Origin of the sequence: Caballeronia sp. AZ10_KS36 (assembly GCF_023631105.1) — a bacterium.
In the GTDB taxonomy this organism is placed as follows: Bacteria; Pseudomonadota; Gammaproteobacteria; order Burkholderiales; family Burkholderiaceae; genus Caballeronia.
In genome coordinates this window covers 107817-152993 of sequence record NZ_JALQDQ010000009.1, presented here as the reverse complement: position 1 = coordinate 152993, position 45177 = coordinate 107817, and the positions used below count along the sequence as shown (strand labels likewise).

Below are 45177 nucleotides of genomic sequence, written 5' to 3'. Positions count from 1 at the left end.
CCACACTCACAAAAAAAAAACCGTCACCCCCCTGACGTATTTTTTTTTTTAAATGTTCTATGAACGGCGAATGGGTTTGAAGTTAAGCCGCCGGGGCGCCGCGCGAAAACCGACGCGCGGCGCTTCGTCATGAGCTCACGAAGGCGAAACGAACTTGAAATCGACCGGCGAGCCGATCGACAACTGTTTGGGATCGGACGCGAGTTCGCCCGTCGCCGGATCGCGGCGGAAGAAATACGCGCTGTCGCTCTCCTGATTGCCGACGACGAGCCAGCGTCCGGTCGGGTCGATGGCGAATTCGCGCGGCGTCTTGCCGAGCGTCGGATAACGTTTGAGCAGCTTCAGATGCCCGTTGGCCGGATCGACGGCGAATGCCACGAGTTGGTTCGCGTCGCCGCGATTCGTCGCGTAGAGAAAGCGCCCGTCCTGCGACAGATGCAGCGCGCCCCCGCCGATCTTGCCTTTGAAGCCGGGCGCGGTCATCGGCACGGACTGCGTTTCGGTGAGCTTGCCGCCGGCGTAGTCGAAGACGACGACCGATGCGTTCAGCTCGGTCGTCAGATAGGCGTGCTTGCCGCTTGCGTCGAAGATCAGATGGCGCGGACCGGAGCCCGGCTTGATCGGCGTGTAGCGCGACTCGGTCGGGCCGAACAGACCGCGGCTGCCATCCGGCGTGTAGCGATAGCCGTAGACCTTGTCGACACCCAGGTCCTGCGCGAAGAGATACTTGCCGTCGGGCGAGAAGACAGTCGAATGCACGTGCGAGTTGTCCTGCCGTCCTTTGACCGGGCCGCTGCCCTCGTGATGCACGGTCAAGACCGACGTGCCGACGTGTCCATCGGCGGAAAGCGGAAACACGGCGAAGCTGCCTCCCGGATTCGCCGCGACCGAATAGTTGGCCGTGAGCAAGTACTTACCGTCGGGCGAGATGGCGAGATAGCACGGATCGTTGCCGTCCGCCGACACGCGGTTCAGAAAGCTCAACTGCCCGCTCGCGCGATCGAAGCGAAATGCGCTCACGCCGCCGCGCTGCGACGCCGGGCCATTGTCGCCCGGCAATTCGTTCACCGCGTAGACATAGTTGCGATCGCGGCTGACGACGAGATACGACGGATTCACCGTCTGCGCCGATGCAATGCGCGTGAGTTCGCCGTTGCCCGCATCGAAACGATAGACGTAGATGCCTTCGCTCTTCCCGCTGCCCGTGTATGTGCCGATGAGCAGGTCGAAGACCTCGCCCGTGTTTCCGGTCGTCGCGCTGGTGGCGCTGCCGCTCGCTGCGCTCGCCGCTGGCGTCGCGTTGCCGGCCGTCTGCGCGAAGGACTGCGCGGCGGCAAGCGAGAGCATCAGCGCCACGCCTTTGGCCCAGCGCGCTGGCTTGGCGCGCGCAAGCAACGCGTGCAAGAGCGGGCGCGGCGCTTGCAACGGCGCACGCATCGCGGCGCAGGAACGGCTCGGTTGCATGAGACCTCCTCATCGACTGTTTGCTGCGTGTTATGGATGTCACGCGCCCAGGCGCCGCGTGACCGGCGTGCGTGGGCAGCAAATTGCGGACCGCTCGCGCGAAGCCTGAGTCGGTGCGTCGCGCGTTCCGTCCAGCCACAGCACTCTAACCAAGAAAAGGAGCTGATGCGATGAACATCCACATAAGCCTCGGGCCGCTCGTCTCGCTGATCGCGGGCATCCTTATTCTCGTGATGCCGCGCCTGCTCAACTTCATCGTGGCGATCTATCTGATCGTCATCGGGCTGATCGGACTGTTCGGCATGGGCGCGACTCACTTGTGACGGCGATGCGCGCTCGCGGTTCCGTGCGCCGGGCACCGAGCGCAAAAAGGCGCACGCGCTGATGGAGCCGCGAACGTGCGCAGTATGTGACGGATGACGGAAGACGCCGCGTTTCGGAGGCGCGGCTGGCAACGGCGTTCAGCCGTTTGCCAGCTGATCCAGACGCAGACGCCCTTGCAGCGACAACGCGCCGACTGACAGGCCGCTCATATCGAAGCTGTACCGGCTAAAGCAACCGCGTTCTGTGAGAAAGGCCGCAGCCGTGTCCATGGCATTGCGGGAGAGGCCGAGGCGCTTGTGATCGAGAGGAAGCAGGTTGTCGCTGTCGCGCATGCGGCTCGCAGCGGAAAGAATGGCGATGCAGTCTGCTTTCGACGGATTGAGCATAGTGATGGTTTCCTCGAAACGCAAAGCAACGAATGGCGCCGGCCGCCCCGCAAGCCGACAGGGGAAAACGCAGCCGCGAGCGCGGTGACGCGCAGCACGGTTACGTTTAGCTTCCATTCTAAACATCAGCCGAAACGCGTGACAACGGTTCGATCGGCGCTTCGATAGTGCTTTTCCGCCAACGGGCGCGGCCTGCAGTCGCAGGACGGTTCTCGCGCCACCGCACGCGCCCGGTTTTCTGCTTGCGCGAAGCGAATGCGGCAGAATGCGACGACATGAACGGCCCGTCGCTCCGGCTTGCCGCACGAGCGTGGCCACCCGTCGACCGCGGCCCGTCGCCGCCAGCACAACCACGCTCACTATGCCCGCTCTGATTGAAGACTACGCCATGATCGGCGATGGCCATACCGCCGCCCTGGTCTCACGCGACGGCTCCGTCGACTGGCTCTGCTGGCCGCGCTTCGATTCGGGCGCGTGCTTCGCCGCGCTGCTCGGCACGCCCGAGCATGGCCGATGGCTGCTCGCGCCGTCGATGCCGGACGGCGAAGCGCCGGTCGTGCGCCGCCGGTATCGCGGCGACACGCTCATTCTGGAGACGGACTTCGAAACGCCGCAGGGCGCCGTGACCGTGGTCGATTTCATGCCGTCGCGCAACGGTCATTCGGAACTGGTGCGCATCGTGATCGGACGGCGCGGCGTCGTGCGCATGAAGATGGAACTCGTCCTGCGCTTCGATTACGGGTCGGTGGTGCCGTGGGTCAGCCGCCTGCAGAACGACAGCGGCATCCGTGCCATCGCCGGTCCGGACCTCGCGGTGCTGCGCACGCCGGTGGACCTCGTCGGCGAAAACATGCGCACGACCGCCTGCTTCGACGTCACCGAAGGCGAGCGCGTGCCCTTCTCGCTCTGCTATTCGCAGTCGCATCTGCGCTTGCCGCCCGCGCACGATCCGCACACGCAACTCGCGCGCACCGAGAATCACTGGCGCGAGTGGTCCGGCAAGAGCCAGCTCGCGGGCCGCTGGGCCGGCGCCATTCGCCGTTCGCTCATCACGCTGAAGGCGCTGGCCTACGAGCCGACAGGCGGCATCGTGGCCGCGCCGACCACATCCCTGCCCGAACAGCTCGGCGGCGCGCGCAACTGGGACTACCGCTACTGCTGGCTGCGCGACGCCACCATCACGCTGCTGGCGCTAATGCGCGGCGGCTACTACGACGAAGCCCGTGCATGGCGCGCGTGGCTCGGCCGCGCAATGGCCGGCGCGCCGTCGCAGGTGCAGATCATGTACGGCATCGCGGGCGAGCGTCGGCTCGCCGAATGGGAGATTCCGTGGCTGCCGGGCTATGAAGGATCGCAGCCGGTGCGGGTGGGCAACGGCGCGGTCCAGCAGTTGCAGCTGGACGTGTACGGCGAAGTGATGAACGCGCTGCATCTCGCGCGCGTCGGCGGCCTGCAAAGCGACGAAACCGCGTGGTCCATCCAGTGCACGATGCTCCAGCATCTGGATACGGTGTGGGATCAGCCCGACGAAGGCATCTGGGAAGTGCGCGGCGGCCGTCAGCACTTCACCTTTTCGAAGGTCATGGCGTGGGTCGCGTATGACAGGGCCATCCGTTCGGCGGAACAGTTTGCGCTGGCGGGACCGATCGACCATTGGCGCGAAATGCGCGCGCGCATCCAAGCGGACGTCTGCGACAAAGGCTGGAATCCGACGGTGAACGCCTTCACGCAGGTGTACCACGGCGATGCACTCGACGCGAGCCTGCTTCTCATACCGCTGCTCGGCTTTTTGCCCCCGGCCGATCCGCGTGTGACCGCCACCGTACATGCGATCGAGACCAATCTGACGCACGATGGTCTCGTCAAGCGCTATCACACGACCGAAACGGCGGACGGGCTGCCGCCAGGAGAAGGCACGTTTCTGGCTTGTAGCTTCTGGCTGGTCGACAACCTGGCGTTGCAGGGCCGGATCGACGAAGCGCACGCAATGTTCGAGCGTCTTGTCGGTCTTGCGAACGATGTCGGGCTGCTCGCCGAGGAATACGACACGACGGCGAAACGCATGGTCGGCAATTTTCCGCAGGCGTTCACGCACGTGGCGTTGGTGCATACGGGGATGAACCTGATGAAGCACGAGCAGGCGATGGCGCATGTCACCGGCCAGCCGTCCGCTGCGGACCGGAGCGCCGCAGGCAAAGAGGCTCCGGTTGGTATCAGCGAGGAAGGCTGAGGAAAGACGGAGCGCGTTTTCGTTTGGCGGCATCGCTGCGCGACGCTAGAATGGTGCAATGCACAACGATGAAGCTGTTGCAGGAAAGCTCGCAAGTTTGACCGGTCTATTGTGCTATCCAGGCGTCGAGCGGAAACTGTTGCTGCTTAGTATCAAACTTTTGCATCGCTGGTCGTTAATGTAGGGAATCACAGACATACCCAGCGACGGAGCACGAAAACGCGCCGCTAGAGCAAAAAACAGCAGGCCCGCGGTGCGGTCGAGCCGCACGGCGGGGATTTTTTGATTGCCGTTGGGTCAGGTTGCCGGCCGAATCGCCGGGACCAACGGGCATTACCGGTTCGTACCGAAGTCATTGGGGCCACCATGCTCTATCAAATACACGAATTCCAGCGGGCCATGTTGTCTCCTCTCACGGCATGGGCCCAGGCCGCCTCGAAGTCGTTCGTGAATCCGGCCAGCCCGCTCGCCTACGTTCCCGGTTCCACGCGTCTCGCCGCCGGCTACGAACTGCTCTACCGGCTCGGGAAGGACTACGAGAAGCCCGAGTTCAACATCCATCAGATCGTCAAGGACGGCCACAACATTCCGATCGTCGAACAAACGGTGGTCGAGAAGCCGTTCTGCCGGCTCTTGCGCTTCAAACGGTTCGCCGATGACAGCGCGACCGTGACGAAGCTCAAGGACGAGCCGATCGTGCTGGTGTGCGCGCCGCTATCCGGCCATCACTCGACGCTTTTGCGCGACACCGTCCGCACGCTGTTGCAGGACCACAAGGTCTACATCACCGACTGGCTCGACGCGCGCATGGTGCCGGTGGAAAACGGCGCGTTCCATCTGGACGATTACGTCGAATATATTCAGGAGTTCATCCGTCACATCGGCGCGAAGGATCTTCACGTGATCTCGGTGTGTCAGCCGACGGTGCCCGTGCTCGCCGCCATTTCGCTGATGGCGAGCCGCGGCGAAGACACGCCGCGCACCATGACCATGATGGGCGGCCCGATCGACGCGCGACGCAGCCCGACGTCGGTGAACTCGCTCGCGAGCGAGCACTCGTACGAATGGTTCGAGAACAACGTCATCTACACGGTGCCGGCGAATTATCCGGGCGTGGGCCGCAAGGTGTATCCGGGCTTCCTGCAGCATGCGGGCTTCGTCGCGATGAATCCCGAGCGGCATCTCACGGCCCATTGGGACTTCTATCAAAACCTGCTGCGCGGCGACGACGACGATGCCGAACAGCATCGCCGCTTCTATGACGAGTACAACGCCGTGCTCGACATGGCCGCCGAGTATTACCTCGAAACCATCCGCATCGTGTTCCAGGAGTTCCGTCTGGCCGAGGGCACGTGGGATGTGAACGGCGAACGCGTGCGCCCGCAGGACATCACGCAGACGGCGCTCTTCACCATCGAAGGAGAACTCGACGATATCTCCGGCGACGGCCAGACGCGCGCCGCGCATGACCTGTGCACGGGCCTTTCGCAGAAGGACAAGCGTCACTTCACCGCGGAAAAGGCCGGCCACTACGGCATATTCTCGGGCCGGCGCTGGCGCACGATGGTGTATCCGCAACTGCGCGAGTTCATTCTCGAACACGACAAGTCGCCGAAGAAAGAAGCGGTCCCGGCGTAAGTCCATTCATCGCGGCGCAGTGCTTCAACCTGCGCTTCGGTACCGATTCCATTCGCAAAAGAAAAACGTCGCGCCCTTTGCAAGGCGCGACGTTTTTTTCTTCAGACGGCGCTCTTTTCGAGCGGCGTCAGCGACGGGTCAAGTAGGCAAGCAGCAATTCCGTGTTCATCTTCACCATTTGTTCGCGCTGCGTAGGTTCGCTGAAGTCGAGGCCGAAGCTCACCTGAAGCGTAAAACGGTTCGATACGATGTAATAACCGAGGCCCGACAGCGTGATATAGAACTTCAGCGGATCGACGTCGGTGCGAAACAGTCCGGCCTTCTGTCCGCGCTCGAGAATGGTCGCGAGCGTCTCGACCACCGGCGAGATGACCTCGCGCATGCGATTGGATCCCTTGATATATCTCGCCTCGTGCAGGTTCTCGTTGTTGATCAAACGCAGCAATTCGGGGTGGTCACGATAGTAATCCCAAACGAAATGCGCAAGCCGCGTCATGGCTTCGATGGGGGCGAGGCCCTCGAGATCGAGCGAGCGCTCGGCCTCGACGAGTGCGGACAGTGCATGTTCGAGCACGGCTGTGAACAACTGCTCCTTGCTGCCGAAGTAGTAGTACAGCATGCGCTCATTGGTCTCTGCCCGCCGGGCGATTTGATCCACACGTGCGCCAAACAGGCCGCCGGCTGCGAACTCTTCCGCGGCGGCAAGCAGGATACGGCGGCGTGTCCCTTCGGGATCTCTTTTGATTTTCGGCTGATTCATGATGGCATGAGTCGGGAGCCGCGTTGTCCGGATATGCGTCACGCGGCCCGCAGGGGGTACATGACGTGAACGGGCGCTGCCCATGGTTATGGGGGAACACCGTCCTGCGGTCAAACGATAAAGCGCTTCGATTATGCGCACATCAGCGGAGCATTGGCAATTAGGATAAGGATCACCTGCGGCGGGCGTCACGCACTTGCGCGATAATCACGTCTGCCGCAATGAATCGCGGCGCTGAAGCCGCGTCTTCTCGCGTCTCTTTTTTTGCCGCTGTTTTTGCCGCTGATCGTTGCTGTCGTTTCTACTGCTTTTTGCCCGCCTTATTTGCCACCGCGCAATCTCACGTGACCGCAACTGTTTCAAAGACGCTCGCCGAGCGCATCGAAGACCTGCTGCCGCAGACGCAATGCACCAAGTGCGGCTATCCGGCCTGCCGCCCTTATGCCGACGCCATCGCGACAGGCGAGGCGAGCTACAACCAGTGCCCGCCGGGCGGACAGGAAGGCGTCGCGCGTCTCGCGGCGTTGCTCGGCAAGCCGGAGATCGCGCTCGATACCACGCATGGCGTCGAGCGTGCGCGACCGCTGGCGGTCATCGACGAGAACCTGTGCATCGGCTGCACGCTGTGCATGCAGGCATGCCCCGTCGATGCGATTGCGGGCGCGGCCAAGCAGATGCATACCGTCATCGACGCGCTGTGCACCGGCTGCGACCTGTGCGTGCCGCCCTGCCCGGTCGATTGCATCACGATGATTCCCGTCACGGGCGACGCCACCGGCTGGGACGCATGGAGCCAGGAACAAGCGGATGCGGCGCGCACGCGGCACGACCGGCGCCTCGCGCGGCTCGAACGCGAGCGCACGCAGGCCGAAGCGAAAGCGTCCGCGCGGCAGGCGTCGCGCGCAGCGCAGACAGCGGCCGCTGCGGCATCGGCTATGCCGTCCGCATCGACGGAAGACGCTGAGGCGAAGAAACGCGCCATCATTCAGGCCGCGCTCGAACGCGCGCGCAAGAAGAAAGAAGAAATGGCCAAACTGGGCGCAGGTCCGAAGAATACGGAGCATGTCAGCGCCGCAGTGCAGGCCCAGATCGACGCCGCCGAAGCTCGCCGCAGACGCATCGGCCTCGCGGAACACGCGAGCCGCGCGAGCGATGCGGGCGGCGATCCAAACGAGACCGATTCAGACACGACGCAATGAACGCGAAGAAGCGCCGCGCCATCTTCGAGACGCTGCAGAGCATCGATCCGCATCCGAAGACCGAGCTCGAATACACGACACCGTTCGAACTGCTGATTGCCGTGATGCTGTCGGCACAGGCCACGGATGTCTCCGTCAACAAGGCCATGCGCAAAATGTTTCCGGTGGCGAATACGCCGGAGAAAGTGCTCGCGCTCGGCGAAGAAGGCGTGACGGAATACATCCGCACGATCGGGCTTTATCGAACGAAAGCGAAGAACGTGATCGCGACGTGCCGCATGCTCGTCGAACAATACGGCGGACAAGTGCCGGACAATCGCGAAGCGCTCGAAGGGCTGCCGGGCGTCGGCCGCAAGACAGCGAACGTCGTGCTGAACATTGCGTTCGGGCAACCAACGATCGCGGTGGATACGCATATCTTTCGCGTCGCGAATCGCACGGGCATCGCGCCCGGCAAGGACGTGCGCGCGGTGGAAGCGGCGCTCGAAAAGCACGTGCCCAAGGAGTTCATCCAGGACGCGCATCACTGGCTCATCCTGCACGGCCGATACGTCTGCAAGGCGCGCGTGCCGGAATGCTGGCATTGCGCGATCGAGCCGCTCTGCGAATATCGGCCGAAGACGCCGCCGCCTGCCGAGTGAGGCGTCGCCTGCGGGCCGAGCAGCGACATGCCGCCGCGATCTACAATGACGAATTCCCGAGCCGAACCTCACTCTCATGTTCAACCCTAGCCGCGACGAAGTCCGCCAGTTCTTCACCGAGACGTGGCGTAAGGAGCGCGCGGGCGAAATCCTGACGCCGCTCGAAAGCATGGCCGCCGACTGGATCCGCGAGCATCCCGAGTATCAGGCCGAACTCGCGGACCCCGACGCGCGGCAGGCGGACTATTCGCCCGACGCGGGCCGCACCAATCCGTTCCTGCACCTGTCGATGCATCTCGCCATCAGCGAGCAGTTGTCGATCGACCAGCCGCCGGGCATTCGCCGCGCGCACGACAAGCTCGTCGCGCGGCTCGGCTCGCCGCACGACGCGCAGCACGCGATCATGGAATGCCTCGGTCAGGTCATCTGGGAAGCACAGCGCAGCAACACGCCGCCCGATACGGACGCGTATCTCGCGCTCATCGAGCGGCGGGCTTCGCGCGACTGACGCGCGACTGACGATCGAAACACCACGCGCCCAAACGAAAACACCCCGCGAAAGCGGGGTGTTTCGTTTCCTGCGATGCGGGAACGGCGACGCGCCTACTTCTTCAGCACAAGACTGCCATCGAGCGATTCGATGTAAGCGGCGATGTCCTTCAGATCGCTTTGCGACAGGTTCTGCACCTGCGCGGCCATGATCGCGTTGTTGCGACCGAAGTTCGGGTTGCCGTTGCCCATCTGATACTGGCGCAGCGCCCAGTAAATGTAGGTCGCATGCTGGCCGGCCAGCTTCGGATATTCGCCGCTCACCGGCTTGTTGAGGCCGGGGCCGTGGCAGGCCGCGCAGTTGTGGCTTTCGGAAAGCACCTTGCCGTTGCCCGCATCCGCTGCGTGCGCCGTGCCGAACGCCGCCGAACCGATGATCGCGGCGGCGGCGCATGCTGCCTTGAAGCTGAACCGAAGTGCCTGCGACTGTGCCTGGGGCTGTGCCTGGGGCTGTGCCTGCGACTGTGCCTGATAGGGCTTCATGAATTCTCCTGTCGACCGGTTTTCGAGGCGCGGTGCCTGAACCCGGTCCCATGCAAGATGATGACTGCCTGCGTTGTCGGATTGCCGTGCATCGGATGGTCCTGTCACGGCGGCGGGCGCTTCGACCCGCTCGATCGCGGCAACGGGGATTACTTGTCGGGGTTGTTCTTCGACTGCGGCGTCTGCGCGGCGTAGTACGCGGCGATATCCGCGATATCCTGATCCGAGAGCGTCACCGCAATGGCGCGCATGGTGTCGAAGTGGCGGTCGCCCTTCTTGTAGGCGTGCAGCGCGTTGGCAATGTACTGCGCGTTCTGGCCACCCAGCATCGGCACCTCGTAGACCTCGGGGTAAGCCGTGCGATAGCCGGGAATGCCGTGGCAGCCGATGCACATCGCGACCTTGCCCTCTGCGGCCTTTGCATTGCCCACGACGTCGGCGGACGCCTGGGTCGCGAAGCCGGCAAGACCGGACAGCACTGCAATCACGGCAAGTTTGCCGACGAAATAGTTCATAGCTTGTAACCTAGCATGAGGGGAAAACCGGCGCTCGAAAGCCGCGGCCCGCGCCGAGCGCATCACAACCTTCTCGGGACTGTTTGCTGCCTTTCACTGCTTCGCAAGCGGCGCATGCGCACCTAAATGCGGCCGCCCGGCCGCGCAGGCCAAAAAAATCGGGCTAATTGTACCGCGCGACCACCCTAGCGTCCATTCTCCGAGATAGCGCAGAGCCGCCTCTGGCAATGGGAACCGGCTGAAAGACGCCTTCTCGGCCTGCGACAATTCGCCTCTGTACGCCGGGCTCGTCTCGCTTCACAGCGTGTTCTCAGCAAGCGGCATGCAGCACTGCCGGGGCGCCTTTGCAGCCCTGTCGTAGGCGGCTGCAACGATACCGGCGAGGCGTCCATCGCAACAGGGCTTCTGACTTATACTGGGATTTTTTTCCTCACCGGAATCTTCGTCATGCGCTTCGAAGGCTCATCGCAATACGTCGCAACGGACGACCTCAAGCTCGCGGTGAACGCCGCGATGACGCTAGAGCGCCCCTTGCTCATCAAGGGCGAACCCGGCACCGGCAAGACCATGCTCGCCGAGGAAGTCGCGGGCGCGCTCGGCATGCCGCTTTTGCAATGGCACATCAAGTCCACGACGAAGGCGCAGCAAGGTCTCTACGAATACGACGCCGTCTCGCGCCTGCGCGATTCGCAGCTGGGCGACGAGCGCGTGAAGGACATTCGCAATTACATCGTGAAGGGCGTGCTGTGGCAGGCGTTCGAGTCGGACCGGCAATCGGTGCTCCTGATCGACGAGATCGACAAGGCCGATATCGAGTTTCCGAACGACCTGCTGCGCGAACTCGACCGCATGGAGTTCTACGTCTACGAGACGCGCGAGCTCGTGAAGGCGAAGCATCGGCCGCTCGTCATCATCACGTCGAACAACGAGAAGGAACTGCCGGACGCGTTCCTGCGCCGCTGCTTCTTCCACTACATCAAGTTCCCCGATGCCTCGACGATGAAGGAAATCGTCGAAGTGCATTTCCCCGGCATCAAGCAGGACCTGCTCGCTGCCGCGATGCAGAGCTTCTTCGAATTGCGCAACGTGTCGGGGCTCAAGAAGAAGCCATCGACATCCGAACTGCTCGACTGGCTGAAGCTCCTGCTCGCCGAGGACATTCCGCCCGAGGCGTTGCAGTCGTCGGATCAGAAGCAGATCGTGCCGCCGCTGCACGGCGCGCTGCTCAAGAACGAACAGGACGTCGCGCTCTTCGAGCGGCTCTTGTACATGAACCGCCACAACCGCTGATCAGCACGCCAAGAAAAGGAAACCGCGCATGAGCCGCTGGATCGAACCCGTCACGCTCGAAGGCGAGCACGTGAAACTGGTGCCGCTGACCGTCGAGCACGAACAGGGGCTCGCGGCCGCCGCCGCCGACGGCGAGCTCTGGAAGCTCTGGTACACGAGCGTGCCTTCGCCCGATACGGCGCGCGCCTATATCGACGCGGCCCTCGACATGCGCGACCGGCTCGGCGCGCATCCGTTCGCGGTCATCGATGCGAAGACGGGCGATGTGGTCGGCTCCACGCGCTACTTCAACGTCGAAGCGGCGCACCGGCGGCTCGAAATCGGTCATACGTGGTACGCCAGGCGCGTGCAGCGCACCGCGCTCAATACCGAAGCGAAGCGCCTGCTGCTCGGCCATGCGTTCGAACAACTGAAGGCCATTGCGGTGGAGTTCCGGACGCATTTCATGAACCACCAGTCGCGCGCGGCCATCGCGCGCCTCGGCGCCAAGCAGGACGGCATTCTGCGCAATCACCAGATCGGCCGGGACGGCGCGTATCGCGATACCGTCGTGTTCTCGATCATCGAATCGGAATGGCCGGCCGTGCGCGCGCATCTCACGCACCGGCTCGACCGCTGATTCACGTCACGAAGGAAAGCGCGCCATGCTGATCGACTTCTTCTACTCGCTGCGCGACGCAAAGCTACCCGTGTCGGTGAAGGAATACCTGACGCTGCTCGAAGCGCTGAAGGCGCAGGTCATCTCGCCGTCGCTCGACGAGTTCTACTTCCTCGCGCGCATGACGCTCGTGAAGGACGAAAAGTACTTCGATAAGTTCGACCGCGCGTTCGGCGCGTACTTCCATGGAGTCACGCAGTTGCCCGACGAAGCGTTCGACATTCCGCTCGACTGGCTCAAGAAGCGGCTCGACCGCGAGTTCACGCCCGAGGAGAAAAAGCGCATCGAGGCGTTGGGCGGGCTCGACAAGCTCACGGAGCGCCTCAAAGAGCTGATGGACGAGCAGAAGGAACGGCACGAAGGCGGCAACAAGTGGATCGGCACCGGCGGCACGTCGCCGTTCGGGCATGGCGGCTACAACCCGGAGGGCGTCCGCATCGGCGGGGAATCGGCGGGCAATCGCACGGCGGTCAAGGTGTGGGACGAACGCGCGTTTCGCGATTACGACGATCAGGTGGAAATCGGCACGCGCAACATCAAGGTCGCGTTGCGGCGCTTGCGGCGTTTCGCGCGCGAAGGCGCGGCGGAAGAGCTGGATCTGCCCAATACCATCCGCAGCACAGCGGCGAACGCGGGCTGGCTCGACATCAAGATGGTGCCCGAGCGTCACAACAACGTGAAAGTGCTGATGCTGCTCGATGTCGGCGGCTCGATGGACGACCACATCAAGCGCGTGGAAGAACTGTTCTCCGCCGCGAAGGCCGAGTTCAAGCATCTGGAGTTCTACTACTTCCACAACTGCGTCTACGATTATTTGTGGAAGAACAATCGCCGCCGCCACACCGAGCGCACGCCCACCTTCGACGTGCTTCACAAGTTCACGCCGGACTACAAGCTGATCTTCGTCGGCGATGCGACGATGAGTCCGTACGAAGTGCTTCAGCCGGGCGGCTCCGTCGAATACAACAACGCCGAAGCCGGCGCCGTGTGGCTGCGGCGGCTCGCGGATCAGTTTCCGCATCACGCGTGGCTCAATCCCGAGCCCGAGCGGCTATGGGAATACCGCCAGTCCATTTCCGCGATCCGCCATGTGCTCGGCAACCGCATGTACGCGCTGACCCTGTCCGGACTCGAAAGCGCCATGCGCGCGCTGTCCAAATAACACGCAAGAAAGAAGCAGAACCCGCATGAAAGCCACGCCGTCTGTCGCGCACGCCCCGCTGCGCCCTTTTTCCGATACATCGGTGTCCGCGGTCGTCGCCGGTTTCGTCGCGATGATGACCGGCTACACGAGCTCGCTCGTGCTGATGTTTCAGGCGGGACAGGCCGCGCATCTGTCGGACGCGCAGATTTCGTCGTGGATCTGGGCGCTTTCCATCGGCATGGCGCTGTGCACGATCGGGCTCTCGCTGCGTTTTCGCGCGCCGATCGTCGTCGCGTGGTCGACGCCCGGCGCGGCGCTGCTGGTCACGTCGCTGCCGAACGTGCCTTACGCCGAGGCCATCGGCGCGTTCGTCGTCTGCGCGGCATTGCTGACGGCGGTCGGCGTCACCGGCTGGTTCGACGCGCTGATGAAACGCATTCCGTCGGGCATCGCGGCGGCGCTGCTGGCGGGCATCCTGTTCGAGATCGGCATCGAAATTTTCCGCGCGGCCGAGCATCAGACGGCGCTCGTGCTCGCGATGTTCTTCACGTACCTCGTCGTCAAGCGCGCGACGCCGCGCTACGCCATTCCGGCGACGCTGGCAGCAGGCGTGGCCGTCGCGGGCGCGCTCGGCCTGCTCGATTTCACGCGCTTTCACGTCGCGCTCGCGCATCCCGTGTTCACGATGCCCGCGTTCTCGCTCTCCGCCATCGTGAGCATCGGCGTGCCGCTTTTCATCGTCGCGATGGCCTCGCAAAACGTGCCGGGCATCGCCGTGCTGCGCGCGGATCGCTACACGACGCCCTCCGCGCCGCTCATCGCGACGACGGGCATCGCGTCGCTCGTGCTCGCGCCGTTCGGCTCGCACGGCGTGAACCTCGCGGCGATCACAGCCGCCATCTGCACCGGCCCCGAAGCGCACGAGCGCCACGACCGGCGCTATACGGCGGCGGTGTGGTGCGGCGTTTTCTATCTGATCGCGGGCATTTTCGGCGCGACCATCGCCGCGCTTTTCGCGGCGTTTCCGAAGGCGCTCGTCGTATCGGTCGCGGCGCTCGCGCTCTTCGGCTCGATCATGAGCGGCCTCGCCAACGCGATGCACGACGCCCGCCAGCGCGAACCCGCGCTCGTCACGTTCATGGTGACCGCCTCCGGCCTCACGCTGCTGTCCATCGGGCCGGCGTTCTGGGGCTTGATCGCGGGCGTCGTGACGCACGTCATTCTGAACGCCCGGCGCGGCTGACGCGGCCTACAATGCGGAAATCGGCCGGACGTCCTCCGCGCCGATGCACCACGACCGCATTTCCGAATCACGAAGATGGCTTTGCTCGACAAACTGCTGGCGCGCACCGCGCCGCCCGGCCCCGCGAAACGCAAGACGATCGTCCGCGTGCTGCTCGACGACGCCGGCCACGTTCAGGACGTCGTCCTGAAACTGAGCTGCGGCGATCCCGCAAAAGACGCGCACGCGCTCGAAGAAGTGCGCAAGATGCGCTTCGCCCGCGGGCAACTGGGCTCCGGCACCGTGCGGCGCTGGCACGAGCTCGCCTACGCCGTCGACTGATCGATGCGACGCGGCGGGCTAAGGAACGCCCCGGCGCGCGCCCGGTCGAACCAGCGACGCACACGCCCCGAGCGCGAACAGCACGCGCGGGTCTAGAATGAGACATTGGCAGTAGGGGCGAGCCCGGCGCTTCAGAGGCGCATTTCGGCATCGCGATCATGGACACCCCGCGGGTTACCGCAATTTGACAAGGCGCTTCGCGCCGACGACTCGACATGACATCCGCTCTCGACCAGCTCAAGCAATACACCACCGTCGTCGCCGATACCGGCGACTTCCAGCAATTCGTTCAGTTCAAGCCGCAGGACGCGACCACGAATCCGTCGCTGATCCTGAAGGCCGTCCAGAAGGACGACTACAAGCCGCTGCTCGAGAAGACCGTCAAGGAGCACGCCGGCAAGCCGATGGGCCAGATCATCGACCATCTGCTGATCGCGTTCGGGACCGAAATCCTGAAGATCGTGCCGGGCCGCGTATCCACCGAAGTCGACGCGCGCCTTTCGTTCGACACGAAGGGGTCCATCGACAAGGGCCTCGAAATCATCAAGCTGTACGAAGCCGCGGGCATCAACCGGGAGCGCGTGCTGATCAAGCTCGCGTCGACGTGGGAAGGCATCCGCGCAGCCGAAGTGCTCCAGAAGGAAGGCATCCGCTGCAACATGACGCTGCTCTTCTCGCTCGCGCAGGCCGCGGCGTGCGCCGAAGCGGGCGCGCAGCTCATTTCGCCGTTCGTCGGCCGCATTTACGACTGGTACAAGAAGTCGGCCGGCGCGGAATGGGACGAAGTCAAAAACGGCGGCGCGAACGATCCCGGCGTGCAGTCGGTGCGCCGCATCTACTCGTACTACAAGAAGTTCGGCTACAAGACCGAAGTCATGGGCGCGAGCTTCCGCACCGTGAGCCAGATCACCGAACTGGCCGGCTGCGATCTGCTCACCATCAGCCCGGACCTGCTGAAGAAGCTGGCCGACAGCGACGAGAAGGTCGAGCGCAAGCTGTCGCCGGACGCGGCGGACAACACGGATCTGGAGAAGATCAGCGTCGACGAGCCGTCGTTCCGCTTCGCCGTGAACGAAGACGCCATGGCGACCGAAAAGCTGGCCGAAGGCATCCGCGCGTTCGCGGCTGATGCCATCAAGCTGGAAAAGCTGATCACGGCGCTGCAATAAGCAACAAACAATAGGCATAAGGCAACAAGCGATGCACGAGGCGCGCTGCGCGCGCCTCGCCTGCCGCAAGACATTCAGAAAAATACGGTTTCCAGGCGTCTTATGACGTAAATTGACCTTCTCCGAGTCGGCGCGGCTTCCGGTTGCAATAGACTTTCGTGCTTTGGCGGGAGCGCCGCCCAAGCTCGGAGAAGCTATCAATGCAACTGGATACGTATCTTTTCTTCCACGGAGATTGCGCGGACGCCCTCGCGCTGTATCAATCCGCGTTTGGCGCGGAAATTCAGACGCTCATTCGCTTCCGCGACACGCCCGACGCGGCGAACGTGCCGGCGGAGTGGCACGACAAGGTCATGCACGCACTCTTTAGCGTCGGCGGCACGGCGATCATGGTGTCGGACGGCCAGTTCGCCCAGCCGCACTGCGAATACCAGGGCTTCACGCTGTCGATCGGCGCCGACAGCCCCGAAGCGGGCGAGCGCGCGTTCAACGCATTGAGCGAAGGCGGCACGGTGCTGACGCCGTGGCAGTCCACGTTCTTCACGGCGGGCTTCGGCATGCTGAAAGACCGCTTCGGCGTACCGTGGCTCATCAACGTCGTCAACGCCGTCGAGATGGCCGACGCGCCGCAGCCGCCTCAAGACGCGGCAGCCCAGTCCTAAAGCGCACGGCGCGTCAGCCGGGAAGCGGCCGCGCGCCTTCGATATTCCACTCCCGCTCTATTTCACTCAGACGCAGCCGCAAGCGATCCACCTGCTCCGCGAAACGCATCGCGAGCCAGTGCATGCCCTGCGTCGATCCATCGCCCGCCTCCGCTTCGACGCTCGCATCCGGGTTCGCGTCGGCCCGCATGTACAGCAAACCGACGCGGCCGAAACGCAGCGCGCGCGCCATCTTCAGCAGCTTCTGCCGCACCTGCTGCTCGTGCGGCGAGCAGTCGAGTGCGATATTGCACGTCGCGCGCGGCGCGTAGGGCATCGACGTCACGAGCATTTCCAGCGCGGCGAGAATCGAGCGATGCAGCCGCTGGATCTCTTCGAGCCGCGCGACCGGCACGCGCGTTTCCTTGGCGACGGACTCCATCAGCGCGCGGGACTGCACGAGACGCTGACTCATCGCGAAGAAGCGGCGCGCGGTTTCTTCCGCCAGCAACGGCGTGCCGTCGAGCAACGCGCCGTAAAGACGCGCACATTCGCGCAGATTGTCGGCAAGGCGATAACGCCACGAGTACGTCGCGTACTGCGGCAGCACGAACGAGAACGCCAGCGCAATGGCAATGCCGATCAGCACGTTCGCGGTTCGCCACAAGCCCACATCGAACGGCGAATCGCCGTGGCCCGCGACAATGACCATGGTGATCGCCGTCAGCAGCGCGACATAGCCCGCCTTGCCGATGGCGTAATACGCGCACGCCCCGGTGATGGCGGACATCAAAATGAAGAAGAGCGTGAGCGAGCCGAAGACCGTCTGCACGAGAATCAGCGCGAGTCCGATAGCCGCGCCGAGCGCCGTGCCGAGCGCCCGTTCCGCTGCCTTCTTGCGGATATTGCCGTAGTGCTGCAGCCCGCCGACCACGACGAGCAGTGAGACCGAGGCCCAACTGCCGTGCGGGATATTGATGCCCGTGGTGACGAGAAACGACGTCGCCATCCCGAGCGCGACGCGCACCGCGTGGATCATCTTCGCGTGGCGATAGCGGAAGAATGGCGACGCCAGGCCGTGCATGAGCCGCATCGCGCGGCTTCTGCGCGCTGACGCCGATGTCGATGAAAACATGAGTCGCTCGCGTCGGTATACGGGTTTGTCGATCGACGGGCGCGAAGCAAAACGCCCGCAACGGCCGAAGGCCATTACGGGCGTTAGCGTATCAGAGCCGCCACCGCGTCACGACACGCGGCGCCGGCTTCAGCTTTCCACGACGTCCAGATAGTCCTCGGGGCGCGTGCGGTCATCCGAGCGCTTCAGGCCGATGGCGCGCACCAGCACACTCACGCCCACCGACACGATTAGATTGACGATCAGCGCCCACACGGCCGCATAGCCCGGCACCGCGTAACCGAACATGTGCACCGTGAAGATCGAGCCCTTCAACTGGAGCGACACGGCCATCCACGTGCCGACGGCAATGCCCACCGCCCAGCCGATCAACAGACCGCGATGATCGAGCACGCGCGTATAGAGACCGAGCACGAGCGCGGGCAGCGTCTGAATGATCCAGATGCCGCCGAGCAACTGAAGCTGAATCGCGTAGGTGAGCGGCAGCGCCAGAATGAACACGACCGCGCCGACCTTCACGATCAGCGACACCAGCTTGGCGACGTTGGTTTCCTGCTCCGGCGTCATCGAACGATTGAGGAACTCGCGATGCACGTTGCGCGTGTACAGATTCGCCGCTGCGATCGACATGATCGCGGCCGGCACAAGCGCGCCGATGCCGATGGCCGCGAACGCCACGCCCACGAACCATGACGGGAAGTAGTGCAGGAAGAGCGCCGGCACCGCGAAGTTCGCGCCGTAAGCCTTGAAGTACGACGCGTACTCGGGCATGTCCTTCACGCCCGAGGCGAGCGCCATGTAGCCGAGCAGCGCCAGCAGCCCGAGCACCAGTGAATACGCAGGCAAGAGCGCCATGTTGCGGCGGATGGTGTTGCCCGAGTTCGACGAGAGAATCGCCGTCACCGAATGCGGATACAGGAAGAGCGCGAGCGCCGAGCCGACCGCGAGCGTCGCGTAGGCGCTGTAGCCGTTCAGGCTCGCGGCGTCGGGCGCCTTCAGCAGCAGCTTCGCAGGCGGCACGGCGCCGAAGATATGGCCGAAGCCGCCGAGTTGCGCCGGAATCACGATCATCGCGGCGATGATGGTGATGTAGATCAGCACGTCCTTGACGACCGCGATCATCGCGGGCGCGCGCAGGCCCGACGTGTACGTGTAGGCCGCGAGAATGGCGAACGCGATGATGAGCGGCAGATCGCCGACGAAACCTTGCGTGCTGAAGCCGAGCGCGCCGATCACGACTTCGATGCCGACGAGTTGCAGCGCGATATACGGCATGGTCGCGACGATGCCCGTCACCGCGATGGCGAGCGCGAGCATGCGGCTGTTGTAGCGCGCGTGCACGAAGTCGGCGGCGGTCACATAGCCGTGACGCTTCGCGATGCTCCAGAGCTTCGGGAACACGACGAACGCGAACGGATAGATCAGGATGGTGTACGGCAGCGCGAAGAAGCCCGTCGCGCCCGCGCCGAACACGAGCGCCGGCACCGCGACGAAGGTGTATGCAGTATAGAGATCGCCGCCGAGCAGGAACCAAGTCACGATGGTGCCGAAGCGCCGGCCGCCGAGACCCCATTCGTCGAGCTGGCCGAGATCCGCCTTGCGCCAGTGCGCCGCGATGAACCCGAGAATCGTCACCCCGACGAAGAACAGAACGAATACGAAAGTTGCGGTGACGTTCATCATCGCGCGCCTCCTTGGCCTTGCCCCGCGCGGCCGGACGACAGCGCCTTGGTTTTCTTGTAGACGACGGCTGTGATGACCGCGCTCAGCAGCACCCAGAGAAGCTGATACCAGTAGAAGAACGGGAAGCCCCACAGCACGGGCTCGATCTTGTTGTAAAACGGCACCCACACCACGCCGATCCACGGAAGGATCAGAAGCCAGAGCCAATGCTTGTTGCGCGGTTGTCCAGTGCGGCCCGGATCTTGAGCCATGATGGTCTCCAGTTTGTTTTTGAGCATTTGCGTCGAGCCGTGGCCCGCGGAGCCGTCCGGTGCGGCCCTCGCGCAGGCGACACGCCGCAGAAAGCGCCCCGAAATAACAGGAGGAGTATAGGGACCGCCAAAACACGGTCAAGCAGGGAGAATCCCGAGCATTCCCCAGATGTGAAAGGCGCCGAGGTGGGTCAGCGCCCTGCGTGATTCGCTTCGAACTAGATGGAGAACGAGCCGTTCAACGGCAGGCCCGCGCTTTCGGCCAGCCCCTTCACCCACTTGCGCGCGGGCAAGCCGAGTTGCGCTTCGATCAACTTCGCGCGTTCGCCGAGCGCGGCGAACGGCACGTCGAGCGCAGGACCGGCGAACGCAATCGCCACCCGGTTGCCGTCGTGCACTTCGGGCAGCGCGATCACGCGATGATCGAATGCTTCGTTCAGATGGCGCATGTTGCGCACGAAGCTCGGATGATCGCCGAAGAGATTGATCGTCACGACGCCCGCTTGCGGCGCGAGACACGCGCGGCACGCCCGATAGAACGACACGCTGTCGAGCACGGGACCGCGCGCGGTGGCATCGTAGATGTCGATCTGCAACGCGCCGATGGTGCCGTGATTCGCGCGGTCGTTGACGAACTCCCATGCGTCGCGTTCGGTCACGGTGAGGCGCGCGTCGTCGTAGGGCAGCTCGAACATCGCGCGCGCGGCGATCACGACCGCCGGATTCAGCTCGACCGCTTCGACCTTCGCGCGCTTCAGATACCGATAGCAAAACTTCGTGAGCGCCGCCGCGCCGAGCCCCAGTTGTACGATGCGCTCGGGCGTCTCGATGAACAGCAGCCACGCCATCATCTGCTGCGCGTATTCGAGTTCGATGTGGTCGGGCTTTCGGAGGCGCATCGCGCCTTGCACCCATTCGGTGCCGAAATGCAGATAGCGCACGCCGCCCTCTTCGGAGAACGTCACGGGCGCGAAACGCGGCTTACGCGGCGCGTCGATGCGCGGCGCGTTGGCGAGATCGTCTTCGTCGTGTCGATGCTTGCTGTCTTTCTTGCGGCTGAACGCACGCGCTTCGGCCGATGCGCGCTTGATGAGAGTCGTCATTGTGTGCTGAGAAGGTCGCGCCAGATGCGCAATTTTTGATCGAACGAGAGGATAGCATTGGCGGGACTGGACGACGGCAGCACGAGCGTGGCGTAGCCCGCCGCAGCGATCACAGGCGCGAACTTGCCCGATGTCTTGCCGTTGAAGCACACCTTGCGCAGCGTCGGAAAGCGCTCGCGGAACACGGCGAAATCGTTCGGCGATGCATGGCGGATCGCGCTGTCGAGACTGCCTTCGCGCTCGCACGCGGCGAGCACGTCCCACAAGCCGATGCCGTGCTTCATCACGCGCGCGAGCCGTTCTTCGTAAGCGAGTTCGTGCAACGGTTCGCCGATGACCGCGCCGACCAGCCGCCAGAACTGGTTGCGCGGATGCGCGTAGTACTGCGTCGCCGCGAGCGACGCGACGCCCGGAAAGCTGCCGAGAATGAGCGTATGGGTATGCGCGTCGCCGACCGGCGCGAAGCCCGCGAGTTTCATCGCGCTTCGCCGTGCGCGACGCGCTTCGCATGCGAGCTCAAATGCTCGTAGGCGCGCGCATGATCCCGATGGACAACATGCGGCGCATGACGCGATGCAAGCGCGCGCCAGAGCGCATCGAGAAAGCATTCGGTGACCATCAGCGCCGCGCCGTGGCGCAGGAACACCGACCGCCTCGCGACGAGCGCGTGACTCGCCTGCGCGTGCTCCGCCGCTAGCCGATACAGCGGATGCCGCGCGGACAGCACGCGGCTTGCGAGCATCGAACGTGACACGCTGCTGTCGCTATAAAGAAGCTCGGCAAGCGGCCGCGTGCGCAGGCGGCGCATGGACTGCCACACGCCCGTGCTGTGCGACAGCGCGACGATGCTGTGCGCCGCGACGAACGGCACGCCATCCACCTTCAGCACGACTTCGCGCGTCCAGACCGGCGTGCGCGGCGTCGCGCCGAGCGCGCGCCATTCGTCGCGCCATGGACTATCGACGGCTTCGCGCGTGACGTCGACCGTCACCGCGCCGAGCGTGCGCAGATGGGCGGTCAACGAGCCGCCGCGCGTGAGCCAGTCTTTCTGATCGTCAGTGCAAACGGGATGCGGCGCGATGCGCCAGTGCGCATCGACGGGATCGTTCGGAATCGGCATGGCGGCCATTATAGAACCGGCCTCGGGTTCGGATGAATCGTATGGCGCGCGTGCCGCGGGCGGGCAAGACTATCGAATCCGCGCGCTGCCGAACGCCGGAATCTGTAAAACCTTGAGGACATCAAAATGACTAAGAATACGAAGCAAACCTCGCCGAACGTCGCGCACCTCGCCGCCGATACGCTGCACGATCCGAAGGCATCCGCAATCGCGAAGAAGCTGGCCGGATCGGCGCTCGCGCAATCGCACTCTTCCAAGCAGACGAGCGCCGAAATGGAGCACAAAGCCAGCGAAGTGCTGCACAGCGAAAAGTATTCGCACGAGACGAAGACGCTCGCCGCATCCGTGCTCGCGCAATCGACGAAAGACCGCAAGCGCAAATAAAAAACGCGCTGCCGGCTCACCCGGCAGCGCGTTCTTTCATGCGCGTCTCAATACGGCTTAATGCGCGAGCAACAACGCGTTCGTCCGCTTCACGAAGCTCGCCGGATCTTCCAGCGTGCCGCCTTCGGCCAGAAGCGCCTGATCGAAGAGCAGATGGCACCAGTCCGCGAAATTCGCGTTCTCGGCGTTCAGCGCCTTCACGAGCGGATGGTCCGGATTCACTTCGAGAATCGGCTCCGCTTGCGGCGCCTTCTGTCCCGCCGCCTTCAGCATGCGCTGGAGATAGCCGCTCATGTCGCCTTCGTCCGCGACGAGGCAGCTCGGCGAATCAGTCAGGCGGAACGTGAGACGCACGTCCTTCGCCTTGCCTTGAAGCGCCTCTTTCATCTTCTCGACGAGCGGCTTCATTTCCTCGCCGACCTTTTCCTGCTGCTGCTTTTCTTCGTCGTTGAGCGCGCCGAGATCGAGGTCGCCGCGCGCCACGCTTGCCAGCGGCTTGCCGTCGAATTCGTTCAGGAACGACAGCATCCATTCATCGACGCGATCCGTCAGCAGCAACACTTCGACGCCCTTCTTGCGGAACACTTCGAGATGCGGGCTGTTCTTCGCGGCCTGCCAGTTGTCGGCGGTCACGTAGTAGATCTTCGTCTGCTCGGGCTTCATGCGCGCGACGTAATCGGCGAGCGACACGTTCTGCACGTCGCTGTCGTTATGCGTCGATGCAAAGCGCACGAGCTTCGCGATGCGCTCGCGATTGCTGAAGTCCTCGCCGATGCCTTCCTTCAGCACCTGGCCGAACTCGCGCCAGAACGTCGCGTACTTTTCCTTGTCGGCGTCTTCGGTCGCTTCGGCCGAGGACGTCGCCAGTTCTTCGAGCATCGACAGCACGCGCTTGGTCACGCCTTCGCGGATCGCCTTCACGTCGCGGCTTTCCTGCAGGATTTCGCGCGACACGTTGAGCGGCAGATCCGCCGAATCGACCACGCCCTTCACGAAGCGCAGATACGCGGGCAGCAGTTGCTCGGCGTCGTCCATGATGAACACGCGCTTCACGTAGAGCTTCAGGCCGCCGCGATGCTCGCGGTTCCACAGATCGAACGGCGCGTGCTTCGGCACGTACAGCAGTTGCGTGTATTCGCTCCGGCCTTCCACGCGGTTGTGCGTCCACGCGAGCGGATCGTCGTGGTCGTGCGAAATGTGCTGATAGAACTGCTTGTACTGCTCGTCGGTGATCTCGCTCTTCGGGCGCGTCCAGAGCGCGCTCGCCTGATTGACGGTCTCGTCCTCGTCCTTCACGACCATCTCGCTCTTCTCGGCGTCCCATTCTTCCTTCTTCATCAGAATGGGCAGCGCGACGTGATCCGAGTATTTCTGGATGATCGACTTCAGCCGATGCGACGACAGCAGATCGTCCTCGTCGGCACGCAAATGCAGCGTGATGGTGGTGCCGCGCTGCGCGCGCTCGATGTCCTCGACTTCGAAATCGCCCTCGCCCGCGCTCGTCCAGCGCACGCCTTGGCTCGCCGGCAGGCCGGCGCGGCGCGTTTCCACCGTGATCTTGTCCGCGACGATGAAGCCCGAATAGAAGCCCACGCCGAACTGGCCGATGAGCGCGGCGTCCTTCTGCTGGTCGCCTGAGAGCTTCGAGAAGAATTCCTTGGTGCCGGAACGCGCGATGGTGCCCAGATGCGAAATGGCTTCGTCGCGGCTCATGCCGATGCCGTTGTCGTCGATGGTGACGGTGCGCGCGGCTTTATCGAACGAAATGCGGATGCGCAGGTCGGGATCGTTCTCGTACAGCGCGCTGTTTTCGATGGCTTCAAAGCGCAGCTTGTCCGCCGCGTCCGATGCGTTCGAGATCAGCTCGCGCAGGAAAATTTCCTTGTTGCTGTACAGCGAATGGATCATCAGGTGCAGAAGCTGCTTCACTTCCGCCTGAAAGCTCATGGTTTCTTGCGCCATGGTCGGGTCCTCTGGTTGATGTCGTCAGATGCTGTCGTGCCGCCGGGCAATGCGGCCGGCTTTCGGCGCGCCGCCCGGCGAATTCGTCCGATATGAGGGCGGCCTGCGCCATTTCAAGAGCGTTGAGCGACGCGTTCGATAAGATGCGCCTGCGCCACTTTCCACCTCGCCGAACGACATGCTCAAGCCCGCCCGCCGCTCCCGCCCGCTCACGCCCGGCGAGATCGCGTTGGCGCGTCTCGTCTTTCGCGATGCGATCGACTATTCGACGGTCCGCGTGCATGCGCGGGCGTATCTGCCCTTCGGCTTGCAGCCGCCGCATACCGCAATGGCCCCGAACGGCAGCCTCTATTTCCCGCGTGCGTGCCATCGCGACGACTTCTCGGCGTGCGGCATCGGCGATCAGATGTGGTTCATCCACGAGATGACGCACGTCTGGCAGTTCCAGCTCGGCTATTGGGTGCGCCTGCGCGGCGCGATTCGCATCGGGCTCGGCTACGGGTATGCGCTCGGAGCGGAGAAGCGCCTGTCCGACTACAACATGGAAGCGCAAGGCAATCTGCTCGCGGACTACTTCGCGCTGAAGTTCTGCGACGCGCCCGGCGCGCTCTACGAACACCGTTACCGGCACGCGCCCGATGCCCTCGCGCGTTACGAAACGGTGCTCGCGGATTTTATCGACGCGCCGTTTTCACGACGCCATTTGCCGGGCGGCCGCGCCCGCTAGATTCCGCGCCGCGCGACCTTCTCCAGATGGCCCGCGATCAGCGCGGGCAGCGCCGGATCGCCGCAATTGGCGACGTTGAAGCGCATCCATGTGGTCGGCGACTGCTGCGGCGAAAAGAGGCTGCCGGGCGTCATCAGAAAGCCGGCTTCGTGACCCGCCGCCGCGAGACCGTCGGAATCGACGCCCGCGTCCGCCCACAGAAACATGCCGGCCTCGGGCGTCGTGAAGAGCCGCAGGCCGGTGCTTTCGAGCATGCGCGCGGTTTTGTCGCGCACGGTATCGAGCCGCGTGCGCAGCCGCTCGACGTGGCGCCGGTAGTGGCCCTCGGTCAGAATCTTGTAGACGACGCGTTCGTTCAGCTCCGGACTCGTCATGCCGACGAGCATCTTTTGATCGGCGAGCGCGTTGGCCACGTCCACCGACGCCGCCACGTAGCCCACGCGCAGATTCGCGGCGAGCGTCTTCGAGAAGCTGCCGAGAAAGATCACGCGCTTCAGTTGATCGAGCGAAGCGAGGCGCGTGGCGGCGAAGCCCGTCGGGCAAAGGTCGCCGTAGACATCGTCCTCGACGACGATGAAGTCGTACTCCTGCGCGAGCTGAAGAATGCTAAACGCCTGCGCGGCCGTCAGCGACGTGCCGGTCGGATTGTGCAGCACCGAGTTCACGATGAGCATCTTCGGCCGCCACGTCGCGACGAGCGTCTCCAGCGCGTTCAGATCAGGACCCTCGGGCGTGTACGGCATGCCGACGAGCCGCGCGCCCTGCGACGCGAAGCGGCCGAACATCTGGAACCACGCGGGATCGCCGACGATCACCGCATCGCCCGGCTTCACGTAGATGCGCGCGATCAGGTCGATGGCCTGCGTGATGCCCGATGTCAGCACGATCTGCTGCTCGGATGCGCCGATCTCCAGTTCCGCGAGGCGCGTCTGCAACTGTTGGCGCAGCGGCAGAAAGCCTTGCGGCGTGCCGAGGCCGAGCATTTGCGCGCCGGCGAGACGGCTCATGGAGCGCAGCGCGTTGGTGATGAGTTCGCCGTCGAGCCAGCGCGAAGGCAGATAGCCCAGGCCCGGCCCCTTCTCGGGACTTGCCGTGTGCAGCATGTTGCGCAAGAGCCAGACGACGTCGATGGTGCTCTGCACCGGCTCGCGTTGCGACACGGCAAGCGCGCCCGGCGCAGACGGCGTGACGCGATCGCGCACGTAGAAGCCCGAGCCGCGCCGCGAATCGAGATAGCCGTGCGCGACGAGCCGCTCGTACGCTTCGACGACGGTGAAACGCGACACGCCCTTGTCGATCGCGAGCTTGCGGATGGACGGCATGCGCATGCCGGGCCGGAACACGCGCTCGTCGATGCGGCGTCGGCCCCACTGCACGAGCTGGTCGACGAGCGTGAGCTGCTCTGCGTCGTGCGGCGCGGGAATCTGGTCGAGCGGAACGGACATGCGGACCTCGGCGGACAAATCAGTGAAAACTGTACCGAATGGGATCAGGCCGATTGTACCGTTACTGTTCTGGTAATTGCCGCTACATTTTCCTTTCCGGCGACCGGTACGGACGCCCGGCGGGCCAGAATCAGCGGTTATGCTATCGGCCCCCGATTACCGCCTCACGCCAAGCCATGACCTCTCATCCGCTGAAACTCGACCACCTCGTGATCGCCGCGCGTACGCTCGAAGAAGGCGCGCGGTTCGTCGCCGCGAAGTTCGGCGTGGAGACGGCGCCGGGCGGCGCGCACGCGCAGATGCGCACGCACAACCGGCTGCTGAATCTGTGGGGCGGCGCGTATCTCGAAGTGATCGCCGTCGATCCGGCCGCGCCGCCGCGCGAGGCGCCGCGCGCACGCCTTTTCGCGCTCGACGACCCCGCCATGCAGGCGCGCGTGGCCGACGGTCCGCAACTCGTGCACTGGGTCGCGCGCGTCGAGCGTCCGAAGTCGCTCACGCGCTGGCGCGAGCAGTATCCGCAACGCATCGCGCCGGTCGTCGCGATGTCGCGCGGCGGCAACACGTGGGGCCTCACCGTCCCGGACGACGGCGCGTTCCCCGCGTGGCAAGGCGCCGGCGACGGCGTGCTGCCCTCGCTGATTCAGTGGGACACGCCGCGCCACCCGAGCGGCGCGCTGCCGGAGACCGGCATCCTGCTGCGCTCGCTGACGGGCTATCACCCGAACGCGGAGGCGGTCGCCGAGCAGCTTGCGTGGCTCGGCGCGGCGCATCTGATGCGCGTGGAAGCGACGGCGGGCGCGCCCGCGCTCGTCGCGGAATTCGAGTTGCCGGACGGCTCCGTCGTGACGCTCGGCGAAACCGCCGAATCGTCGGATGCGGCGCGGCGCGCGCAGGACGAAGCGCAGCAGGCGTCGAACAAACGCCGCCGCGCGAAGGCCCACAAGGCAGACGAAGACGCGCCGCAGCCCGAACTCCCGCTTTCACCCGAAACACTCGATACACCCGACTGACGCATAAGAAAGGAGACGCCCCCCGATGAGAACCCGCGAAACCGAAGGCATGCTGCTCGGCCTGATCGGCGTCGTCATCTTCAGCCTGACGCTGCCGATGACGCGCATCGTGGTGCAGGAAGTGCATCCGCTCCTCAACGGCCTCGGGCGCGCGCTCGTCGCGGCGATTCCGGCGGCGCTCCTGCTCGCGTGGCGGCGCGAGAAGCGCCCGACCTGGCCGCAGATCAAGAGCCTCGCGGTCGTATCGCTCGGCGTCATCATCGCGTTCCCGGTGTTCTCCGCCTGGGCGATGAAAACCGTGCCCGCGTCGCACGGCGCGGTGGTCAACGGCTTGCAGCCGCTGTGCGTCGCGATCTACGCGGCGTGGCTGTCGCACGAACGGCCGTCGAAGGCGTTCTGGGCAAGCGCGGTGGCCGGCAGCGCCATCGTCGTCGCGTTCGCGCTGCAGGCGGGCGGCGGCGGCTTGCAGGCGGGCGACCTGCTGATGCTCGTCGCGGTCGGCATCGGCGCGCTCGGTTATGCGGAAGGCGCGCGTCTCGCGCGTCAGATGGGCGGCTGGCAGGTCATTTGCTGGGCGCTCGTGCTGTCCGCGCCGTTCCTGCTGCTGCCGGTGGGCTGGCTCGCGTGGGCGCATCACGCCGCGCACCCGGGGCCGCTCGCGTTGCGTACGTGGCTCGCCTTCGGCTATGTCACGCTCTTTTCCCAGTTCATCGGCTTCTTCGCGTGGTACGCCGGGCTCGCGATGGGCGGCATCGCGCGCGTCGGACAGGTGCAACTGCTGCAGATCTTCTTCACGATGGCGTTCTCCGCGCTCTTCTTCGGCGAGCACGTGAGCGCATCGACGTGGCTGTATGCGGCCGCGGTGATCGTCACCGTGGTGATCGGCCGCAAGACCGCGGTGCGCGCCGCGCCGGCTGCGGTGAGCAGCGTCAGTACGAGCGCGACGGCCGTGGCCGCGCATCCCGGCCACGCAAAATAACCCACGCGGGCGATAATCGCAGTTTGCGCGTCTTCCTTGCCCACGCGAACGCAATAACCGAAACCCGAGACAACCGAGACACTTCATGAATCAAGCCGACCTCCGCGCCACGCCGTGGCAACTCTCCGAACGCGCCCGCAAGCTCACCAGTTCGGCGATTCGCGAAATTCTGAAGGTGACGGAGCGGCCCGAAGTCATTTCCTTCGCGGGCGGACTGCCCTCGCCGGCCACGTTCCCGGTCGAAGAAATGCGCGAAGGGTCGGAGCGCATCCTGCGCGATCAGCCGTCGGCGGCGTTGCAGTACAGCGCGACCGAAGGCTTCATGCCGCTGCGCGAATGGGTGGCCGCGCGCTATTCGGTGGACGGCGTGACCATCCGCCCGACGCAGGTGCTCATCACGACCGGCTCGCAGCAGGCGCTCGACCTGCTCGGCAAGGTGCTGATCGATCCGGGCAGCCGCGTGCTGGTCGAAACGCCGACGTATCTCGGCGCGCTGCAGTCGTTCTCGCTGTTCGAGCCGAACTACGTTCAGGTGCCGACCGACGAATCGGGCCTGATTCCCGAAGGTCTCGATGCCGCGCTCGTCGCGAATGCGCGTCTCTTGTACGCGCAGCCGAACTTCCAGAACCCGACCGGCCGCCGCCTGCCGCTCGCACGCCGCCGCGCGCTCGCCGCCTTCGCGCAGAACGCCGCGTTCCCCGTGATCGAAGACGATCCGTACGGCGCGCTCGACTACGCCGGCGCGCCGCTGCCGACGCTGCTCTCCATGGCGCCCGATCACATCGTGCATCTCGGCTCGTTCTCGAAGGTGCTCGCGCCGGGCCTGCGCGTGGGCTACATCATCGCGCCCGAGGAACTGCACTTCAAGCTCGTGCAGTCGAAGCAGGCCACCGACCTTCACACGCCGAGCCTCACGCAGCGCATCGTGTACGAAGTCGTCAAGGACGGCTTTCTCGATACGCACGTGCCGACCATCCGCGCGCTCTATCGCGACCAGTGCGCCGCGATGCTCGCCGCGCTGGAACGCCACATGCCGGCGGGAGTCGAATGGAACCGGCCGGAAGGCGGCATGTTCGTGTGGGTGAAACTGCCCAAGCACATCGATTCGATGAAGCTGCTGGAGCAGTCCATCGCGCAGAACGTGGCGTTTGTGCCGGGCGGTCCGTTCTTCGCGAATCAGGCCGAACACAATACGATGCGCCTCTCGTTCGTCACGGTCCCGCCCGCGACGATCGACGAAGGCGTCGCGAAGCTGGGCGCGCTGATTCGCGCGAGCATCTGACGGGATTCACGGGCGCCCAAGCGCCCTTCACTCTTGAACAGGAGCAACGATGGCATCCAACGTGTACGACAAGCTGAAGGAACTCGGCATCGACCTGCCCAGCGCGGGCGCGCCGGCCGCCGCTTACGTGATGAGCGCGCAAAGCGGCAACACCGTGTATCTGTCGGGCCATATCGCTAAGAAGGACGGCAAGCCCTACGTCGGCAAGCTCGGCGACACGCTCACGACCGAAGAAGGCAAGGCCGCCGCGCGCAATGTCGCCATCGACCTGATCGCGACGCTGCATGCACACACGGGCGATCTTTCCCGCGTGAAGCGCATCGTCAAGGTGATGAGCCTCGTGAACTCGACCTTCGATTTCACCGAGCAGCACATCGTGACGAACGGCGCGTCGGAACTCATCGCGGACGTGTTCGGCGATGCCGGCAAGCACGCGCGCTCGGCCTTCGGCGTCGCGCAGATTCCGCTCGGCGCGTGCGTCGAGATCGAGCTGATCGCCGAAGTCGGCTGATCGCGGCCGTTCTTGAGCAGTCCCGCAAACCCGGCCGCGCAAGCGCCGGGTTTTTTTATCACCCTTCCACTTTCAAACCATGTCCGCCCGCACCGTGCGCTTCAGTCAGGTCGATGTCTTCACGTCCGTCGCGTTCAAAGGCAACCCGCTCGCGGTGGTCTTCGACGCCGACGATCTTTCCACCGAGCGCATGCAGGCCATCGCGCGCTGGACCAATCTTTCGGAAACCGCGTTCCTCCTGCGGCCGACGGATCCGCGCGCCGACTATCGCGTGCGCATCTTCACGACGGCGACCGAGCTGCCGTTCGCCGGCCATCCGACGCTCGGCACCGCGCACGCGCTGCGTTCGAGCGGCTACGTGCCGAAAGAACCGGGGACGCTCGTGCAGGAATGCGGCGTCGGGCTCGTGACGCTGCGCGAGCGCGATGACGGATGCTGGGCGTTCGCCGCGCCGCCCGCGCGCATGGTCGAGCTGAATGACGCGCAGCGCGAACGACTCGCCGCCGCGCTCGCGCCCGTCGAGATCGACTTCAGCGCGCCGCCGTGCGCCGTCGACAACGGCGCGCCGTGGCTCATCGTGCGTCTGCGCGACGCTGCGCAATGCCTCGCGATGTCGCTTCGCGGCGAGGCACGGCAGGCGCTGACGGCGCTCGTCGCGGAAGCCGGCACGCACGGGCTCGTGGTCTATGGCCCGCATGAGAACGGCGTGCCGGCGACGTTCGAGTTGCGCGCGCTCTTACTCGGCGCGGAGAACGTCGAAGATCCGGTGACGGGCAGCGCCAACGCCGGGCTCGCCATGTTGCTGACGCGCCAAGGCAGGCGCCCCGGCGACGCGTATACGGTGCGCCAGGGCACGGCGCTCGATCGTGACGGCCGCGTGACCGTCATCTACGACGACCGCGCGGACGGCCCGCAGGTGTGGATCGGCGGCGACTCGGTGACGGTCATCGAAGGGACAATCCGCTTGTGAAACAATGGCCTGCGCGCGGCTAGCCGTAAACCCCGAGCGGCCATGCTTTTGCTTTCTTAATCGCTGCGGCTTCAGTACTATCTGAACATTCGGGGGCCGGAAGAAAGGCGCGGAACCCCGTCCCGCGCCGTGCGGCGTCGTGCGGCGAGGCCGCAAAGGCAAACGCAAAGGCAAACGCGACGCAGGCGCCGACGCCCGCTCCGTCGTCACGCAAACGGTTAAACGGTCGCATTCAGGCGGCCGAAGCTCGTCAAGCGGTATATTGAACGGCTTTGGCCGAACGTCTCGAGACATGCATCGCCACTTTCACCACGCGCGCTTGTTCGCAGGGCGCGCGCTTCGCGGCATGGCCGCGCCGGGCACTCCATGAAGCGCACGCGCTCCCACGCGGCGAGCGATTCGCGCGTCAACGCCCCGTCGCCGCGGCGGCGCCGCGCGCTGCTGGCGATCCCGGTGCTCGGCAGCTTGCTGCTGGTGCTGCTGTGGGCGGTGATCTTCGCGCGGCTTTCGGTGGAACGCGAAGCCACCACGCACGAATCGATGGCCTCCGCCGCGATTCTTTCTTCTGCGCTCGAACAGCACACCATCAAGGCGATTCATCAGGTCGATCAGATCACGCGCTTCGTCAAATACGAGTACGAGAAAGCGCCCGACCACTTCAACCTGATCGCGACCGTCGAAAAAGGCGTCGTGCAGAGCGACACGCTCGTGCAGGTTTCGCTGATCGACGAGGACGGCATTCTGATCGCGAATACGTCGGACCCGCATCCGAAGCCGATCGACCTGTCCGACCGCGAGCACTTCAAGGTTCACCTGCACGCGAACGACGATCTGCTCTACATCAGCCGTCCGGTGCGCGGGCGCGTCTCGAACCTGTGGACGCTGCAGATCACGCGACGCCTCAATCATCCGGACGGCTCGTTCGCGGGCGTGGTCGTCGTTTCCGAAGACCCGACCTACTTCACGAGCGACTTCTATAACGTCGCGTCGATCGGGCGCGAAGGCGTGATCGCCGTGGTGTCGGACAACGGCTCGGTGCTTGCGCGCAGCACGAGCGGCACGCTGGCGGAGAGTCCGGCTCGCGACGGGGCGTCCGCTGGCGGCGGGCGCAACGCGGGCAACGCGGGCAGTGCGTCAGGGTCCGCGCACGCCGCGTTCAGCGCGAGCGGCGTCTATCCGACTTCCGAGCACGCCTCGGGCATCTACGTCGATCCGATCGACCACGTCAAGCGCCTCGTCTCCTACCGGCATATCGACGGCTATCCGCTCGGCGTGCTCGTCGGCCTCTCGGAGCGCGAGGAGTTCGCGGACTACAACCACACGCGCAACGTCTATCTGCTGATGGCGAGCTTCATCTCTTTCGCGATGCTCGGCTTCTTCGCCGTCGCGACAGGATTGATCGGCAAGCTGCTCGGACGCGAGCGCGAGATGACGCATCTCGTCGAATACGACTTGCTCACCGGGCTGCGCAACCGTTATTCGACGCTGCGCGCGTTGCGGGCCGACGTCGCGCAGACGGACAACATCGGGCGGCTCTCGCTGCTCTTCATCGATCTCGACAACTTCAAGACGGTCAACGACACGCTCGGCCACAACGCGGGCGATATCGTGCTGCAAATGACCGCGTCGCGGCTCGCGGAAACGGTGGGCCACGGCGGGACGCTCGCGCGCATCGGCGGCGACGAGTTCGTCGTGATCGTCAAGGGCGACGACGTCGAAAAGCGCGCGGTCGGTCTCGCCAACGACATCGTGACCATGTTCGCGACGCCCTTCGACGTGAGGGGCAGCGCGTTCGTGCTGCACGCGAGCATCGGCATTGCGCTGTACTCGGTGTCGAACGAAAGCGAGATCGACCTGCTGAAGAAAGCCGACCTCGCGATGTACAGCGCGAAGGACGCGGGCAAGAACTGCTATCAGTTCTACTCGCCGCAGCTCTCGCATCGCGCGGACCATTTGATGAAGTGGGAGCAGCAGCTACGCGTGGCGCTCGCCGAGCGCCAGTTGTTCCTCGTCTATCAGCCGAAGATCGATCTGGCGCGCCGCTGCATCACGGGATTCGAGGCGCTCGTGCGCTGGAACCATCCGCAGCACGGGCTCATTCCGGCGAACGAGTTCATTCCGGTGGCGGAATCCACGGGGCTGATCGTCGCGGTCGGCGATTTCGTGATTCACACCGCCTGCGCGCAACTCGCGCAGTGGCAGCGGGCGGGCTACACGGGCCTGTCGCTCGCCGTCAACATCTCGGCGGTGCAATTCTGGCGCGGCGACTTGCTCGAAACCGTCGCCCGCGCGATCGAGGCGTCCGGCATTCCGCCGGCCAAGCTCGAACTCGAAATCACCGAGACCGTGATGGTCGAGTACCCGGAACTGGTGCAGGAGAAAATCGTTGCGCTCAAACGTCTGGGCGTGCGCATCGCGCTCGACGACTTCGGCACCGGCTATTCGTCGCTGTCGTATCTGAACCGCTTTTCGGTCGATACGCTCAAGGTGGACCGCTCGTTCATCCAGGCCATTCCCGAAGACCGCAGCGTCTGCGTGATGGTGTCCGCGATCATCAATCTGGCCCGCTCGCTCGGGCTGACCGTGGTGGTCGAAGGCACCGAGCGCGAGGAACAGATCACCTGGCTCGCGGCGCTCGGTCCGGTGGAAGCGCAAGGCTTCCTGTTCTCGCGGCCCGTTCCCGCCGACGGCGTGCAGGCGCTTCTGGACCGCTTCGGCGTATGCGGCTGGGCGCTCGCAAGCGGCGCGCTCGGGCTCGGCACGCTCGGCCAGGAGCCGTCGAACACCGCGTTGAGCGACGAGCGCGGCAGTTGATCGGTTGATCCGGTTGATGGGATCAGATGCCGCGCGACAGCACGGCGGTCCCGATCGTCACGACCCCCAACACGAGATTGACGACGACGAGCCTTCGCACGGTGCCGACCGCCCGCGCGCCATCGGGCCAGTTCTGCGCTTGCACCGCGCGGCGGATGCGCGGAAACACGGCAAAACGGATATGCCCGAAGATCAGCATCATCACGATGCCTAAGCCTGCCATCGCGTGAAGCGGCCATGCGGCGTGCGCGCCGCCGTATTGGGTAAGCAGAAAGCCGCCCGTGATCAGGATCACGAGCACCGCGCCCGCGACCCAGTTGAAGAAGCGCGCGAATACGGCTTCCCAGAGCGGCAGGCGCAGTTGCGGCGCGAGGTCGCCGAGCGCGGGCCGCAGGCAGAAGTGCGCGAAGACCATGCCGCCTATCCATACGGCCACGCCGAGCAAGTGAAGAAAGAGCGCGGCTTCGATGGCATGAGTCATGAGGTGTCGAGGGCAGAAGGTAAGTGAAGTTTGGCCGTTCGACTCAAGCGCGGCGCGTCAGTTCCGAAACGTGGGGCGCGAAGCCAAAAGAAAACGCCTCGCTGCGAGGTTCGCAGCGAGGCGCCTGTTTCCACTTGTTCGCGCTTTAGCGCAAGGTCAGCCCTCGAACACCGGCCGCATTTCGCTCACCTTCAGCGACGTATCCGGCGTGCGGCCCTTTCTCGCCCGCTTGCCGAGATGCTGTTGGAGTTGCGCGCCCGAGAGCTTCTCGTCGCGGATCTTGCCGCCGCGCCCCGCGCCGATCAGCACGACGCCACGCGCGTCGATGGCGAGCGCCTGACGCAGCGTTTCGTTGGGATCGAGCGTCATCAGCGTGACACCGCGGCCGCCGCCCGAGAGCGTCTTCATCTCGTCCATGCCGAAGACGAGCAGTCGGCCCGCATTCGACAGGCACGCGACATACAGCGCGCCCGGCAGCACCGGCATCGGCGCGAGCGGCAACGCGCCTTCGTCGATGGTCATGAACGACTTGCCCGCCTTGTTGCGGCTCACCATGTCGCCGAGCTTCGCGATAAAGCCGAAGCCGTTGCTCGACGCCAGCAACAACGGCTGCTCCGCCGACGCCGCGAAGTAATGCAGCAGATGCGTGCCCGATTCGAGTTCGATCAGCGACGTGACCGGCACGCCGTCGCCGCGACCGCCCGGCAGCGCGGCCACCGGCACGGAGTACACGCGGCCGTTGCTGCCCCACGCGATGAGCGTGTCCGGCGTGCGTGCCTGGAACACGGCGTACAGCGAATCGCCGGCCTTGAACGTGAAGCCGGCCGGATCGAGCCCGTGGCCCTTCAGCGCGCGCACCCAGCCCTTCTGCGAGACGACGACCGTCACCGGCTCATCGACGACGCGCACTTCGAACGTCGCGCGCTTTTCCTGCTGGATCAGCGTACGGCGGTCGTCGCCATACTGCTTGGCGTCCGCTTCGATTTCCTTGATGAGCAGGCGCTTCATCGCGGCGTCGCTGTTCAGCAGTTCTTCGAGCTTCTTCTTCTCGTCGCGCAAGTCGGAGAGTTCCTGCTCGATCTTGATCGCTTCGAGCCGCGCGAGTTGCCGCAAACGGATTTCGAGAATGTCCTCGGCCTGACGGTCGGAGAGGTTGAAGCGCGCGATCAGCGCCTGCTTCGGCTCCTCCGCCTCGCGGATGATGCGAATGACTTCGTCGATATTCAGGAAGACGATCATCCGCCCTTCGAGAATATGGATGCGGTCGTTCACCTTGCCCAAGCGATGCTGCGTCCGGCGCGTGACCGTGACGAACCGGAAGCCGACCCACTCGTGCAGGATTTCGACGATGCCCTTCTGCCTCGGCCGGCCATCCGCGCCGATCATCACGAGGTTGATCGCGGCGTTCGATTCGAGGCTCGTATGCGCGAGCAGCGTGTTGACGAACTCCGTCTGGTCGATGCGGCTCGACTTCGGCTCGAACACGAGGCGCACGGGCGCGTCCTTGCCGGACTCGTCGCGCACGGTGTCGAGCAGCGCCAGAAGCGTTTGCTTGGTCTGCAACTGATCCGGCGTCAGCGTCTTCTTGCCGAGCTTGATTTTCGGGTTGGTCAGCTCCTCGATTTCTTCGAGCACCTTCTGGCCCGACGTGTTCGGCGGCAGTTCGTTGATGACGAGTTGCCACTGACCGCGCGCGAGGTCTTCGATCTTCCAGCGCGCGCGCACCTTCAGACTGCCGCGCCCGGTTTCGTAGGCCGCCGAGATTTCGGCTTGCGACGAGATGATCTGCCCGCCGCCGGGGAAGTCCGGGCCGTTGAGCTTTTCCATCACGCCTGCGTGATCGAGCTTCGGATCGCGAATCATCGCGACGGCGGCTTGCGCGACTTCGCGCAGATTGTGCGACGGCACTTCCGTCGCGAGACCGACCGCGATGCCCGATGCGCCGTTGAGCAGCAGGAACGGCAGGCGCGCGGGCAAGAGCTTCGGCTCCTCGAACGAGCCGTCGTAGTTCGGCATGAAGTCGACCGTGCCGTGATCGATCTCATCGAGCAGCAGGCGCGCGATCGGCGTGAGGCGCGCTTCGGTGTAGCGCATGGCCGCGGCGCCATCGCCGTCGCGCGAGCCGAAGTTGCCCTGACCGTCGATGAGCGGATAGCGCATCGAGAAGTCCTGCGCGAGACGCACGAGCGCGTCGTACGCGGACTGATCGCCGTGCGGGTGATACTTGCCGAGCACGTCGCCCACGACGCGCGCCGACTTCACGGGCTTCGCGGTGCTCGCGAGGCCCATCTCGTTCATCGCGTAGAGAATGCGGCGCTGCACGGGCTTTTGCCCGTCCGATACGTCGGGCAGCGCGCGGCCCTTGACCACGCTCACCGCGTAGTCGAGATACGCGCGTTCGGCGTAATCGCCGAGCGTCAGGTGTTCTCCGTCGGGCGCCGCTTGCTGTTCGGCGAAAAGATCGTCAGTGATTCCCATCGAATATCCGTTATGCGTTTTCCGGAGCCGGCATCAGATGTCCGCTTCCACTTCGTTGCCCTTCTCTTCGAGCCAGCTCCGGCGCGACGCCGCTTCGCCCTTGCCCATCAGCATGGTCATGCGCGAGACGGTGAGATCGAAGCCGAGGTCGCCCAGGCGGACCGGCAAGAGACGCCGCGTGTCGGGGTTCATCGTCGTGTCCCAGAGCTGTTCGGCGCTCATTTCGCCGAGGCCCTTGAAGCGGCTGATGCTCCATTGCGTTTCGCGCACGCCGTCCTTGCGCAGCTTGTCGAGAATCGCTTCGAGCTCGCCTTCGTCGAGCGCGTACAGTTTCTGCGCGGGCTTCTTGCCGCGCGCGGGGGCATCGACGCGAAAAAGCGGCGGACGCGCGACGCACACATGACCGCGTTCGATGAGTTGCGGGAAGTGCTTGAAGAAGAGCGTGAGCAGCAGCACCTGAATGTGCGCGCCGTCCACGTCCGCGTCCGACAGAATGCAGATCTTGCCGTAGCGCAGATTAGAGAGATCGATCTGATCGTCAGGACCGTGCGGATCGACGCCGATGGCCACCGCGATGTCATGCACTTCGTTGTTGGCGAAGAGCCGGTCGCGTTCGGTTTCCCACGTGTTAAGCACCTTGCCGCGCAACGGCAGAATGGCCTGAAACTCCTTGTCGCGGCCCATTTTCGCCGAGCCGCCCGCCGAATCGCCCTCGACGAGGAAAAGCTCGTTGCGCGTGATATCGGTCGATTCGCAGTCCGTGAGCTTGCCCGGCAGCACGGCCACGCCCGAGCTCTTGCGCTTCTCGACCTTCTGACCGGCGCGCGTGCGCGCCTGCGCCTGGCGAATGACGAGTTCGGCGAGCTTCTTGCCGTATTCGACATGCTGATTGAGCCACAACTCCAGCGCCGGCCGCGAGAACGACGACACGAGCTTCACGGCATCGCGGCTATTGAGGCGCTCCTTGATTTGCCCCTGGAATTGCGGGTCGAGCACCTTCGCCGACAGCACGAACGAGACGCGCGCGAACACGTCTTCGGCGAGCAGCTTTACGCCCTTCGGCTGAAGGTTGTGGATCTCGACGAAGTTCTTGACCGCCTGAAAGAGCCCGTCGCGCAAGCCGGATTCGTGCGTGCCGCCCGCGGGCGTCGGAATCAGGTTCACGTACGATTCGCGCAAGAGCGGCCCTTCCTCGCTCCACGCGACCACCCACGACGCGCCCTCGCCTTCCGCGAAAGTCTCTTCGGTCGTGCGCGAGTTGTCCGCGTAACGCTCGCCTTCGAACAGCGGAATCAGCAGTTCGCTGCCGCCCATGCCTTCGAGCAGATAGCCGCGCAGACCGTCTTCGTACTTCCACGTCTGACGTTCGCCGGTCTTCTCGATGACGAGCACCACCTCGACGCCCGGCAGCAGCACGGCCTTCGAGCGCAACAGGCGCTGCAACTCGCCGAGCGGGAGATTGGGCGAATCGAAATACTTCGCGTTCGGCCAGGCGCGCACGCGCGTGCCGCTCTTCTTCTCGCCGCGCTCTGGCGAGCGCGTCGTGAGCGGCTCGATGACGTCGCCATTGGCGAATGCCAGATGCGCGACCTTGTTGTCGCGCCAGACCGTGACTTCGAGGCGCGTGGCGAGCGCGTTCGTCACCGAGACGCCGACGCCGTGCAGGCCGCCCGAGAAGGTGTACGCGCCGCCCGCGGCCTTGTCGAACTTGCCGCCCGCATGCAGCCGCGTGAACACGATCTCGACCACCGGCACGCCTTCTTCCGGATGCAGGCCGAACGGAATGCCGCGGCCGTCGTCTTCCACCGAGACGGAGTTGTCCGCGTGGACCGTCACGGTGATCTGCTTGCCGTAGCCGCCGAGCGCTTCGTCCGACGCGTTGTCGATGACTTCCTGCACGATATGCAGCGGATTCTCGGTGCGCGTGTACATGCCGGGCCGCTGCTTCACCGGTTCGAGGCCCTTCAAGACCTTGATCGATGCTTCGCTGTAGCCCGCCGCCTTCGCGCTCATCGCGCGCGGCCTGGCGCCCTCGGCGCGCTGTGGGGTGGCTGCTTGGGCCACACTGGATTTTTTCGTGGACATAGTTGAACGTTGATCCGGCTTGCGACCCCGCGCGGGAATGGTCACCGCACGACGCCGCGATGCCGGCAAATGCTTTATCGAATGCTCAAGATTGCCTCACCGGATGAGCGTCGCGAGGGCCTTCGCCCCGTCCGCCCGTCCGGCCGCGCTAGGAGAATAGCGGTTTTCGCCCGCCGCGCCCACCTCGACGGCGTCAAACCGAGCCTATCCGCGCTTCGCTTCGAGCTCTTCCCAGCGCTCCAGCGCGACGAGCAATTCCTCTTCGATGGCCGCGTGACGCTCGGAGAGGCGCGCGCCTTCTTTCGCATCCGTGGCGAAGATGGAGCCGTCTTCGAGCTGCGCGCCGATGCGTTTCTGCTCGTCTTCCAGTTCCGCGATGCGCGCGGGCAGCGCTTCCAGTTCGCGCTGTTCCTTGAACGAGAGCTTGACCGTGCGCTGCGCGTTGCGGCCCGCCGCGCTTTCCTTCGGCGCGTCTTCCTTGGGCGCTTCCTTCGCGCTTTGCCGCGCGGCTTCCTCGGCGATGCGGTCCGAACGTTCGCGCTGAACCTGCCAGTCCGAGAAGCCGCCGACATACTCGCGCCACTTGCCGCCGCCTTCCGCCGCGAACACGGATGTCACCACGTTGTCGAGAAACGCGCGGTCGTGACTGACGAGCAGCACGGTGCCGTCGTAGTCCGCGAGCAGTTCTTCGAGCAGTTCGAGCGTGGGAATATCGAGGTCGTTGGTCGGCTCGTCGAGCACGAGCACGTTCGCCGGACGCGCGAAGAGGCGCGCCAGCAACAGGCGATTGCGCTCGCCGCCCGAGAGCGACCGCACCGGCGAACGCGCCCGCTCGGGCGCGAACAGGAAGTCGCCGAGATAGCTCATCACGTGCTTCTTCACGCCGTTGACTTCGACCCATTCGCTGCCGGGACTGATGGTGTCCGCGAGCGATTTGTCGAGGTCGAGCTGCGCGCGCATCTGATCGAAATACGCGGTCTGAATGTTGGTGCCGGTGCGCACGCGGCCCGCGTCCGGCTGCAACTCGCCGAGAATCAGCTTGAGCAGCGTGGTCTTGCCCGCGCCGTTCGGCCCGACGAGACCGATCTTGTCGCCGCGCATGACCGTGGCCGTGAAGCCGTCGACGATGGTGCGCGCGCCATAACGCTTCGTCACGTCCGTCAGTTCCGCGACGATCTTGCCGGACTTCTCGCCCTGCCCGACGTCGAGCTTCACGTTGCCCTGCACGTTGCGCCGTTCGGCGCGTTCCTTGCGCATTTCGACGAGCCGCGCAATGCGCCCGACGCTGCGCGTGCGGCGCGCCTCCACGCCCTTGCGAATCCACACTTCTTCCTGCGCGAGCAGCTTGTCGAACTTGGCCTGCTCCACTTGCTCGACTTCGAGCTGCTGCGCCTTGCGAATCTGATACGCGCTGAAGTTGCCCGGATACGACAGCAAGCGCCCGCGATCCAGTTCGACGATGCGCGTGGCCACGCGATCCAGGAACGCGCGGTCGTGCGTGATGAAAAGCAGGCCCGTGCGCAGCGTGACGAGCAGTTCTTCGAGCCAGCGAATGCCTTCGAAGTCCAGATGGTTGGTCGGCTCGTCCAGCAGCAACACGTCCGGCTGCACGACGAGCGCCCGCGCCAGCGCGACGCGCTTTCTCATGCCGCCGGACAGCGCGCCCGCGCGGGCCTCGCCGTCGAGTCCGATCTGCGCGAGCGTGGTGGCGACGCGCGTGCGCCAGTTCCAGGCATCGCGCGTATCGAGCGCCGATTGCAGCGTGTTCATGCGCGCGAGCAACGCGTCGTGCTCCGCGCCTTCGGGCGTGTCGGCGAGCCGGTGCGCGACGGCATCGTATTCGTCGAGCAGCGTGCGTGCATCGACGAGGCCGGAGGCGACGACATCGAACACGGATGCGTCGAGATCGAACTCGGGCTCCTGCGGCACATAGACGGTCGTGAGTTCGCTCTGGCGCGTGACGAGGCCGTCGTCGGGCGCGGCGAGCCCCGCGACGATCTTGAGCAGCGACGACTTGCCCGCGCCGTTGCGGCCGATCAGCCCGACACGTTCGCCCGCTTCGAGCGAGAAGTCGGCGTGATCCAGCAACGCGACGTGGCCGAACGCGAGTTGTGCGTCCGTGATGGAATAAAGCGACATGGGGATGAATGCGAACGAAGGCGATACGGAGGAAGCGGTCATTGTACCGATGTTCCCTCGCGCCGAAGGTCGCATCGGCCGAACGGACAAGGGCGCGCGGGCCGTGGCGCGCCCGTCTGCCGCCGCGCCTACTTCACGTGGACCTTGATCGTCTGCGCCATCTCAGGCCCGTACGAGCGATGCGCGCCGTCGCCGAGCTGCATCGTCAGCGTGTGGTCGCCGGGCGGCAGCTTGACGTCTGCTTCGGTCTGCGCCTTGCCGTAGTGCAGCGACGTGTCGCTCGCCGGGATCACGGTTCCCTTGGGCAGCGGGCCGCTGTCGATCAGCAGATGATGATGCCCCGTGCCTTCGGTCATCGTGCCGGCCGGCGCGAGCGTCATGCCCTCGACGCCGAACTTCACATGGACCGGGCTCGTGACGGTGGCGCCGTCTTTTGGCTCGATGAAGTACACGCGCGACTGCGCGTGCGCGTGGCCCGCGAAGGCCGCCGCAACGACGATGGCGCCGGCTAATACGGTCTTGTTCAGCATGGTCTTCTCCTTTTTGATGGAGCGAGCGTCGCTCTGGAAATCAACGGCGCCCCAGCATACACCTGCCTTTTGGCCGACCGCATCGGACGCGCGTTTTTTGCGACGGCGCTTCGGGTAAGATGCCGGCTCGCCGTTTCGCGAGCCTTCTCTCGGGCTTGCACGGCCCTATTCCACTTGAATCAAGAGTCTGTCGTGAGCGAAGTCATCGAATACAAAAGCTGGGTATGCCTGATTTGCGGCTGGGTCTATAACGAGCAGGACGGCCTGCCGAGTCAAGGCATCGCGCCGGGCACGCGTTTCGCCGATATTCCCGCGAGCTGGCGCTGCCCGGAATGCGACGTCGGCAAGGAAGATTTCGTCGTCGTCGAGTTCTGAAGCAACACGCGCCGCACTCGCGGCGCTCTTTCAGCGCGCCACCGCGATCAACTCGCGGCTCGTATCGTCCACCGGCGCGCGGTTCCAGTCCCCATACCAGTCGATGTGAGCGAAGCCCGCGCGGGTGAGCAGTTGCGCGAGTTCGTCGCGGCTGCGAAAGCGCAGTTCGCTTTCGGCACGCAGGGTCTCGGTCTCGCCATCGAAGCGCGCGTAAGTCGTGAACGCGACGCGCCCGGTCGAGAGCGGATCGGGCTTCGCGTGCCGCTCTTGCCACACGTCGACGGCACGTCCGTCCGCGCTCTCTATGCGTCTAAGCGACCGTTCCGCCGTCCAATCCTCCCACGCCCGCGCCGCCGGATTGCGGCTCTCGAACGCGATGCGCCCGCCGGGACGCAACGCGCGCCGCGCGGCGGCAAGCGTCGCGAAGAACGATGCATCGTCGAGAAAGACTTGCGCGACGTGACCGGTCATCACGAGCAGGTCGGCCGCGCCGACGAACGGCAACGCGGACGCATCGCCTTCGATCCATGTCACGCGGTCGCCGGACGGACGGCCGCGCGCGATCTTGAGCATCTGCGGCGACGGATCGATGCCCGTCACGCGATAGCCGCGCCCGGCCAGCTCGCAGGCGAGGAGCCCTGTGCCGCATCCGAGGTCGATCACATGCGCCGCCGACTCGGCGAGCGCCACGTAGAACGCCGTGTCGGCAGCGGCGGGATTGAGCGCGTCGTACAGCGCGACGAGGCGCGGATCGGCATAGAGATTCGTCGGCATCAGCGGCTTTGGTAGGCGAGCGCTTCGCGCATCGGCTGGCTGTGGACCATGATCGGGCCGGTGAACGGCGTATCGAGATCGAGAATGACGAGCACGGCCGACGCGATGGAAAGCGCGCCCAGCATGATCGTCACGAGAGACAGCGCGTTGCGCGGGGCGATCAGCCCGAAGCACAAAAAGATGATGAGCAGCCAGCCGACGAGAATGCGGTCGAACGGATACGAAATGGTGCCGTGCGCTTCCTCGATCAGCTTCCAGCGCAGCGCGATGAGTTGCTCGAAGCGCGTGGCGGTATTGTCGGCGAGCTTGCGGTGATAGGCGTCGGCGGGCTGAAGCGACCGGACCCGACGCTGGCCGCGATCGAGCAGTTCGCCCAGCGTGCGGCTTTCGAGTTTGCCGCTCGCGTGCGGCGACCGTTCCACTTGAGGATAGTAGTCGCCGGGCGGATGCGGCTCGGCCGGCCAGGTGCTCGCAATCGCGGCCGCCGTGTAGCTGCGCAGCACGGCGCGCGTTTCGTCGAGGTCCGCGCCGTAGTCGCGCATCGCCCGGTCGAGTTCGATGATCGCGGCGGCGTAGGCGCGCACGTCGTTATCGGTGGTATCGAACACGGTTTTCGCCGATGCCGTCAGCAGCCCCAGCACGAGCGCCGCGAACGTCACCAGCATGCCGACGACGAGTTGCACGAGCTGCACCGTTTCCTGCGCCTTGTGCTCCTCCGGCAACAGCGGCCGAATGATCGCGCCGATGCCGGTGCTCGCAAGCAGCAGAAAGAACACCAGCAGCGCGGATTCGATTTCCGTCATGAGCGCATGAGCCGCGAGCGAGAATGGGTGTGCTCGCATTATCCGGTGGAAATGGCTCGCGGTCCAATGCGGGCGGCGGCTGAGGCTGACGATTCGCGGCTTGTCATCGCCGCGTTTCGCCGAACAACGGCGGTGCATCGCCGAACGCCTCTGCGAGGTAATCCACGAATCGGCGCACAACGATGCCACGATGCGTCTGACGAACGGCGTCGAGATCAGCGCGCGCCCGGATGAACTACGCCGCGCGATGGCGCAACTGCTGGCCGCGAAGCCGCGCATTCGCAATACGGTGCGCCGCGTGGTGTCGAGCGGAAACATCGCGCTGGTTCTGGCGGACTGGACGCTGGCTGTTACGCTACCCGACGGGTAGCCGCATGTGGAATTCAGGTCATGGAGAAAGGACCGGACGATGCCTGGCGGCTGAGAATCTCGAATCCCTTGGGACTGGACTGAGTCGAGAGTCGCCACTTACGAAGAAGACGATAAGCATGCCGAACCTTCGCTATCAGGCATCGACGATGATGAACTACACCGCGACGCGTCGCGAAGCCTGCGCTCGTCGCGCAGGCTTCGCGGTCAACTGTCGGTGCCGGGATTGTGCAGCGCCTGCGATATCGCCGCGCGCAGTTCGATCGCCTGATACGGCTTGTGGAGCACCGGAAACTCGGTGCCGTCGATGTCGTTTCTCGCAATCGACGTGTCGGCGTAGCCCGTCGTCAGCAAGACGCGCAGCAGTGGCTTGCGGCGCTTCGCTTCCTGCGCGAGCATCACGCCGTTCATGCCTCCCGGCATGATGAGGTCGGTGAAGAGCAGTTCGATCTGAGCGTCCCCGCCGAGTATCTCGAGAGCGTCATGCGCCCCATGTGCAACGCGCGTCTTGTACCCGCCTTGCTGGAGGATCATCGCGGCGACTTCGGCCACGTCGGGCCGGTCATCGACCACGAGGATCGTCTCGTTGTGCGCGGACTCGGCGACACGTCGGTGCCGCTGCTCGATGGACGTTTCCGCCGCCACCGCCGGAAAGTACAGCCGCACGGTCGTGCCGTGGCCCGGCTCCGAGTAGATATCGACCGCGCCGCCTGATTGTCTCGCGAAGCCGTAGACCATCGACAAGCCCAGGCCCGTTCCCTTGCCTTCTTCCTTCGTCGTGAAGAACGGGTCCATCACATGCGCAAGAATATGGGCGGGAATGCCGGTGCCATTGTCGCTCACCGACACCCATACGTACTCGCCGGGCGTGAGCTGCGCGAATCCGATGGGCCTTCGGTCCGTCAGCGACAGATTGCCGGTGCGCACCGTGACTTGCGGCTTGTCCTTACCGTTAAGGGCATCGCGCGCATTCAGAAGCAGGTTGAGCACCGCCACTTCCAGTTGCGAAGCGTCGAGCTGACAATTGCGCAGCGCCGGGTCCGGAACGAAGTTGAGCGCCCCGCTGTCGCCGAACGTGTTCTCCGCGAGTTCCCGAATGTCGGCGAGCC

At 64.8% G+C, this 45177-nt stretch carries 43 protein-coding genes and 1 pseudogene (1 of these 44 cut by a window edge); 23 read left to right on the top strand and 21 right to left on the bottom strand.

The genetic code is table 11. The features are described from left to right. Nucleotides 1-135: 135 nt before the first annotated feature. Nucleotides 136-1464, bottom strand: a complete 1329-nt coding sequence (locus NCR35_RS06010; RefSeq protein ID WP_502801649.1) for a lactonase family protein — start codon at nt 1462-1464, stop codon at nt 136-138. Nucleotides 1465-1634: 170 nt separating this feature from the next. On the opposite strand from NCR35_RS06010, the gene NCR35_RS06005 reads away from it, so the two are divergent. Then, nucleotides 1635-1787, top strand: coding sequence for a DUF3096 domain-containing protein (locus NCR35_RS06005; RefSeq protein WP_244848282.1), 153 nt, complete (start codon nt 1635-1637; stop codon nt 1785-1787). 138 nt (nt 1788-1925) lie between these two features. Here the strand turns inward: NCR35_RS06005 and NCR35_RS06000 are convergent, their stop codons facing one another. Next, nucleotides 1926-2174: a hypothetical protein gene (locus tag NCR35_RS06000; RefSeq protein ID WP_244848936.1), complete on the bottom strand. Its 249-nt coding sequence runs from the start codon at nt 2172-2174 to the stop codon at nt 1926-1928. 361 nt (nt 2175-2535) lie between these two features. On the opposite strand from NCR35_RS06000, the gene NCR35_RS05995 reads away from it, so the two are divergent. Next, on the top strand, nt 2536-4404 hold the full coding sequence (locus tag NCR35_RS05995; RefSeq protein ID WP_250533608.1) for a glycoside hydrolase family 15 protein: 1869 nt from the start codon (nt 2536-2538) through the stop codon (nt 4402-4404). Between the two features lie 366 nt (nt 4405-4770). Then, complete coding sequence (locus NCR35_RS05990) at nt 4771-6042, top strand: polyhydroxyalkanoate depolymerase (RefSeq protein WP_244848280.1); 1272 nt, start codon at nt 4771-4773, stop codon at nt 6040-6042. A gap of 127 nt (nt 6043-6169) precedes the next feature. Here the strand turns inward: NCR35_RS05990 and NCR35_RS05985 are convergent, their stop codons facing one another. Further along, the gene (locus NCR35_RS05985; protein ID WP_244848279.1) at nt 6170-6802 is read right to left on the bottom strand and encodes a TetR/AcrR family transcriptional regulator; all 633 of its coding nucleotides are present in this window, start codon (nt 6800-6802) and stop codon (nt 6170-6172) included. A gap of 344 nt (nt 6803-7146) precedes the next feature. Between NCR35_RS05985 and rsxB the strand changes: the two genes are divergently transcribed. From rsxB to NCR35_RS05970, 3 genes are all read left to right on the top strand, one after another. Next, nucleotides 7147-8001, top strand: coding sequence for an electron transport complex subunit RsxB (gene rsxB / locus NCR35_RS05980; protein WP_250533607.1), 855 nt, complete (start codon nt 7147-7149; stop codon nt 7999-8001). Then, on the top strand, nt 7998-8642 hold the full coding sequence (gene nth, locus NCR35_RS05975; RefSeq protein WP_250533606.1) for an endonuclease III: 645 nt from the start codon (nt 7998-8000) through the stop codon (nt 8640-8642). The genes rsxB and nth overlap by 4 nt, the downstream gene beginning before the upstream one ends. Before the next feature lie 76 nt (nt 8643-8718). Further along, nucleotides 8719-9150 carry a DUF1841 family protein gene (locus NCR35_RS05970; protein ID WP_175939885.1) on the top strand — a complete coding sequence of 144 codons (432 nt, stop codon included), beginning with the start codon at nt 8719-8721 and terminating at the stop codon, nt 9148-9150. 95 nt (nt 9151-9245) lie between these two features. On the opposite strand, the gene NCR35_RS05965 is transcribed toward NCR35_RS05970, so the two are convergent. Both NCR35_RS05965 and NCR35_RS05960 read right to left on the bottom strand, forming a co-directional pair. After that, nucleotides 9246-9674 carry a c-type cytochrome gene (locus tag NCR35_RS05965; RefSeq protein ID WP_250533605.1) on the bottom strand — a complete coding sequence of 143 codons (429 nt, stop codon included), beginning with the start codon at nt 9672-9674 and terminating at the stop codon, nt 9246-9248. A gap of 149 nt (nt 9675-9823) precedes the next feature. Beyond that, nucleotides 9824-10189 carry a c-type cytochrome gene (locus NCR35_RS05960; RefSeq protein WP_159835678.1) on the bottom strand — a complete coding sequence of 122 codons (366 nt, stop codon included), beginning with the start codon at nt 10187-10189 and terminating at the stop codon, nt 9824-9826. Between the two features lie 447 nt (nt 10190-10636). Here NCR35_RS05960 and NCR35_RS05955 point away from each other — a divergent pair, with 447 nt between their 5' ends. The 7 genes from NCR35_RS05955 (at nt 10637) to NCR35_RS05925 (ending at nt 16676) form a co-directional block, all read left to right on the top strand. After that, nucleotides 10637-11479 (top strand): AAA family ATPase, encoded by an 843-nt coding sequence (locus NCR35_RS05955; RefSeq protein WP_175939882.1) that lies wholly within the window; start codon nt 10637-10639, stop codon nt 11477-11479. Nucleotides 11480-11507: 28 nt separating this feature from the next. Next, nucleotides 11508-12098, top strand: coding sequence for a GNAT family N-acetyltransferase (locus NCR35_RS05950; RefSeq protein ID WP_250533604.1), 591 nt, complete (start codon nt 11508-11510; stop codon nt 12096-12098). A 25-nt stretch (nt 12099-12123) separates the two neighbouring features. After that, on the top strand, nt 12124-13299 hold the full coding sequence (locus NCR35_RS05945; RefSeq protein ID WP_250533603.1) for a vWA domain-containing protein: 1176 nt from the start codon (nt 12124-12126) through the stop codon (nt 13297-13299). A 25-nt stretch (nt 13300-13324) separates the two neighbouring features. Beyond that, on the top strand, nt 13325-14524 hold the full coding sequence (locus NCR35_RS05940) for a benzoate/H(+) symporter BenE family transporter (RefSeq protein WP_250533602.1): 1200 nt from the start codon (nt 13325-13327) through the stop codon (nt 14522-14524). A gap of 75 nt (nt 14525-14599) precedes the next feature. Continuing rightward, nucleotides 14600-14845, top strand: a complete 246-nt coding sequence (locus NCR35_RS05935; protein WP_250533601.1) for an energy transducer TonB — start codon at nt 14600-14602, stop codon at nt 14843-14845. Between the two features lie 215 nt (nt 14846-15060). Then, nucleotides 15061-16014 (top strand): transaldolase, encoded by a 954-nt coding sequence (gene tal, locus NCR35_RS05930; RefSeq protein WP_206467850.1) that lies wholly within the window; start codon nt 15061-15063, stop codon nt 16012-16014. Nucleotides 16015-16214: 200 nt separating this feature from the next. Then, on the top strand, nt 16215-16676 hold the full coding sequence (locus NCR35_RS05925; protein WP_250533600.1) for a VOC family protein: 462 nt from the start codon (nt 16215-16217) through the stop codon (nt 16674-16676). A 13-nt stretch (nt 16677-16689) separates the two neighbouring features. Here NCR35_RS05925 and NCR35_RS05920 read toward each other — a convergent pair whose 3' ends face one another. The 6 genes from NCR35_RS05920 to NCR35_RS05895 all read right to left on the bottom strand — a co-directional run bounded on the left by NCR35_RS05920 (nt 16690) and on the right by NCR35_RS05895 (nt 21947). Then, entirely contained in the window at nt 16690-17790 is a 1101-nt protein-coding gene (locus NCR35_RS05920; RefSeq protein WP_250533598.1) for an FUSC family protein, read from the bottom strand. 129 nt (nt 17791-17919) lie between these two features. Continuing rightward, on the bottom strand, nt 17920-19470 hold the full coding sequence (mctP, locus tag NCR35_RS05915) for a monocarboxylate uptake permease MctP (protein ID WP_244848934.1): 1551 nt from the start codon (nt 19468-19470) through the stop codon (nt 17920-17922). Beyond that, nucleotides 19470-19724 carry a DUF3311 domain-containing protein gene (locus NCR35_RS05910; protein WP_244848267.1) on the bottom strand — a complete coding sequence of 85 codons (255 nt, stop codon included), beginning with the start codon at nt 19722-19724 and terminating at the stop codon, nt 19470-19472. The genes mctP and NCR35_RS05910 overlap by 1 nt, the downstream gene beginning before the upstream one ends. 218 nt (nt 19725-19942) lie before the next feature. Then, on the bottom strand, nt 19943-20827 hold the full coding sequence (locus tag NCR35_RS05905) for a class I SAM-dependent methyltransferase (protein WP_250533597.1): 885 nt from the start codon (nt 20825-20827) through the stop codon (nt 19943-19945). Then, on the bottom strand, nt 20824-21306 hold the full coding sequence (locus NCR35_RS05900) for a DNA-deoxyinosine glycosylase (RefSeq protein WP_250533595.1): 483 nt from the start codon (nt 21304-21306) through the stop codon (nt 20824-20826). Before NCR35_RS05900 ends, NCR35_RS05905 begins: the two co-directional genes overlap by 4 nt. Further along, nucleotides 21303-21947 (bottom strand): chorismate--pyruvate lyase family protein, encoded by a 645-nt coding sequence (locus tag NCR35_RS05895; protein WP_250533614.1) that lies wholly within the window; start codon nt 21945-21947, stop codon nt 21303-21305. The genes NCR35_RS05900 and NCR35_RS05895 overlap by 4 nt, the downstream gene beginning before the upstream one ends. Before the next feature lie 126 nt (nt 21948-22073). Between NCR35_RS05895 and NCR35_RS05890 the strand changes: the two genes are divergently transcribed. After that, nucleotides 22074-22331, top strand: a complete 258-nt coding sequence (locus NCR35_RS05890; RefSeq protein ID WP_250533593.1) for a hypothetical protein — start codon at nt 22074-22076, stop codon at nt 22329-22331. Nucleotides 22332-22388: 57 nt separating this feature from the next. Here NCR35_RS05890 and htpG read toward each other — a convergent pair whose 3' ends face one another. Further along, on the bottom strand, nt 22389-24293 hold the full coding sequence (htpG, locus tag NCR35_RS05885) for a molecular chaperone HtpG (protein ID WP_250533592.1): 1905 nt from the start codon (nt 24291-24293) through the stop codon (nt 22389-22391). A gap of 178 nt (nt 24294-24471) precedes the next feature. On the opposite strand from htpG, the gene NCR35_RS05880 reads away from it, so the two are divergent. After that, nucleotides 24472-25020, top strand: coding sequence for a Rhs element Vgr protein (locus NCR35_RS05880; RefSeq protein ID WP_250533591.1), 549 nt, complete (start codon nt 24472-24474; stop codon nt 25018-25020). Here the strand turns inward: NCR35_RS05880 and NCR35_RS05875 are convergent. Next, nucleotides 25017-26465, bottom strand: a complete 1449-nt coding sequence (locus NCR35_RS05875; RefSeq protein WP_250533590.1) for an aminotransferase-like domain-containing protein — start codon at nt 26463-26465, stop codon at nt 25017-25019. The two genes, NCR35_RS05880 and NCR35_RS05875, sit on opposite strands and share 4 nt — an antisense overlap. Before the next feature lie 176 nt (nt 26466-26641). On the opposite strand from NCR35_RS05875, the pseudogene NCR35_RS05870 reads away from it, so the two are divergent. The 6 genes and pseudogenes from NCR35_RS05870 to NCR35_RS05845 all read left to right on the top strand — a co-directional run. Then, nucleotides 26642-27304 (top strand): annotated as a pseudogene (locus NCR35_RS05870) (VOC family protein); the annotation flags it as partial. Nucleotides 27305-27503: 199 nt separating this feature from the next. Then, nucleotides 27504-28457 carry a DMT family transporter gene (locus NCR35_RS05865; RefSeq protein ID WP_250533588.1) on the top strand — a complete coding sequence of 318 codons (954 nt, stop codon included), beginning with the start codon at nt 27504-27506 and terminating at the stop codon, nt 28455-28457. Between the two features lie 85 nt (nt 28458-28542). Beyond that, on the top strand, nt 28543-29739 hold the full coding sequence (locus NCR35_RS05860; RefSeq protein ID WP_250533587.1) for an aminotransferase-like domain-containing protein: 1197 nt from the start codon (nt 28543-28545) through the stop codon (nt 29737-29739). A gap of 49 nt (nt 29740-29788) precedes the next feature. Then, entirely contained in the window at nt 29789-30250 is a 462-nt protein-coding gene (locus NCR35_RS05855) for a RidA family protein (protein WP_248321711.1), read from the top strand. A 79-nt stretch (nt 30251-30329) separates the two neighbouring features. After that, on the top strand, nt 30330-31220 hold the full coding sequence (locus tag NCR35_RS05850) for a PhzF family phenazine biosynthesis protein (protein ID WP_250533586.1): 891 nt from the start codon (nt 30330-30332) through the stop codon (nt 31218-31220). A 366-nt stretch (nt 31221-31586) separates the two neighbouring features. After that, a complete protein-coding gene (locus NCR35_RS05845; RefSeq protein ID WP_250533585.1) occupies nt 31587-34034 on the top strand; it encodes a bifunctional diguanylate cyclase/phosphodiesterase in 2448 nt (815 codons plus the stop codon). 22 nt (nt 34035-34056) lie between these two features. On the opposite strand, the gene NCR35_RS05840 is transcribed toward NCR35_RS05845, so the two are convergent. From NCR35_RS05840 to NCR35_RS05820, 5 genes are all read right to left on the bottom strand, one after another. Beyond that, nucleotides 34057-34515, bottom strand: a complete 459-nt coding sequence (locus NCR35_RS05840; RefSeq protein WP_250533584.1) for a CopD family protein — start codon at nt 34513-34515, stop codon at nt 34057-34059. Nucleotides 34516-34671: 156 nt separating this feature from the next. Next, nucleotides 34672-36993, bottom strand: a complete 2322-nt coding sequence (gene parC / locus NCR35_RS05835) for a DNA topoisomerase IV subunit A (RefSeq protein ID WP_250533583.1) — start codon at nt 36991-36993, stop codon at nt 34672-34674. Between the two features lie 33 nt (nt 36994-37026). Then, on the bottom strand, nt 37027-39006 hold the full coding sequence (locus NCR35_RS05830) for a DNA topoisomerase IV subunit B (protein ID WP_250533582.1): 1980 nt from the start codon (nt 39004-39006) through the stop codon (nt 37027-37029). 276 nt (nt 39007-39282) lie between these two features. Continuing rightward, nucleotides 39283-41217: an ATP-binding cassette domain-containing protein gene (locus NCR35_RS05825; protein ID WP_250533613.1), complete on the bottom strand. Its 1935-nt coding sequence runs from the start codon at nt 41215-41217 to the stop codon at nt 39283-39285. A 128-nt stretch (nt 41218-41345) separates the two neighbouring features. Continuing rightward, nucleotides 41346-41747 carry a DUF4399 domain-containing protein gene (locus tag NCR35_RS05820; RefSeq protein WP_250533581.1) on the bottom strand — a complete coding sequence of 134 codons (402 nt, stop codon included), beginning with the start codon at nt 41745-41747 and terminating at the stop codon, nt 41346-41348. Between the two features lie 192 nt (nt 41748-41939). On the opposite strand from NCR35_RS05820, the gene NCR35_RS05815 reads away from it, so the two are divergent. Further along, a complete protein-coding gene (locus tag NCR35_RS05815) occupies nt 41940-42122 on the top strand; it encodes a rubredoxin (protein WP_244848250.1) in 183 nt (60 codons plus the stop codon). 30 nt (nt 42123-42152) lie between these two features. Here the strand turns inward: NCR35_RS05815 and NCR35_RS05810 are convergent, their stop codons facing one another. Continuing rightward, a complete protein-coding gene (locus tag NCR35_RS05810) occupies nt 42153-42896 on the bottom strand; it encodes a class I SAM-dependent methyltransferase (RefSeq protein ID WP_250533580.1) in 744 nt (247 codons plus the stop codon). Beyond that, nucleotides 42896-43699 (bottom strand): bestrophin-like domain, encoded by an 804-nt coding sequence (locus tag NCR35_RS05805; protein WP_250533612.1) that lies wholly within the window; start codon nt 43697-43699, stop codon nt 42896-42898. Before NCR35_RS05805 ends, NCR35_RS05810 begins: the two co-directional genes overlap by 1 nt. A gap of 190 nt (nt 43700-43889) precedes the next feature. On the opposite strand from NCR35_RS05805, the gene NCR35_RS05800 reads away from it, so the two are divergent. Beyond that, nucleotides 43890-44069: a Cif family virulence factor gene (locus NCR35_RS05800; protein WP_250533579.1), complete on the top strand. Its 180-nt coding sequence runs from the start codon at nt 43890-43892 to the stop codon at nt 44067-44069. 206 nt (nt 44070-44275) lie between these two features. On the opposite strand, the gene NCR35_RS05795 is transcribed toward NCR35_RS05800, so the two are convergent. Continuing rightward, a protein-coding gene (locus NCR35_RS05795) for a histidine kinase famiy protein (RefSeq protein WP_284502890.1) crosses the window boundary here: on the bottom strand, nt 44276-45177 show its 3' portion. The gene runs 718 nt beyond the window's last position; 902 of the gene's 1620 nt are visible here — the last part of the coding sequence; the start codon falls outside the window, past its right edge — the gene reads right to left on this strand; the stop codon is at nt 44276-44278.

Bases quoted from the DNA above. Each gene is read 5' to 3' on its own strand.
- NCR35_RS06010 (WP_502801649.1), bottom strand. From the start codon at position 1,464: ATGCAACCGAGCCGTTCCTGCGCCGCGATGCGTGCGCCGTTGCAAGCG.
- NCR35_RS06005 (WP_244848282.1), top strand. From the start codon at position 1,635: ATGAACATCCACATAAGCCTCGGGCCGCTCGTCTCGCTGATCGCGGGC.
- NCR35_RS06000 (WP_244848936.1), bottom strand. From the start codon at position 2,174: ATGCTCAATCCGTCGAAAGCAGACTGCATCGCCATTCTTTCCGCTGCG.
- NCR35_RS05995 (WP_250533608.1), top strand. From the start codon at position 2,536: ATGCCCGCTCTGATTGAAGACTACGCCATGATCGGCGATGGCCATACC.
- NCR35_RS05990 (WP_244848280.1), top strand. From the start codon at position 4,771: ATGCTCTATCAAATACACGAATTCCAGCGGGCCATGTTGTCTCCTCTC.
- NCR35_RS05985 (WP_244848279.1), bottom strand. From the start codon at position 6,802: ATGAATCAGCCGAAAATCAAAAGAGATCCCGAAGGGACACGCCGCCGT.
- nth (WP_250533606.1), top strand. From the start codon at position 7,998: ATGAACGCGAAGAAGCGCCGCGCCATCTTCGAGACGCTGCAGAGCATC.
- NCR35_RS05970 (WP_175939885.1), top strand. From the start codon at position 8,719: ATGTTCAACCCTAGCCGCGACGAAGTCCGCCAGTTCTTCACCGAGACG.
- NCR35_RS05965 (WP_250533605.1), bottom strand. From the start codon at position 9,674: ATGAAGCCCTATCAGGCACAGTCGCAGGCACAGCCCCAGGCACAGCCC.
- NCR35_RS05960 (WP_159835678.1), bottom strand. From the start codon at position 10,189: ATGAACTATTTCGTCGGCAAACTTGCCGTGATTGCAGTGCTGTCCGGT.
- NCR35_RS05955 (WP_175939882.1), top strand. From the start codon at position 10,637: ATGCGCTTCGAAGGCTCATCGCAATACGTCGCAACGGACGACCTCAAG.
- NCR35_RS05950 (WP_250533604.1), top strand. From the start codon at position 11,508: ATGAGCCGCTGGATCGAACCCGTCACGCTCGAAGGCGAGCACGTGAAA.
- NCR35_RS05945 (WP_250533603.1), top strand. From the start codon at position 12,124: ATGCTGATCGACTTCTTCTACTCGCTGCGCGACGCAAAGCTACCCGTG.
- NCR35_RS05940 (WP_250533602.1), top strand. From the start codon at position 13,325: ATGAAAGCCACGCCGTCTGTCGCGCACGCCCCGCTGCGCCCTTTTTCC.
- NCR35_RS05935 (WP_250533601.1), top strand. From the start codon at position 14,600: ATGGCTTTGCTCGACAAACTGCTGGCGCGCACCGCGCCGCCCGGCCCC.
- tal (WP_206467850.1), top strand. From the start codon at position 15,061: ATGACATCCGCTCTCGACCAGCTCAAGCAATACACCACCGTCGTCGCC.
- NCR35_RS05925 (WP_250533600.1), top strand. From the start codon at position 16,215: ATGCAACTGGATACGTATCTTTTCTTCCACGGAGATTGCGCGGACGCC.
- NCR35_RS05920 (WP_250533598.1), bottom strand. From the start codon at position 17,790: ATGTTTTCATCGACATCGGCGTCAGCGCGCAGAAGCCGCGCGATGCGG.
- mctP (WP_244848934.1), bottom strand. From the start codon at position 19,470: ATGAACGTCACCGCAACTTTCGTATTCGTTCTGTTCTTCGTCGGGGTG.
- NCR35_RS05910 (WP_244848267.1), bottom strand. From the start codon at position 19,724: ATGGCTCAAGATCCGGGCCGCACTGGACAACCGCGCAACAAGCATTGG.
- NCR35_RS05905 (WP_250533597.1), bottom strand. From the start codon at position 20,827: ATGACGACTCTCATCAAGCGCGCATCGGCCGAAGCGCGTGCGTTCAGC.
- NCR35_RS05900 (WP_250533595.1), bottom strand. From the start codon at position 21,306: ATGAAACTCGCGGGCTTCGCGCCGGTCGGCGACGCGCATACCCATACG.
- NCR35_RS05895 (WP_250533614.1), bottom strand. From the start codon at position 21,947: ATGCCGATTCCGAACGATCCCGTCGATGCGCACTGGCGCATCGCGCCG.
- NCR35_RS05890 (WP_250533593.1), top strand. From the start codon at position 22,074: ATGACTAAGAATACGAAGCAAACCTCGCCGAACGTCGCGCACCTCGCC.
- htpG (WP_250533592.1), bottom strand. From the start codon at position 24,293: ATGGCGCAAGAAACCATGAGCTTTCAGGCGGAAGTGAAGCAGCTTCTG.
- NCR35_RS05880 (WP_250533591.1), top strand. From the start codon at position 24,472: ATGCTCAAGCCCGCCCGCCGCTCCCGCCCGCTCACGCCCGGCGAGATC.
- NCR35_RS05875 (WP_250533590.1), bottom strand. From the start codon at position 26,465: ATGTCCGTTCCGCTCGACCAGATTCCCGCGCCGCACGACGCAGAGCAG.
- NCR35_RS05865 (WP_250533588.1), top strand. From the start codon at position 27,504: ATGAGAACCCGCGAAACCGAAGGCATGCTGCTCGGCCTGATCGGCGTC.
- NCR35_RS05860 (WP_250533587.1), top strand. From the start codon at position 28,543: ATGAATCAAGCCGACCTCCGCGCCACGCCGTGGCAACTCTCCGAACGC.
- NCR35_RS05855 (WP_248321711.1), top strand. From the start codon at position 29,789: ATGGCATCCAACGTGTACGACAAGCTGAAGGAACTCGGCATCGACCTG.
- NCR35_RS05850 (WP_250533586.1), top strand. From the start codon at position 30,330: ATGTCCGCCCGCACCGTGCGCTTCAGTCAGGTCGATGTCTTCACGTCC.
- NCR35_RS05845 (WP_250533585.1), top strand. From the start codon at position 31,587: ATGAAGCGCACGCGCTCCCACGCGGCGAGCGATTCGCGCGTCAACGCC.
- NCR35_RS05840 (WP_250533584.1), bottom strand. From the start codon at position 34,515: ATGACTCATGCCATCGAAGCCGCGCTCTTTCTTCACTTGCTCGGCGTG.
- parC (WP_250533583.1), bottom strand. From the start codon at position 36,993: ATGGGAATCACTGACGATCTTTTCGCCGAACAGCAAGCGGCGCCCGAC.
- NCR35_RS05830 (WP_250533582.1), bottom strand. From the start codon at position 39,006: ATGAGCGCGAAGGCGGCGGGCTACAGCGAAGCATCGATCAAGGTCTTG.
- NCR35_RS05825 (WP_250533613.1), bottom strand. From the start codon at position 41,217: ATGTCGCTTTATTCCATCACGGACGCACAACTCGCGTTCGGCCACGTC.
- NCR35_RS05820 (WP_250533581.1), bottom strand. From the start codon at position 41,747: ATGCTGAACAAGACCGTATTAGCCGGCGCCATCGTCGTTGCGGCGGCC.
- NCR35_RS05810 (WP_250533580.1), bottom strand. From the start codon at position 42,896: ATGCCGACGAATCTCTATGCCGATCCGCGCCTCGTCGCGCTGTACGAC.
- NCR35_RS05805 (WP_250533612.1), bottom strand. From the start codon at position 43,699: ATGACGGAAATCGAATCCGCGCTGCTGGTGTTCTTTCTGCTGCTTGCG.
- NCR35_RS05800 (WP_250533579.1), top strand. From the start codon at position 43,890: ATGCGTCTGACGAACGGCGTCGAGATCAGCGCGCGCCCGGATGAACTA.